The 57,671-nt window shown below is 41.6% G+C and carries 49 protein-coding genes (2 of these 49 cut by a window edge); 16 read left to right on the forward strand and 33 right to left on the reverse strand.

What is annotated here, in order from left to right; all coding sequences use genetic code 11:
* The 7 genes from NYF15_RS17750 to NYF15_RS17780 form a co-directional block, all read right to left on the reverse strand.
* Positions 1–3,037 carry the 5' portion of a YhdP family protein gene (locus NYF15_RS17750; protein WP_371354287.1) on the reverse strand. 824 nt of this gene lie to the left of the window's left edge, so only the first 3,037 of its 3,861 coding nucleotides appear in the window; its start codon is at positions 3,035–3,037; its stop codon lies beyond the left edge, outside the window.
* Complete coding sequence (rng, locus tag NYF15_RS17755; protein ID WP_062567321.1) at positions 3,037–4,509, reverse strand: ribonuclease G; 1,473 nt, start codon at positions 4,507–4,509, stop codon at positions 3,037–3,039. The genes NYF15_RS17750 and rng overlap by 1 nt, the downstream gene beginning before the upstream one ends.
* Position 4,510: 1 nt before the next feature.
* On the reverse strand, positions 4,511–5,080 hold the full coding sequence (locus NYF15_RS17760) for a nucleoside triphosphate pyrophosphatase (protein ID WP_371354288.1): 570 nt from the start codon (positions 5,078–5,080) through the stop codon (positions 4,511–4,513).
* Positions 5,080–5,559, reverse strand: coding sequence for a rod shape-determining protein MreD (mreD, locus tag NYF15_RS17765; RefSeq protein WP_062567319.1), 480 nt, complete (start codon positions 5,557–5,559; stop codon positions 5,080–5,082). The genes NYF15_RS17760 and mreD overlap by 1 nt, the downstream gene beginning before the upstream one ends.
* Complete coding sequence (mreC, locus tag NYF15_RS17770; RefSeq protein WP_371354289.1) at positions 5,552–6,394, reverse strand: rod shape-determining protein MreC; 843 nt, start codon at positions 6,392–6,394, stop codon at positions 5,552–5,554. Before mreC ends, mreD begins: the two co-directional genes overlap by 8 nt.
* A complete protein-coding gene (locus tag NYF15_RS17775; RefSeq protein ID WP_036973172.1) occupies positions 6,394–7,437 on the reverse strand; it encodes a rod shape-determining protein in 1,044 nt (347 codons plus the stop codon). Before NYF15_RS17775 ends, mreC begins: the two co-directional genes overlap by 1 nt.
* A gap of 129 nt (positions 7,438–7,566) precedes the next feature.
* The gene (locus NYF15_RS17780; protein WP_371354290.1) at positions 7,567–9,591 is read right to left on the reverse strand and encodes an SUMF1/EgtB/PvdO family nonheme iron enzyme; all 2,025 of its coding nucleotides are present in this window, start codon (positions 9,589–9,591) and stop codon (positions 7,567–7,569) included.
* 236 nt (positions 9,592–9,827) lie between these two features.
* Here NYF15_RS17780 and NYF15_RS17785 point away from each other — a divergent pair, with 236 nt between their 5' ends.
* On the forward strand, positions 9,828–10,724 hold the full coding sequence (locus NYF15_RS17785; protein WP_371354291.1) for a 1-aminocyclopropane-1-carboxylate deaminase/D-cysteine desulfhydrase: 897 nt from the start codon (positions 9,828–9,830) through the stop codon (positions 10,722–10,724).
* A gap of 6 nt (positions 10,725–10,730) precedes the next feature.
* On the opposite strand, the gene NYF15_RS17790 is transcribed toward NYF15_RS17785, so the two are convergent.
* The 3 genes from NYF15_RS17790 to NYF15_RS17800 form a co-directional block, all read right to left on the reverse strand.
* Positions 10,731–12,386 (reverse strand): EAL domain-containing protein, encoded by a 1,656-nt coding sequence (locus NYF15_RS17790; RefSeq protein ID WP_371354292.1) that lies wholly within the window; start codon positions 12,384–12,386, stop codon positions 10,731–10,733.
* 321 nt (positions 12,387–12,707) lie between these two features.
* On the reverse strand, positions 12,708–13,406 hold the full coding sequence (gene ssb, locus NYF15_RS17795; RefSeq protein ID WP_130151679.1) for a single-stranded DNA-binding protein: 699 nt from the start codon (positions 13,404–13,406) through the stop codon (positions 12,708–12,710).
* Between the two features lie 20 nt (positions 13,407–13,426).
* Entirely contained in the window at positions 13,427–14,794 is a 1,368-nt protein-coding gene (locus NYF15_RS17800; RefSeq protein ID WP_371354293.1) for an MFS transporter, read from the reverse strand.
* Between the two features lie 162 nt (positions 14,795–14,956).
* On the opposite strand from NYF15_RS17800, the gene uvrA reads away from it, so the two are divergent.
* Both uvrA and NYF15_RS17810 read left to right on the forward strand, forming a co-directional pair.
* On the forward strand, positions 14,957–17,776 hold the full coding sequence (uvrA, locus tag NYF15_RS17805; RefSeq protein WP_371354294.1) for an excinuclease ABC subunit UvrA: 2,820 nt from the start codon (positions 14,957–14,959) through the stop codon (positions 17,774–17,776).
* 12 nt (positions 17,777–17,788) lie between these two features.
* The gene (locus NYF15_RS17810; protein ID WP_371354295.1) at positions 17,789–18,841 is read left to right on the forward strand and encodes a hypothetical protein; all 1,053 of its coding nucleotides are present in this window, start codon (positions 17,789–17,791) and stop codon (positions 18,839–18,841) included.
* Positions 18,842–18,870: 29 nt separating this feature from the next.
* On the opposite strand, the gene NYF15_RS17815 is transcribed toward NYF15_RS17810, so the two are convergent.
* The 4 genes from NYF15_RS17815 to rpe form a co-directional block, all read right to left on the reverse strand.
* Positions 18,871–19,116 carry a hypothetical protein gene (locus tag NYF15_RS17815; protein ID WP_130151675.1) on the reverse strand — a complete coding sequence of 82 codons (246 nt, stop codon included), beginning with the start codon at positions 19,114–19,116 and terminating at the stop codon, positions 18,871–18,873.
* Between the two features lie 306 nt (positions 19,117–19,422).
* Positions 19,423–20,427 (reverse strand): tryptophan--tRNA ligase, encoded by a 1,005-nt coding sequence (gene trpS, locus NYF15_RS17820; protein ID WP_130151674.1) that lies wholly within the window; start codon positions 20,425–20,427, stop codon positions 19,423–19,425.
* Positions 20,428–20,473: 46 nt separating this feature from the next.
* Positions 20,474–21,139: a phosphoglycolate phosphatase gene (locus NYF15_RS17825; RefSeq protein ID WP_371354296.1), complete on the reverse strand. Its 666-nt coding sequence runs from the start codon at positions 21,137–21,139 to the stop codon at positions 20,474–20,476.
* The gene (gene rpe / locus NYF15_RS17830) at positions 21,136–21,822 is read right to left on the reverse strand and encodes a ribulose-phosphate 3-epimerase (RefSeq protein ID WP_237119768.1); all 687 of its coding nucleotides are present in this window, start codon (positions 21,820–21,822) and stop codon (positions 21,136–21,138) included. Before rpe ends, NYF15_RS17825 begins: the two co-directional genes overlap by 4 nt.
* Positions 21,823–22,139: 317 nt before the next feature.
* Here rpe and NYF15_RS17835 point away from each other — a divergent pair, with 317 nt between their 5' ends.
* Entirely contained in the window at positions 22,140–22,436 is a 297-nt protein-coding gene (locus tag NYF15_RS17835) for a hypothetical protein (protein WP_341803762.1), read from the forward strand.
* Between the two features lie 5 nt (positions 22,437–22,441).
* Positions 22,442–22,627: a DUF2970 domain-containing protein gene (locus NYF15_RS17840; RefSeq protein WP_237119770.1), complete on the forward strand. Its 186-nt coding sequence runs from the start codon at positions 22,442–22,444 to the stop codon at positions 22,625–22,627.
* On the opposite strand, the gene NYF15_RS17845 is transcribed toward NYF15_RS17840, so the two are convergent.
* From NYF15_RS17845 to NYF15_RS17885, 9 genes are all read right to left on the reverse strand, one after another.
* Positions 22,599–23,441, reverse strand: coding sequence for a Dam family site-specific DNA-(adenine-N6)-methyltransferase (locus NYF15_RS17845; RefSeq protein WP_371354297.1), 843 nt, complete (start codon positions 23,439–23,441; stop codon positions 22,599–22,601). The two genes, NYF15_RS17840 and NYF15_RS17845, sit on opposite strands and share 29 nt — an antisense overlap.
* A gap of 53 nt (positions 23,442–23,494) precedes the next feature.
* Positions 23,495–24,832 carry an AAA family ATPase gene (locus NYF15_RS17850; protein WP_371354298.1) on the reverse strand — a complete coding sequence of 446 codons (1,338 nt, stop codon included), beginning with the start codon at positions 24,830–24,832 and terminating at the stop codon, positions 23,495–23,497.
* Complete coding sequence (gene aroB / locus NYF15_RS17855; RefSeq protein ID WP_130151667.1) at positions 24,832–25,902, reverse strand: 3-dehydroquinate synthase; 1,071 nt, start codon at positions 25,900–25,902, stop codon at positions 24,832–24,834. Before aroB ends, NYF15_RS17850 begins: the two co-directional genes overlap by 1 nt.
* A gap of 26 nt (positions 25,903–25,928) precedes the next feature.
* A complete protein-coding gene (aroK, locus tag NYF15_RS17860) occupies positions 25,929–26,447 on the reverse strand; it encodes a shikimate kinase AroK (protein WP_036973192.1) in 519 nt (172 codons plus the stop codon).
* Between the two features lie 179 nt (positions 26,448–26,626).
* Complete coding sequence (locus NYF15_RS17865; RefSeq protein ID WP_371354393.1) at positions 26,627–28,639, reverse strand: type IV pilus secretin PilQ; 2,013 nt, start codon at positions 28,637–28,639, stop codon at positions 26,627–26,629.
* Positions 28,640–28,691: 52 nt separating this feature from the next.
* Complete coding sequence (locus NYF15_RS17870) at positions 28,692–29,204, reverse strand: pilus assembly protein PilP (RefSeq protein ID WP_062567302.1); 513 nt, start codon at positions 29,202–29,204, stop codon at positions 28,692–28,694.
* 20 nt (positions 29,205–29,224) lie between these two features.
* Positions 29,225–29,830 (reverse strand): type 4a pilus biogenesis protein PilO, encoded by a 606-nt coding sequence (locus NYF15_RS17875; RefSeq protein ID WP_062567301.1) that lies wholly within the window; start codon positions 29,828–29,830, stop codon positions 29,225–29,227.
* Positions 29,820–30,392 (reverse strand): PilN domain-containing protein, encoded by a 573-nt coding sequence (locus tag NYF15_RS17880; protein ID WP_130151665.1) that lies wholly within the window; start codon positions 30,390–30,392, stop codon positions 29,820–29,822. The genes NYF15_RS17875 and NYF15_RS17880 overlap by 11 nt, the downstream gene beginning before the upstream one ends.
* The gene (locus NYF15_RS17885; RefSeq protein WP_237119774.1) at positions 30,380–31,459 is read right to left on the reverse strand and encodes a pilus assembly protein PilM; all 1,080 of its coding nucleotides are present in this window, start codon (positions 31,457–31,459) and stop codon (positions 30,380–30,382) included. Before NYF15_RS17885 ends, NYF15_RS17880 begins: the two co-directional genes overlap by 13 nt.
* A 132-nt stretch (positions 31,460–31,591) precedes the next feature.
* Between NYF15_RS17885 and NYF15_RS17890 the strand changes: the two genes are divergently transcribed.
* On the forward strand, positions 31,592–34,093 hold the full coding sequence (locus tag NYF15_RS17890; protein WP_237119775.1) for a PBP1A family penicillin-binding protein: 2,502 nt from the start codon (positions 31,592–31,594) through the stop codon (positions 34,091–34,093).
* A gap of 91 nt (positions 34,094–34,184) precedes the next feature.
* Here the strand turns inward: NYF15_RS17890 and metL are convergent, their stop codons facing one another.
* Both metL and metB read right to left on the reverse strand, forming a co-directional pair.
* The gene (gene metL, locus NYF15_RS17895) at positions 34,185–36,530 is read right to left on the reverse strand and encodes a bifunctional aspartate kinase/homoserine dehydrogenase II (protein ID WP_371354299.1); all 2,346 of its coding nucleotides are present in this window, start codon (positions 36,528–36,530) and stop codon (positions 34,185–34,187) included.
* Positions 36,531–36,535: 5 nt separating this feature from the next.
* A complete protein-coding gene (metB, locus tag NYF15_RS17900) occupies positions 36,536–37,795 on the reverse strand; it encodes a cystathionine gamma-synthase (RefSeq protein ID WP_371354300.1) in 1,260 nt (419 codons plus the stop codon).
* A 225-nt stretch (positions 37,796–38,020) separates the two neighbouring features.
* Here metB and metJ point away from each other — a divergent pair, with 225 nt between their 5' ends.
* On the forward strand, positions 38,021–38,341 hold the full coding sequence (gene metJ, locus NYF15_RS17905; RefSeq protein ID WP_062567295.1) for a met regulon transcriptional regulator MetJ: 321 nt from the start codon (positions 38,021–38,023) through the stop codon (positions 38,339–38,341).
* 89 nt (positions 38,342–38,430) lie between these two features.
* On the opposite strand, the gene NYF15_RS17910 is transcribed toward metJ, so the two are convergent.
* Both NYF15_RS17910 and rpmE read right to left on the reverse strand, forming a co-directional pair.
* Positions 38,431–39,672 (reverse strand): malic enzyme-like NAD(P)-binding protein, encoded by a 1,242-nt coding sequence (locus tag NYF15_RS17910; RefSeq protein WP_237119777.1) that lies wholly within the window; start codon positions 39,670–39,672, stop codon positions 38,431–38,433.
* Positions 39,673–40,207: 535 nt separating this feature from the next.
* Positions 40,208–40,423: a 50S ribosomal protein L31 gene (gene rpmE / locus NYF15_RS17915; RefSeq protein WP_036973208.1), complete on the reverse strand. Its 216-nt coding sequence runs from the start codon at positions 40,421–40,423 to the stop codon at positions 40,208–40,210.
* Between the two features lie 233 nt (positions 40,424–40,656).
* Between rpmE and priA the strand changes: the two genes are divergently transcribed.
* The 5 genes from priA (at position 40,657) to NYF15_RS17940 (ending at position 45,770) form a co-directional block, all read left to right on the forward strand.
* Positions 40,657–42,837, forward strand: a complete 2,181-nt coding sequence (priA, locus tag NYF15_RS17920) for a primosomal protein N' (RefSeq protein ID WP_371354301.1) — start codon at positions 40,657–40,659, stop codon at positions 42,835–42,837.
* A gap of 16 nt (positions 42,838–42,853) precedes the next feature.
* Positions 42,854–43,381: an SPOR domain-containing protein gene (locus tag NYF15_RS17925; protein WP_130151658.1), complete on the forward strand. Its 528-nt coding sequence runs from the start codon at positions 42,854–42,856 to the stop codon at positions 43,379–43,381.
* 79 nt (positions 43,382–43,460) lie between these two features.
* A complete protein-coding gene (gene hslV / locus NYF15_RS17930) occupies positions 43,461–43,979 on the forward strand; it encodes an ATP-dependent protease subunit HslV (RefSeq protein ID WP_130151657.1) in 519 nt (172 codons plus the stop codon).
* A gap of 11 nt (positions 43,980–43,990) precedes the next feature.
* The gene (hslU, locus tag NYF15_RS17935; protein WP_130151656.1) at positions 43,991–45,319 is read left to right on the forward strand and encodes an HslU--HslV peptidase ATPase subunit; all 1,329 of its coding nucleotides are present in this window, start codon (positions 43,991–43,993) and stop codon (positions 45,317–45,319) included.
* Between the two features lie 76 nt (positions 45,320–45,395).
* Complete coding sequence (locus NYF15_RS17940; RefSeq protein ID WP_130151655.1) at positions 45,396–45,770, forward strand: gamma-butyrobetaine hydroxylase-like domain-containing protein; 375 nt, start codon at positions 45,396–45,398, stop codon at positions 45,768–45,770.
* Positions 45,771–45,843: 73 nt separating this feature from the next.
* On the opposite strand, the gene NYF15_RS17945 is transcribed toward NYF15_RS17940, so the two are convergent.
* From NYF15_RS17945 to NYF15_RS17955, 3 genes are all read right to left on the reverse strand, one after another.
* Positions 45,844–47,724: a methyl-accepting chemotaxis protein gene (locus NYF15_RS17945; RefSeq protein ID WP_371354302.1), complete on the reverse strand. Its 1,881-nt coding sequence runs from the start codon at positions 47,722–47,724 to the stop codon at positions 45,844–45,846.
* 92 nt (positions 47,725–47,816) lie between these two features.
* Positions 47,817–48,866: an MJ1255/VC2487 family glycosyltransferase gene (locus tag NYF15_RS17950; RefSeq protein WP_341803752.1), complete on the reverse strand. Its 1,050-nt coding sequence runs from the start codon at positions 48,864–48,866 to the stop codon at positions 47,817–47,819.
* Entirely contained in the window at positions 48,863–49,399 is a 537-nt protein-coding gene (locus tag NYF15_RS17955; RefSeq protein ID WP_371354303.1) for a phosphatase PAP2 family protein, read from the reverse strand. Before NYF15_RS17955 ends, NYF15_RS17950 begins: the two co-directional genes overlap by 4 nt.
* Before the next feature lie 212 nt (positions 49,400–49,611).
* Between NYF15_RS17955 and rraA the strand changes: the two genes are divergently transcribed.
* A complete protein-coding gene (gene rraA / locus NYF15_RS17960; RefSeq protein ID WP_130151651.1) occupies positions 49,612–50,112 on the forward strand; it encodes a ribonuclease E activity regulator RraA in 501 nt (166 codons plus the stop codon).
* A gap of 5 nt (positions 50,113–50,117) precedes the next feature.
* Entirely contained in the window at positions 50,118–51,167 is a 1,050-nt protein-coding gene (locus tag NYF15_RS17965) for a formimidoylglutamase (RefSeq protein ID WP_341803750.1), read from the forward strand.
* Positions 51,168–51,252: 85 nt separating this feature from the next.
* On the opposite strand, the gene NYF15_RS17970 is transcribed toward NYF15_RS17965, so the two are convergent.
* Positions 51,253–52,926, reverse strand: coding sequence for an EAL domain-containing protein (locus NYF15_RS17970; protein WP_371354394.1), 1,674 nt, complete (start codon positions 52,924–52,926; stop codon positions 51,253–51,255).
* A 120-nt stretch (positions 52,927–53,046) separates the two neighbouring features.
* Entirely contained in the window at positions 53,047–54,288 is a 1,242-nt protein-coding gene (gene hutI, locus NYF15_RS17975) for an imidazolonepropionase (RefSeq protein WP_130151648.1), read from the reverse strand.
* A gap of 150 nt (positions 54,289–54,438) precedes the next feature.
* Between hutI and hutC the strand changes: the two genes are divergently transcribed.
* Positions 54,439–55,146 carry a histidine utilization repressor gene (hutC, locus tag NYF15_RS17980; RefSeq protein WP_371354304.1) on the forward strand — a complete coding sequence of 236 codons (708 nt, stop codon included), beginning with the start codon at positions 54,439–54,441 and terminating at the stop codon, positions 55,144–55,146.
* Positions 55,147–55,150: 4 nt separating this feature from the next.
* Here hutC and NYF15_RS17985 read toward each other — a convergent pair whose 3' ends face one another.
* Entirely contained in the window at positions 55,151–55,921 is a 771-nt protein-coding gene (locus tag NYF15_RS17985) for an NADP-binding protein (protein WP_371354305.1), read from the reverse strand.
* A gap of 122 nt (positions 55,922–56,043) precedes the next feature.
* Between NYF15_RS17985 and NYF15_RS17990 the strand changes: the two genes are divergently transcribed.
* Positions 56,044–57,671 carry the 5' portion of a methyl-accepting chemotaxis protein gene (locus NYF15_RS17990; protein WP_371354306.1) on the forward strand. 397 nt of this gene lie beyond the right edge of the window, so 1,628 of the gene's 2,025 nt are visible here — the first part of the coding sequence; it begins with the start codon at positions 56,044–56,046; its stop codon lies beyond the right edge, outside the window.

The raw sequence follows: 57,671 nt of genomic DNA on the forward strand, positions 1-57,671 counted from the left end.
AACTACTTTTGACTTTATCAAGTTGATAATCTGCGACTTTACAATCTTCACAGTTAAACTCGATAGCAGGAATGCGCGTTAACCAGCTTAAGTCTTCTGGTTCACCAACATCTTTGCTTTGCTCTGGCGCTGCTTCATTAAAATTAATACGTAAGTAGTCAGTAAAAATTTGAATTGGCCTGCGCGTTTCACCGGTTGGAATAAGTGCATCGGCGCGTAATTCTTTGGCATTTAGTTTTAATTCTAAATCAGATTGCTTTGGTGCTAAACGAAATTCAAAATCATTAAAGTCGATATTGTGTAACGCAAGCTTATTAAATTTACCTGTTACGTTATTAAACGCTGGCATCACACTTGGTGAGTCTGATTTTACTTTTGTGAGCGCAATAATTTGGTCAATTAAACCAAACCAAGGTGCAAGTTCTGTCTGTGGTAAATCAATTGATACGGCAAAACCGTCACGATTAAGGCCGAGGTCTTGCTCACCCAAAATTAAATGTACGTTATTAAATTTTTGTTCGCCATTATCTAAAATAGCATTAAAGAAAACCTGCTCATTTACGTTTGCAGTGATCAAGTTTGAAATTCTGTCACCCTGTACAACGGCCGTAAGTGGCCATGTTTGCTCCTTATTTTTATTATAGGGAGCAGGTAATTGACTACTCAGCCCCACCAAATTACCACCTACGTCCGCACGGTAGTTAAAATCATTTGGCAAGAAGTTAAGCAACACATTAATATCTACATCACTTTGACCCGTTAAATAGCCCGCTAAGAGACCATGCGCTTGTTCAATTAGTGGCTCAGCTTCAAGAGCAAGCTTTATCGCTATTTCTGCACGATAATTATCAGCAACATTCTCACTACTGAAGTTAGCGGTTAGCGGCATGCCCATCCAATCAGCTTTAGCATTATTTAAATCGATTTTGTCATTATTAAATTTAACAATGCCGGTCATATGGTTAAGGGTTATACCTGGCTGCGCAAGATAAACCGGAATATTTGCAAGCTCTACTTCACCTATCGCATCAACATGCCCTGAGCGTAAGTTAACCAATAACTCAATTTCTGCGGCCGCCTCTCCTTGAGCTTGCACAACTTCAAAAACATCTGCTAAAGGTTTTGCCAGTGGCGTCGCAGCAAAAAAAGGCGTTAACTTTTCGCCATGAGCGCGTTTATTAATGGCAACCTTAAGCATTTCGGCATTCATTAAATCAGCAATGCTGACATGTACGCTGTCGCCAAGCTCTAAATTAACAAGCGTGCCCGACTTACTGTAGATATCCATGCGCTCATTTTCAAAATGCAGCGTCACGTTAGCGTCTTCAACCGCAGGCCAACTTGGTGAAAATTGATATTGTGCGTTATTGACGTTCGCCAATACTTCGAATTGACCTTGTTGCTCCCTAAACGGAAAACCTTCAAAAGGCCCTGAGAAGAGCACTTGCGCTTTATTTACTTCACCACCTTGGATGGCACCATTTAAATAATTAACTAAGTTCTCACTCATTACAGGCAAAGGAAAGTAATGCCCTGCTACTGTGGCATCAGGTGCATACGCTTCAGCATATAAATCTAAGCGAGGCTCATCTGTTAGGCTTAACATCATTTCTGCCGCAAACGTCACCTCGTCGTTATCAAGCCATAAATTATCGCTACTGATTCGCCAGCCGTCGGTGTAATGATGTAAATCGAGCTCAATATTGAGTTGGTTATAGGCAATATCTTGGCTAAAGCTGCCGTTGGTCAATAAGCGGTTGTTTTCTCCATGAAGTTGTATGCGACCAGTTGACTGGTTAATGAAACCATCTACTCTAATTGCTTGACCACCAGGGATGCCGTTTAGTGACAACCAATTTAGTTGATCACCTTTAAACCAGAGTTGCCATTGTTCATTTTGCCCAAACTCAACATACGCATCGCTTAATTGCCCATTTGGTTGGCGATCTAGAAATGGAGTAAGTACTTCAAAATTACTTAATTGGGCCAGTTTCGCTAATAAAGCAAAATCAAATTGCTTAAGCCAAATTTTATTTTGCTTACCAAGTTGGGCTTCAAATTGCAGTGTCGGCCATTGCTTTAAATCACTTTCAAAGGTCAGGCCGGTACTTTTCAGACGCCACCCTTGCTGCCAAGGAAACAAGTGGAACCCGCCTTTACTTAGGTTGATTTGATGCGACTCTTGGTTTTGTTGCCAATTTACAAAGCTGGGTTGCCATTGCACTTTCACATCACTGATCAAACCCTTTTCAAGGCTGACCCACGTTTGTAAGTTCATATCTGAATGCAATTGCTGTTTATCGGTATTGATAAATTGTGCAAGCCATTTAGACACATCTACATTGGCTGCTTCTACATATATATCACCCGCCATGGTTTCAAGTGTTGAACCATTTAATGCCATTCGCGCATCAAAGCTCCCCACGGAGATGCCAGGTAAAGCTAATGAACCAGCGCCTTGATGCTGCTCAGGGGTATTTTGCCAAACAATGTTTTCAAGAATGAGTTTACGTGCTTTGCCATCACCTAACATAAAATTAAGGCTACTATCTTGCACAGCAAAGTGACCTGTTTTCCCTAAAAACAAGCTTTCGATAAGTTCTTTTTGCTCAAAGCTATTACTTTGTTGTTCACTGCTTAACTCCAGCATTGTAGGTAAGTCGACATCGGCATGGAAACCATTAATGACAAAGTAGTTCGACTTTAATTGACGAGTTTTAAGTGATTCCCAAAGATTAACTTCAAGACTCGCCTTATCAATATTTAAAGCGATAGGCGATGTTTGGTTATCTTCAAAAGAGATATCTTCTAAAACTAATAAAGGCCCCTTTCCTTGCCAGCTCGCAGAGATAGAGCCTATTGACAGGTTGACATCAAATTGCTCGTATAAAAACGTTTCAATATTGCTTTTATAGTCGTTGGCATAGGGAAGTGTATACTTTAAAACAGAGACAATAACGGCCAGCAACACAAGGGTAATAGCAAATACTTGCCATACCTTGCGTATACAATAAAAGCAGACCGTCTTTGTGTTCATTACATCATTACCACATCAAACTGTTCTTGATTATATAAACTCTCTGTTTGAATACTGACTTGCTTGCCAATAAATAGTTCAAGTTCGGCAAGGTTATGGTACTCATCATTGATAAGTGCCTCAGAGACCGATGGCGCAGCATACACCATAAATTTATCAGCAGCATAAGCGCGATTAACACGAACAATTTCACGCAGAATCTCGTAGCAGACTGTTTCAACCGTTTTTTGTGAGCCTCGTCCAGAACACGCAGGGCAAACATCACATAAAATATGCTCTAAACTCTCGCGTGTACGCTTTCGAGTCATCTCCACTAAGCCTAGTGCAGATAAGCCATTTATGTTGGCTTTAGCGCGATCTTTTGCCAATGCTGACTCAAGTGAATGAAGCACTCGGCGTTTGTGCTCGTCGCTGACCATATCGATAAAGTCGATAATAATAATGCCGCCTAAGTTGCGTAAACGTAACTGACGGGCAATCGCTGATGTCGCTTCAATATTGGTATTAAAAATAGTTTCTTCTAAATTACGATGGCCTACAAACGCACCGGTATTTACGTCAACGGTGGTCATCGCTTCAGTTTGGTCAATAATTAAATAACCACCCGATTTAAGCTCAACTTTACGATGCAGGGCTTTTTGAATTTCGGTTTCAACATCAAATAAGTCGAAGATTGGTCGCTCACCAGGGTAATATTCAAGCGCGCCGGATAGAATTGGTACAAACTCTTCAGTAAATTCTTTTAGTTCTTGATACGTTAATTTAGAGTCAACACGAATTCGCTCCATATCTTCGCCAACATAATCACGAAGAGTTCGAAACGCCAGTGTAAGGTCTTCATGCAAAATACTCTCTTTGCTTACTTTTTTGCGCTTAGTGACAATTTTTTGCCACAGCTTTTTTAGAAACTCAGCATCGTGGCGAAGTTCAGCTTCACTTGCCCCTTCGGCAGCAGTACGAACAATAAAACTACCATCTTCATCGCCGTATTCAGCAACAATTTTTTTCAAGCGTAAACGCTCTTCTTCGGTTTCAATACGCTGGCTTACACCTACGTGTGTCGCATCAGGCATAAACACTAAGTAACGAGATGGAATCGTAATGTCTGTCGTTAAACGCGCCCCTTTTGTACCAAGAGGATCTTTGACCACCTGCACCATGATGTGCTGCCCTTGGCGAACAAGCTCGCGAATATCTTGTACTTTCTTAATGGGTTGCTCATCAACACCTTCAACAATAGAGGCGCTGTTAACAATGTCAGACGCATGCAAAAAAGCCGCTTTGTCTAAGCCAATATCTACAAATGCGGCTTGCATGCCTGGTAATACACGGCTAATTTTACCGAGGTAAATATTACCAACAATCCCAAGGTTGCCAATTCGCTCTAATTGGATCTCTTGCAGTACGCCATTTTCAATAAGCGCAACCCTGCTTTCACTCGGTGTAACGTTGATCAGTAATTCTGTGCTCATGTTACCCTCTTAAAAATTCGTTTAATAACAGCTCTGTCTCATATAAAGGTAAGCCGACAACAGCAAAATAGCTACCCGAAATATGACTCACAAATCGCCCGCCTAGACCCTGTATGCCATAACCACCGGCTTTATCCTGTGGCTCTTGTGAGTGCCAATATGCATCGATTTCGTCATCGTTTAATTGTTTAAAAGTCACATCAGTGACAACAAGACAGCTTTTTACTTGCTGGCTGTCAGCAATAGCTACGGCGGTCATCACTTGATGAGTACGCCCTGATAGGCGCTTCATTGTTGCGATAAAGTCAGCTTTATCAATCGGTTTGCCAAGTGCGGTATCATCAATCACTACCACGGTATCGCTGCCAAGCACAGGGCGGTCTGTGTAACCCATTGCAACACCAGATTGTGCTTTAAGTCTCGCTAAACGCTCAACATAATCACGAGGAGATTCGTTTGGGAATTGGCTTTCATCTGCATCAACGCTAAATTGAGAAAACTCGATACCAAGCTGGCTGAGTAACTCTTTTCGACGCGGTGATGCAGACGCCAAATAAATTGCGGTTTGCATTATCTAATCCTGAAATGACGGCGGTATTTACGCAATATTAAGAAAATCCACCACCAACAAAGCATGCCGGTTAGCACTGGCCATAAGTAATGCGGGCTGAAATAAACCCCCATCAAGAAATGATTAAGCCAAAATTGCATAAGGTGGTAAAGCGTTAAAAACAGAGCCACTAATATGCTCTGCTGCCATAGAGAAAAGTTTCTAATTTTTTGAAAGTTACTTGCCGTGATAAAAATACACACAGAGTAAGTTAATGAGTTCACGCCAAGTGGTGAGCCCGAAGCCAAATCCATTAATAACCCCACCACCCAAGCGGTGCCGATATTAAGACGATGTGGTACAGCGAGCGACCAGTACATCAGCACCATTAACACCCAATCAGGTCGATAAGGTTCAAATGAAATAGGCAATGGCATCAATGCCATCACCAGTGCAAAGAAGATACTAATTGCGATTAGCAAGGAATAGCGACTATTCATTACTTATGCTCTCCTGCTGGTTACGCCACAGCACAACCAATAAGCGGATACGGTCCAACTGTGCAATAGGCTCAGCATACACTTGCGCGAATGGGTGACCTTCATCGCGATTGATTTCTGTCACAACGGCCACTGGGTAACCTTCAGGAAAAGTCCCTCCTAACCCAGAGGTCACTAAGATGTCACCTATGCGTACATCAAGGCTATGAGGCACGTGTGAAAGCTTTACGACATTAATCTTACCAATGCCTTCAACCACTGTGCGTACATCGTTACGTAAAATACGTACTGGCGTAGCGTGTGTGGTGTCGGTCATTAATAATACGCGGGAAGTTGTCGATCCAACTTGCGTGATTTGCCCAACAACCCCCATTTCATCGATGACAGCTTGGCCTTCACCTAAGCCATCGGTTGTGCCACGATTAATCACCACTTGGTGACTATATGGATTTGAATGAACAGACAATACTTGCGCAATGATCTTCCGATTAGATTGCTTAGCCGATGAACCTAATAAAGCACGTAACTTATCATTTTCACGACTTAAAAAGGCTAGCTGTTGTAGTTGTTCGCTTTGTAGTAGCTGCTTCTTTTTAAGTGCTTCATTTTCGGTAAGAAGTTGATCGCGTGTATGAAGGTTTTTTGCACCTATACTAAATAGTTCATAAGGCAGATTAGCAAGATAGATAAGTGGGCTTACAAGGGTATTTAAGCTGGTACGAATAGTTGTACCACCTTGTGTATAGCGGTCACCCACAATCAAAACGACACTCAAAAGCACTGCGACAAAAAGTCGCAGTTGCAAAGAGATTGTACGACCAAACATTAACTTCATTAGTCGTAACTAAATACATCACCACCGTGCATATCAATCATTTCGAGAGCCTTGCCGCCACCACGTGCAACACAGGTAAGAGGATCATCAGCAACAACAACAGGAATACCCGTCTCTTCCATCAGTAAGCGGTCTAAATCTTTTAGTAATGCACCACCGCCGGTTAATACCATGCCATGTGCAGAAATATCTGATGCAAGCTCTGGTGGAGACTGCTCAAGTGCAACCATCACAGCACTTACAATTCCCATCAGTGGTTCTTGTAATGCTTCTAAGATTTCATGTGAGTTAAGCGTGAATGAGCGCGGCACACCTTCGGCCAGGTTACGGCCTCGCACTTCAATCTCAACAGGTTCATCTGTTTTAAATGCAGATCCAATTTGATGCTTAATATTTTCAGCGGTTGCTTCACCAATTAAGCTACCGAAGTTACGGCGCACATAGTTGATAATTGCCTCATCAAACTTATCACCACCAATACGTACAGATGATGAGTACACCACACCATTCAAAGAAATAATAGCCACTTCAGTGGTACCACCACCGATATCAACAACCATTGAACCTGTTGCTTCAGATACAGGTAAACCTGCTCCAATTGCCGCAGCCATTGGTTCTTCAATTAAATACACTTCACGAGCACCTGCCCCCATTGCCGACTCACGAATGGCGCGTTTTTCTACTTGTGTTGCACCGCATGGCACACAAATAAGTACACGCGGGCTTGGACGCATAAAGTTGTTGTTATGTACTTGTTTAATGAAGTGCTGAAGCATTTTTTCGGTCACATAAAAATCGGCAATTACACCGTCTTTCATTGGACGAATCGCTTTAATATTTCCAGGAGTACGACCAAGCATTTGCTTAGCTTCTGTTCCCACAGAGGCAACGCTTTTAGGACCACCAGCGCGCTCTTGGCGAATAGCAACAACTGAAGGCTCGTTTAATACGATTCCTTCTTCTTTTACATAGATTAGGGTATTGGCTGTACCCAAGTCGATCGATAGATCGTTTGAAAAAATACCACGAAGTTTTTTAAACATGAGGCTGGATGACCTTTGAAAATACGTTCTTATATTAGCTGCTTTCACTCTATCATGCTCACCATGAAAAAGCGCAGCTACCTTCTTTATTTGTTAAAAAAGGAAGCATCCACTGCTTCCTTATTAAATTTATCGTTCGCGTACTAGACGAAACCCAATATAGTTTGCACGAAAATCTGGCGCTAAAATTAAACGCGTAGATACACGAGCCAAGCTAGGTGCGAAATTCCATGCCCCACCACGAACAGCCACATCAGACTGTTCCGATTTTTTATTTGTCCACTCCCATACATTACCTACAGTATCGTATAGGCCAAATGCATTAGGAGAAAATGATCCTGTTGGCGCAGCACTTTTGTTAGACCACTCACTGCCACACCAACCACAATTCGCTAGGTTTTTACCAATTTCATTACCCCAAGGGTATTCAGTTTCTTTACCTGCACGTGCAGCGTACTCCCATTCAACCTCATTGGGTAAACGAAAAAGCTGGCCAGTTTGACCCGACAACCAATCTGCATATGCTTTAGCATCGTTGTAGGTTAAGCACACTGCCGGAAAATCACTGTCTTGATCAAAACCTGGATTACGCCAGTTTAGGGTTGCTTCCCACACTGGTTCACCATTTAGGTAATAAGCACAGCCGCGATTTTTCTCGGCTTCGGTTTTATAACCTGTATTGGCAACAAACTGTTCATACTCACCAACGCTCACTTCTTTACTTTGCATCGCAAAGGAGTTAGCAATGGTTTTCTCTTCCACTGGACGCTCATTGGCAAGACCACTGCCGTTGATATCGCCCATTTTAAATTTACCTGCCGGAATGACAACGAGACTCGCCGTATTCGTTTTATTCACAATGCTTGCCGCTGGTGCTGATGATGGTTGCTCAGCGGTTGTAATAGCTGCAACAACTGGCTCAGGCTTTTTTACTAGCTTGGCATGAATTGTTTGTGACTTATTGAGCTCTAAGCGAACTTGATAGCTTTTGTAGCCACGCTTACGAATTTCTACATTATGAAAGCCAACAGGTAATGATGTTGTAAGTTTAGTAGAACCAAAACTGACGCCATCTATAAACACTTCATCATCATAGACATTAGAACGAAGCGTTAATTCAACCATTTTAGATTTTTTTAGATCAGGTAATGGTTCAACCCTTACTGGCTTTTTTACAGAATAATCACTTACCGGCTCCTCACTCATACGAGAAACCGATACCACCTTACTATTATCCTGAGAGTCACTGAATGTTAACTGACTATCGGAGTAAGTCGTTGTATAGTTTGGTTGATAGCTGCCAGCCAACGGCGTACCATAATCAGCACAAAAACGATTATCCAAATTCAGTAAGCTACATAAGCGACTACTGTTTACGTCACCGCGCATTGTTACGCTTAAGTTCACGTTGTAATTGCCTTGGCCGCTAAACGCACTATTTACAACATGACTGCTAAGAATTTTAACTTGTGCGCCAGCAAGATTACGCTTTGGTTCAACAAGACGTTCTTCGGTTAAGTTAGCAAAAATTTGGTCCACAAAACGTTTGGTGGCTTTTTGTAAGCCCATTTGTTGGCCGCGCTGCTCACACGCTGCAAGTGTTTCGGTACGCTTACAGTTAATTGTGTGATTAACTTCTAAAGTGCCTTCACGAGTAAACTCATTGCGCAAACGCTCGACACGTGCTGTAGCCAACTGCTCTTTTAAGCTTTCTAATGTGTTTAGTTGCGTATGTTTCGCTACGCGAATTTGCTCGATATCTTTTCGGTGTGAAGCAATTGCCGCTAATTGCATCGAAATATCATCTTTGTTCTGTTTATGATCAACCACTGCTTTTTGATAACGTGCTTGCGCATTACTGATATCTAATGTTGGGTCATCAATAAGTCGACGGTACATCTCGTTCATTGCATCAAGCGCTTGGTTTTTTTCTTTGTCTAGCTCAGTTGAGCGTGCGCGTAATAATTCGAGTTGTTTTTGTAACTGACTTTCTTCTTTTAGGTGTTTTTCGAGGATTACGGTCGAGTTATCGTATTCGGCTTGTTTTTTACTGATCTCTGATTCAATCCCAGTTACCGTAGCAGTATCTTGTGCAAATGCACTCGTTGCTAGCAAACTAACTGAAATTAACAGAGATAAAGGAGCTATTCGCATATATTCCATTCCCAAAAAGCGGCAATTATTTGGTCATTATTATTTTTTATAATTAAACTCTTATGCTATGTACTTGCAAGGCAAAACACAAGCTTTGTTCAATTATTATCTGAGTTTACAACTATTACCTTAGTTGATGCCAGTAAATAACATAATCATTTTAGTTTAATTGACTAATTTCTATCTATATGACGATTTTGCTATAATTGAGCCCCATTTTTTATCTAAGTAGCATCGTGAATATTAGTTGTGAGTCACCCATTCAACCCATTTGCCACCCTCTGTTAGAAGCGCATAACTTACAGTTATTTATCAAACGTGATGACCTGATCCACCCCGAAATAAGCGGCAATAAATGGCGAAAACTTAAATTTAATTTACAAATAATGCAGCAACAGGGTAAATCAGAGCTGTTAACCTTTGGTGGCGCATTCTCAAATCATATCCATGCCAGTGCAATCGCAGGAAAACTATTTGGCTTCAAAACTCATGGCATTATCCGTGGCCCCTTACTTGATGAAGCTAACCCGACGCTAAACGATGCAAAGCGCTTTGGTATGACGCTACATCCGGTCAATCGCCTTACTTACCGCCAGCGTCATGACCCCCATTACTTAGACGAACTACAAAAGCAGTTTCCTAATGCTTACATCTTGCCTGAAGGGGGAACAAACCTTGCTGCGATTAAAGGCTGTATGGAATTGGCACAAAGCTTACCACCCAGTGACTATATTATTTGCCCAACTGGTAGCGGTGGCACATTAGCAGGATTAATAGAAGGAACGAGCAATCAAACAACCCTTTTAGGTGTTGCTGTCCTTAAACAAGCTGATTATTTAATCGAAGAAATAAAACAACTCAGTAAAAAAGCAAAAGAACAGCACAACTGGCAACTTTTATGTGATTATCATGATGGCGGTTATGGCAAGTTTTCTGATGAGCTATGGCGTTTTTGTCAAACCTTTACACACCAATACAACATTCCCCTTGAGCCTATTTATAGTGGAAAAATGATGTATGCTATTTGGCAGTTAATTGAGCAAGGTTACTTTGCATCTGGAAGTGTAATAACCGCCATCCACACAGGCGGGTTACAAGGTCTAAATGGGTTAAAGTACAGGGGCTTAATTTAGCGACGGTCAGCTATATGGGGTAATATCCGCCAACTTTTGTAGTGGTTCAGCAAAATAAAACCCTTGTGCAGCAACCACTCCTAAATTTTTCAGCGTTGCTAACTCATTTTGTGTCTCAACACCCACGGCATAAACAGGGCAACTTAATTCATGCCCTTTTGCAATAATTTGCTTCACGATCTTTTGCTGTTGCTTGTTAGTATCAATATTGTGTATTAACTCAAACGCAAGTTTTATGGCGCAAAAATTAGCAAGTTCACGGTAAAGAGGTAAATGCTCTGCGCTGCGTACATTATCAATCACCACACCTGCCGACAGTTTTCCCAAACAATCTAGTTGCCCTGCTAACCGATGGCGCTGCTTTAAAAAGTCATCCTCATTTAATTCAAATTGCAGCTTACTGACCGTATCACAGCTTCGCATCTCATCTTTCAACCACTGCCAAAACTCTTTGTTAAACCAATTCAGAGCATGTAAGTTGATGCTAACAGCCATTGCCCCTCGCTCACTCAACAGCATTTTTTTTACCTGCAAAACAACCGTTTGATCAAGTAAAAGTACATCCTTTTTACTGCTCATCTGCGGGATAAAATGACGCGCTGCCAAAAGCCCGAGGCTTTTATGACGAATGCGAATTAACGCTTCATGCTGAAGGATATCGCCAGTCTGCAAATCAAATAACGGTTGGAAAAAAAGCATAAAGTGCTTTTTCTTTATATATTCAAATAAGTGTTCTTTGCTGTCAGCGAGCACACTCGATTGCGTGTGCCCAAATGGCAAGCGATGAATATGTTGCCAAGCACTTTGTTTTGCTAGCGCAAGAGCCGATTTAGTCAATTGATAAACAACCGCTTGATCCGCGCCTGTACGGTAATTACATACCCCGATTTTTACATCACTGCGGGACAAGTCACTGCGATAATTAAGACATGCTTGGTAGATAACTTGATGCAATCGCTTAGTGTATTTATCAACCTCAGTCGCAGGGACGCTATTCAATGTGACTGCTATTCCCCCTGAAGGGAGCAACTTAACAGAGCGATTAACCAACTCACCAAATCCTTTAGCAATCACTAATTTAAAATAATTATCGACATCCAAGTTTTCAGGAAAAGGAGTTTTCCAAAAAAATAACGAAAATAAATGGTTATAATTGGTAGGAACACCATACAGAATGTTCAAATCTTGATGGGGCAAAAGCTTTGGTGTTATTGATTTACGAGGCTTTTCTGGCTCACCTTCACTCAATTGAGCTTGCTTCTTAATCCTTGTATCTTCCAGCATCGGTGTTTTAAGCGCCATTCGCCAGCGACGTAACCCCCAATAACACGCTCCAACCAAGATTAAATTTAGAAACAAAAACAAATGACTTTCCACTAACCAAGAAGGCCAATGAAATAACCGCAGGCTCACCGTTTTATAGCTAAAGACTTCCTGTTCTAAATCAATAAACTTAGCTAAATTAGGTGATACCTCTGACGTATTCATCACAAATCCTTGGCTTTGAACTAAAGTTGCAATAATGTCATGTGAGGAAACAGGATCGAGGCTTAAGTCATAGATTTGCTTGGCAAGCTCAGTCCCTGAGTTATGTACTTTTTCATGTAGTACATCACTTAAAAAAATATTAAAAACAACTAATAGCAAAAAAACGGCCGCCATATAAATGGCCTCCGATTTCTTAATATGTGCGGTAAAATCTTTTCTCATTTCACAGCTTTGTTGCTCAAACATACACAAAGTGTTGTTCAAGAACCCTATAAATACAAGGCTACAGAGCGATTAAAAGCAATTTCAGAATTATCCTAAGACCAACGCTGTCAAAAGTCATGTAATTTTAAACACCTAGCAAAAAGTGTTAATGATAATTATTTTGTAACCGACAGCTGCAAGCTTACACACAATAACAAAGCCATTTTAAAGCAATAAAAAACCCAGCAACTAGGCTGGGTTTAAATAACTCAAACACTCAATGTATGTGAATTAGAACGGAATATCATCATCAAAATCGATTGGTGGCTCCATCGGGTTTGATGCGCCGCCTTGTGGTGCATTTTGAGGTTTAGGCGCAAAGCCACCGCCTTGTTGTGGCGCGTTGTTTTGCTGCTGTTGACCATAACCGCCACCATACTGGTTATTACTTTGTTGTTGTGGTGCAGGTTGCTGTTGCGGGCGCTGTTGCTGCTGTGCTGGCGCAGACTGTTGTTGTGGCGCATAGCTATTATTGCTTTGTGCTTGTTGTGAGCCACCGCCGTAGCCGCCACCTTGTTGTTGACCACCTTGGTAACCGCCTTGTGATTGGCCACCTTGATAACCACCACCTTGCTGATCGCCACCACGGCCACCTAACATTTGCATTTGGCCGCCCATGTCTACCACGATCTCTGTGGTGTATTTTTCTTGACCTGATTGGTCAGTCCATTTACGCGTTTGTAAACGACCTTCAATGTACACTTGTGAACCTTTACGAAGATACTCACCAGCTACTTCAGCGAGTTTGCCAAATAACACAACACGGTGCCATTCAGTACGCTCTTGCATTTGCCCTGTGTTTTTATCTTTCCAGCTATCTGTCGTAGCAATGCTGATATTCGCTACGCCATTGCCATTAGGCATATAACGTACTTCTGGATCTTGGCCTAAATTACCAACCAAGATAACTTTGTTCACACCGCGTGCCATGGAACTTCTCCTATAAAACGTTAGATTAAACCAGCCACTTTACGTGCTTGGTCTAGGTCAAATTCTTTATCATTAATCTTTAAATAGCTGCGATTTTCATCACAAACAACCGTTGCTTCAATTACGCCCGGTAAAGCAACTAGACGAGAAGCAAGCGCTTGTGCCTGCTGCTCTGAACTTAATTCAGTCATTAAGCTAATAATTTTACTTCTTGGTGGGACTTGCATATTCCAAGCAAGGATAAGCCATATTAACCCAACAAGTGCCGCCGCCGCAAACACTGCTTGCGCACTTAACACTTGAGCAACGTAACCCCCTAATAAACCACCTAAAAAGGCACCAAAAAACTGCGTTGATGAGAACACCCCCATCGCAGAACCTTTTTGATTTGCAGGGGCAATACGCGACACAAGTGCAGGCATGGTTGCTTCTAAAAAGTTAAAAGCAATAAAGTAAACCAGCATACAAATACCAATGCCAATCACCGAATCAACCCATAACGACATCGCGAGCATACTTAAAACAAGCAGCGCGATTGAGCCAATAAAGGCTTGTTTCTCTTTTTCTTTTCGAATCGCCACTATCATCATTGGAGCCATCAAGAAAAACGCTAAAAACAGCACAGGGATGTATAAATACCAATGATGGTCTGCAATTAAACCATCTTTGATAAGCTGACCTGGTAAGGCGACAAATACGGTGGTTAATGTCAGGTGAAGCAACATCACACCAAAATCAAGGCGTGCTAATTGCGGGTGTTTAATGAGTTGCTTAATGTCATCAAGCGTCGCGAGCGTGTCGCCTTTTGGGGCTTTACTAACCGCATTAGGCACTAAAAATAACACAATAAAAATACCTAAAATAGCAAGCCCTGCGGTAAGCCAAAATACCCCAGCAACTCCCCAAGAGGCAGCAACAATTGGCCCAAGTAGCATAGCAACAGCAAAGCTCATGCCAATACACATGCCAATCACCGCCATAACTTTCGGACGTTGTTCATCACGGCTTAAATCAGAAGCCAGTGCCAATAAGGCACTGGCAATCGCGCCCATACCTTGCAGTGCACGCCCTAGTGTCACCATTTGCACAGACTCAGCGGTTGCCGCAATAACAGAGCCAAGTGCAAACACACAAAGGCCACCAATAATCACTTTTTTACGACCAATTTTATCAGACAACCAACCCATCGGAATTTGCAGCACGGCTTGTGTTAAACCATAGGCACCGATAGCAAAGCCAATCCACAGTGGCGAAAACCCTTCTAATTGCTGACCATAAATCGCCAATACTGGCATCAGCATAAATAGGCCAAGCATACGGAATGCAAATACGCTCGCCAACGAAACGGCTGCGCGTTTTTCTCGAGAGTTGAGTGAAGATGCTGTCATGAATTACTGATCTTGCTGTCTATTAAAATGTGAGCGTGGATTCTACCACAAGCGAAAACTAAATAATCACCTGTAAGTGATGATTTTTTCTTTGATCAAGGATTAATCTTATCGCGTATTATGAGATACTGAAAAAATAATTAGGTAATAAAACGAGATAGCATGGAAAACATTGAAGTCCGAGGCGCCCGTACGCACAATTTAAAAGACATCAGCCTAACCATTCCCCGTGATAAGCTGATAGTTATCACTGGCCTATCTGGTTCAGGGAAATCGTCTTTAGCGTTTGATACTTTGTATGCAGAAGGGCAACGTCGTTATGTTGAATCACTGTCAGCGTATGCAAGACAGTTCTTATCGCTAATGGAAAAACCCGATGTCGATCACATCGAAGGTTTATCTCCAGCTATCTCTATCGAGCAAAAATCGACCTCGCATAACCCGCGTTCAACAGTTGGTACAATCACTGAGATTTACGATTACCTACGTTTATTGTTTGCCCGTGTCGGTGAGCCTCGCTGCCCTACTCACGACTTACCACTTGCCGCACAAACGATCAGCCAAATGGTCGATACGGTTTTAGCGCTTCCTGAAGGTAGCAAGCTAATGCTGCTCGCACCTGTGGTAAAAGATCGTAAAGGTGAGCACGTTAAGCTGCTTGAGCAACTCGCAAGCCAAGGTTTTATTCGCGCCCGTATCGATGGCGAAGTATGTGACTTATCAGATCCACCGACTCTTGAGCTTCATAAAAAGCATACTATCGAGGTCGTGGTTGACCGCTTTAAAGTAAAAGATGGCCAACAACAGCGCTTAGCTGAATCATTCGAAACAGCCCTTGAGCTATCGGGTGGTATTGCCCATGTAGCGGCAATGGACGACTCACTCAGCGAAGACATGCTGTTTTCTGCTAATTTTGCCTGCCCTACTTGTGGCTATGCCATGAGTGAACTTGAGCCGCGCTTATTCTCGTTCAATAACCCGGCGGGTGCGTGTCAAAGCTGTGATGGTTTAGGTGTGCGTCAGTATTTTGATCCAAACCGTGTTGTGCAAAATCCTGAGCTAAGCTTATCGGGCGGGGCAATTAAAGGCTGGGACAAACGCAGCTTTTATTACTTCCAAATGCTGCAAGCTGTCGCAGAGCACTATAAGTTTGACCTAGAAGTGCCTTTCCAAGAACTTGGTAAAGATGCGCAAAAGGTGATTCTTGAAGGTTCAGGTAAAACTAAAATTGCCTTTAACTATCGTAACGACCGTGGCGACTTAATTACGCGTAACCATGAGTTTGAAGGCGTTTTAAATAATATGAATCGCCGCTACCGTGAAACCGAGTCAAACTCAGTTCGCGAAGAGCTTGCTAAATACCAAACAAGCCAAGCGTGTCCGAGCTGTCATGGCTCACGACTTCGTGAAGAAGCTCGCCACGTATTTATTGGCCAAACAAACCTGCCAGCTATCACCACTATGAGTATTGGTGAAAGCATGGCATTTTTTGAAAGTTTGAGTCTGACAGGCCAGCGCGCGCAAATTGCCGAAAAAATTCTCAAAGAAATTCGCGACCGTTTATCTTTCTTAATTAATGTAGGCCTTAACTATTTATCACTTGAGCGAAGTGCCGACACCCTGTCTGGCGGTGAAGCGCAGCGTATTCGTTTAGCAAGTCAAATCGGTGCAGGTCTTGTTGGTGTAATGTACGTATTGGATGAGCCATCCATTGGTTTGCATCAGCGCGATAACGACCGCCTATTAAAAACCCTTATTCACTTGCGTGATTTAGGCAATACAGTGATTGTGGTTGAGCATGACGAAGATGCCATTCGCGCTGCAGACCATATTATCGATATTGGTCCTGGTGCGGGTGTTCATGGTGGCCATGTTATTGCCGAGGGTACCCACGACGATATTCTAGCGAGTAAAGATTCAATCACAGGTCAGTACCTCTCTGGCGAAAAGAAAATCGAAGTACCAACGGCTCGCCATCAAACCACCGACAAATGGCTTGAGTTATTTGGTGCCACAGGTAACAACTTAAAGAACGTTGATTTACGTATTCCATTTGGCTTAATGACCTGTATCACGGGTGTATCAGGCTCAGGTAAATCAACGCTTATCAACGACACTTTATTTAAGCTGGCTCATACAGAGTTAAATGGCGCAACGACCGCCGAAGCGGCACCGTATAAGTCAATTAAAGGTCTGGATCATTTTGATAAAGTCATTGATATTGACCAAAGCCCGATTGGCCGTACTCCGCGCTCAAACCCTGCCACTTACACCGGCATTTTTACCGGTATTCGTGAGCTATTTGCGGGTACTCAAGAAGCCCGTTCGCGTGGCTATAAGGTTGGTCGTTTTAGCTTTAACGTTAAAGGTGGTCGTTGTGAAGCGTGCCAAGGCGATGGTGTGATCAAGGTAGAAATGCACTTTTTACCTGATGTATATGTACCTTGTGATGTATGTAAAGGCCAGCGCTACAACCGTGAAACCCTCGAAGTACAGTACAAAGGTAAAAACATTCACCAAGTACTCGAAATGACCGTAGAAGATGCCCGTGACTACTTTGATAAAATTCCGGCTATTGCACGTAAACTGCAAACCTTAATGGATGTCGGCTTATCGTATATTCGCTTAGGTCAAGCGGCAACGACTCTTTCAGGTGGTGAAGCGCAGCGTGTGAAACTGGCTCGTGAACTGTCAAAACGCGATACCGGTAAAACCTTATATATCCTTGATGAGCCAACTACGGGTTTACACTTTGCTGATATTCAGCAATTATTAGTAGTACTTCACCGCTTACGCGATCACGGTAATACCATAGTTGTTATTGAGCATAACCTTGATGTGATTAAAACCGCAGACTGGATTGTCGATTTAGGTCCAGAAGGTGGCTCAGGCGGCGGTGAAATTTTAATTTCTGGTACACCTGAAGAGGTCGCTGATTGTGAGCGTTCACACACAGGAAGATACTTAAAACCACTGTTATAAAAAGGATAATGCGTGCGTAGGTATTTAAAAATTGCAAAATGGCGCGCGAATAAACAGCTTCAGCAACGTAGCTGGCAGCCACATAAAACAAGGCTGGTTGAGCGCATACAAGCTATTTGGTTTAACTTAAGTACCGCACAAAAGCTCTATCTGTTAGCATTAAGCAGCCTGATTGTTCTGCAATCGGGCTGGTTAAGTGCCACCATTACGATCATCGCACTCGTTATAGAATTTTGGCCCAAATTTAATCAGCTTTGGCATTCACTTGCAGGCAAAGCGTTGATTTTAATCTTCTACGCCAGTATCGCTAACTTTGTATTGGCAGGTGCGAGTGGTATTGTGAACGATGTAACTCATGTCTCATCAACTCACTTTAACTACACACATAACTTTGCCACTCTCTTATATTTACCCCCTTGGGCGATGGGCATTAGCCTAGCGACCCTATTACTATTCCAACTTTTTTTACCTTTCTATATTTTTGCTTTATTACTGATAAAACCATTTGGCTCTGAGCGAATTAAGTTTATAAGCCAAAGCTATTCGCCACTATTAACCGCCATAGTACGCTTCGTACTAGCGTCAGTGGTATTGATCAACCTAATTTCGTTTATTGACGACCAACCGCCTGAAGAAGTACTCGACAACATTGTCAGTACCTTTGCAGACAGTAAAGCCATTGCTAAAGAGTCAGGTGAAGAGCAGCAAAAAGCGGTTGAAGAACTCAGTGAAAAAATAGAACAACAACTGCCAGACAGCTCAGAGAAACCACTCACACCAAAGCCTGACGTTAATCTTGACGGTGATGGCGAAACAGCCGAAAACCTACGCCAGTTTTTAGATACCAAAGGCTACTTTGAACGCAGTAAACGCTTAATTGCTATGTTTGCTTACAGCTTTGAGGCGGATAGTTACTCCCGCTGTATAAAAACAGAAAACAGTAAAGCGGTTGAACTGAATGATTACGAAATTGTACAAGTAACCCCAGATAACAATGCGGAATATGGCTACCGCTTTGAAGTGATTGCTTGTGACTCACCAGGTATCTTGCCAGTTACTAAATAGCAGACAAAAAAATAGCGCAGCAATCAATACTACTCACTTGGCTTACTGCGTTTTTCTCTGATGAAATGAAATATCGAAAGCCCAATAAAGCCAAAGCAAACTAAGGCGATTACTAAGTTGGGTATAAAAATAAGTAACATAGCAGCATCATAGCCGATCTTTGCGAATGCAGCACAAAGGCTACCAATGATAAGTTCAGTTAAGATTAGCTCCCATTCTAATGAGCTATTCGCAGGCACGGTTTTAGCCGCATAATGTTTTACTTTAAAACCCATATCCAAATCTCCAAGTTCCTATTTGCTACATTCAAACTATCATCAAAAGGCAAAACCACAAAAATAAAATGACTTAAAAGCTTATTTTTCCCTATTAGAATTAGATTTAAAAAGAATATCGATACTCGCAGTAAGTAAAGGCTACGTGATTGCACAGTTGAGCGCTGATGAGGAAGAAAAATGGAAAAAACAGACAAAACTGCTGCTGCACTTATCTGTTTGTTTACAGTATTAATCGTGCTGAGTTTTTAATAAAAAAATACCGCTATTTAGCGGTATTTTTATTTCAATAACTTGTTGAAAAGCTTACGGACGAGGGATAAAACCTACCGCATCGTAAACAGCTTTTAATGTTTTTTCAGCGCGGATACTCGCCTTTTCAGCACCTGATTTCATAATGCTATCAAGTAGTGACTGATCTTCGCGAATTTCTTTAAAGCGCGCTTGGATTGGCTCAATCATACTCACAACCGCTGCTGCTGTGTCTTTTTTCAGATGACCATACATTTTGTCTTCATATTCAGGTACTAAGTCTTCAATTGAGCGCTTAGTTGCAACTGATAATAAAGTGAGTAAGTTAGATACACCTGGTTTTTCTTCACGGTCAAAGTAGATACGCGCTTGCTCGTCTGAATCTGTGACTGCTTTTTTCAGTTTCTTTTCAATCTTCTTCGGCTCATCCAATAACATGATGTAACCGTTTGGATTTTCATCTGACTTAGACATTTTTTTCAGTGGATCTTGCAGGCTCATTACACGTGCACCAAACTCAGGGATGTATGGTTCAGGTAGTTTGAAAACATCACCGTATAAGTTATTGAAGCGTGTTGCAATATCACGTGTTAACTCAAGATGTTGCTTTTGATCTTCACCCACTGGCACTTGATCAGCCTGATATAACAAGATATCAGCCGCTTGCAGCACTGGGTAAGAGAATAAGCCCACATTTACGTTATTCGCATGCTTTGACGACTTATCTTTAAACTGCGTCATACGGTTAAGCTCACCCATTTGCGCATAACAATTTAACACCCAGCTAAGCTGAGCATGTTCTGGCACTTGAGATTGTACAAATAATGCCGATTTTTCAGGGTCGATGCCACATGCTGCATACAGCGCAATACCGTCAAGCACGCGCGAGCGTAGTTGCTCTGGATCTTGACGTACAGTAATGGCATGTAAATCTACTAACATAAAGAAACTTTCGTGGTCTTCCTGTAGCTTAAGCCACTGGTTAATAGCGCCAACATAGTTGCCTATTGTCATACCACCGGTTGGCTGAATGCCGCTTAACACTACTGGTTTACTCATGATGTTCCTTTATATTTTTACTTAAAAAGACGAATTTAAAATGCACTTACCTTTGGGTAAGAACAGGTATTATATCTAAGAAATTCTCGCAGAGGTACTCTGGATTGAAATCAGCGAGGTTTTCACCTTGGTTATAGCCGTAACCTAGCGCAACAACTTCAATATTAGCTGCTTTGGCAGCCAAAATATCACTTTTTGAATCGCCTATCATAACTACTTTTTCTGGGCTTACATCAAGTTGCTGACATGCAAATTGCAAAGGCTCAGGTGATGGTTTCTTTGCCATATCATCACCACAGACAATCAGCTGAAAATGGCTGGTCAGTGAGAGTTTATCAAGTAACTTCTCAGTAAAACGACGTGCTTTGTTGGTGATCACCACTTTAGGCATACCAGCAAGCGCAGCAAGCCCCGTTTCTACATGCTGATAAAGCGCACTATAGTCACCTACAACTTGGTCATAGTGCTGATAAAACAAATTAATGGCGCGCTCAGCAAGGGCTTCATCTAAATGTTCACTGACTTGCATATCGCCACTCAAACCACGCTTTACAAGCGTTTCTATACCATTTCCCACCCAGCTTTCAACCAGCTTTTGGCTAACAACCGGAAATGCTAGGTCAGTCAGAGTCAGGTTCATCGCTATGTATAAATCATAAACACTGTCGACTAAGGTGCCATCTAAATCAAAAAATGCTGCATCGTACTTCATGAATCAACCTTCGCAAGTTCGTTACGCATTGCATCGATTACCGCTTTATAATCTGGTTGATTGAAAATCGCAGAGCCTGAAACAAACATATCAGCGCCTGCTTTTGCAATTTCAGCAATGTTATCAACACCAACCCCACCATCGACTTCTAAACGAATATTACGTCCTGATTGCTCAATAATTTTACGCGCTTGGCGAAGCTTCTCAAGAGTATGTGGAATAAAGCTTTGGCCACCAAAGCCAGGGTTAACCGACATTAATAACACCACATCGACTTTATCGAGTACATGTTCAAGATAGCTAAGACTGGTTGCAGGGTTGAACACCAAACCAGCTTGGCAGCCACTGTCTTTTATGAGCTGCAAGGTGCGATCAATATGTTCACTGGCTTCAGGATGAAAACTAATAATTGAAGCGCCTGCTTCTGCAAAGTCTGGGATAATACGATCGACTGGTTTTACCATGAGGTGCACATCAATCGGTGCCGTCACGCCGTAGTCACGCAGCGCTTTACAAATCATCGGGCCAAAAGTTAGGTTTGGCACATAGTGGTTATCCATTACATCAAAATGTACAACATCAGCGCCACTTGCGAGTACACGATCAACATCTTCACCTAAGCGAGCAAAATCGGCCGAGAGTATAGACGGGGCTATTAAATACTTTTGTAATGTTTCCAACATGAGAAATTCCATCATAATTTGCGACTGCAAGAAGAGCGCATAATGTAACCCAATAGCTAGCCGATTAAAACACCGCGCTCTTTGTGAGGTAAATAAACACTATGAACGAGCCCATTAAACTAACTGAACTTAAGTATGAGTAATAAATTATTTAATTTATTCGCATAGTTAGATTTTGACACACAAAAATCAAACATAAAGCTTACCTCAAGACACTAATTTTATTAATTTTTCCTTAAATTCAGCACTAATTAAGTTTGTTATTTGAGCAATTGTTAGGTATGCTTGTCTAAATAACATAAACTAAGGTTATTACCATGCGTGCTTTTAAAACTGGGATCTTAATCGCGTCCGCACTGACTGTTGCTGCTTTTGCACATTCGCTTTCAACTGAGAATGACGACTTTTTATTAACTGCATCAAATTGTCAATGTAACACAACAGGCCTTTCTTCAACTGCTAATCAATGTATGCAAGCCGAACAAGAAACAGGTTGGTTTTCTTGGCTTACGGGTGATAGCCGCAGCGCACAATTCCATTATTTAGATTTACTAGAATTACTAACAAGTAGTGAAGAATCAAAGAAAGTTAGTAGTTTAGGCTCAAAATTTTAAGCCCAATGAGTAAGTTTTTTAGCGCGTTACAAAGTGTTTTCGCTGCTTTTTTTGGTGTGCAATCAGAAAATAAACGTCAGGCCGATTTCAAAGAGCATTCATTAAGCACGATCATTGCTATTGCTCTTGTGTTATTTAGCTTATTCGTAGCGGCTATTTATTTCACCGTTTCTTTGGTGCTAAATACATAGCCATCAACTCATTTACCTTATTCCGCGAGCCCCCTTTTGGACTAATTGTGCGTTTCACCTGAATCTCATCAAGTGCTGCTTGGCTGTATATTTTCCGAGTCCACACTGTATCGTGGTTTGAGATAAGCACAGGGGTGTTATTTTCAAATGCCGTTTTCTCTGCTAGGTTTGCAAGGTTAGCTTGATCATCTAAATTAAAGCCCCCTTTCGCATACGAGGTAAATGAGGCCGTTTTACTCAAAGGCACATAAGGTGGATCGCAATAAACAACCGCATTTTCAGGAATGAGCTTAAATACTTCGTCATAACCTAAGCAAGTAAAGGTTGCTTGCTGTGCCTTTTGCGCAAAAAAGTTCATTTCTTTTTCAGGAAAATATGGGCGCTTATATTTACCAAAAGGCACATTAAAAATGCCTTTGAGGTTGTAGCGACATAAGCCATTGTAGCCGTGGCGGTTCATGTATAAGAATAAAATAGCACGCTCATACACATCATTACTTTGATTAAACTGAACACGGTACTCATAATAGGCTTCTGGATGATTATTTAATTCAACGAATAGTTTTTTCGCATCACTAATAAACTCATCCGGAGTGCGTTTTAGTTCGGTATACAGGTTGATAAGGTCTGCATTGATATCATTAAGAATGTAATGCTTGAAATCTGTATTTAAGAAAACAGAACCTGCACCAACAAAAGGTTCAACTAAGGTATCAGCGCTCGCGCTCGCTTTTTTTAAACGGGCATGAATATCTTCTACTAAGCTGTATTTTCCACCTGCCCACTTAAGGAAGGCTCTGGTCTTTTGCTGCATCTGCTCTTAACTTCAATTCAGTGTTGCGCGATTCTACACTAATCTGTTTTATTTTACTGATCTAGTGAGGCGATTTCTTGCTTAATTTTACTTATTTTTTTGTAAAAAGGCTGATTTTTACGCACATTATCAGAAAGCTGTAAAGCAGCCTTTTTTGCGTCACCTAAGGTTTCATAACTGCCGGAAGTAACAATCCACCAACGTGTACCATTACGTAGTGCTTGGTATATATGAACTGTATCCTGTAAGTTATTTTCTGTAATAAACTTATCGGTAATCTCTTGTTTAGTCACTGCCAGTAGTTGAATAACAAAGCGCCCATCAGGTTCAGCTAAGTACCAGGCATTTCCTGTTAACGTTGCGACATCAGTGGGCTCTGTTAGCTTATCTTGCTCTGCAGATACATCGACTAAATCAGTGGCGATATCATCACTTTCAGTCGTTTTTTGAGGTTCAGCAGGTGCAGGAATAGCTAGACTATCAACAATTGCTGATACGTTATTTTCATGCGATAGCGTAGCAACGGGTTGTTCTTGCTCATTACTTTGTTGCTGAGTGGTTTCAAAAGGTGCTTTTTCAAGAGCTTTGTCACTTGGTGCTATGATTTTTTCAGCTGGTAGCGCAGTGGCAACCTTTGATGTTGTATCTTGTTGATAATGTTCTTTCCACCACTCGGTCATATCGGCCTTGTATAAAAAGCCAATTATCAGCAGCATGGTTGTTAGCAGTAATAAAAGTAAGTAGAGTAATTTATAACTTTTTTCTGGTTCACGAATATCAGCGCTATGTTCTTGTGGCTGCCAAGCCAATAAAAGAGCCGGATTGCCCTTAGCTTCTTCAACAAAAGTGCGAAAAACAGGATCTTCTTCAACTGGCAAGTTAGGAAAAAACCAACGCATCAATTGTTTGCTCTCACTCATATTGAGAGCTTCAAGATGAATTTCAACGGCTTGTGTAAACTGCCCTACCGATTGCGAGGCAATTAGGATATAGAGGGTACTGGGGCTTTGCTTTGCAATAAGTTCAAGCTGCTGAACGAGCTCTTCTGATAAGTGACGACCACCATCGATGACCCATAAACAATCGCCACATGGCTGCTGCTTATAGAGCTGATAAAAGTTCTCTGAAAGTGTTAATGAGTGATCGATAAGCGGGTTGCGAAAATTCTGTTCGAGTAAATCAGTAACGAATTGTTGATCCGTCATTTTACCGTTAAGTTGTACGAAAGCTTTATTAAACTCAAGGTACTTATCGGTAATAAAAGTTTCTAATAGATAACTTTTCCCTAAACCAGAAGGACCTAATAAACATATTAGGTTTTGCCCATATTCAAACTGCAGGGCGATTCGATCAACTAGCGCAGCACGGCTAGGCAATATTTGCGATTGCATCAGCGTATAAGTAAATCACAAACCTGCTGATCAGTTACATCACTAACCAGCGCACATTGACCAAATTTTGTAGGGAGAATAAAGCGAATAGTGCCTTTTTTATTTTTCTTGTCTTTGCGCATATGAGCAAGAAACTGCTCGCAAGTCATATCATCTGGCGCTTCCACAGGTAAATCGTATTGAGCAATAACCGCTTCAATACGTTCAACCTCTTGTTGTGATAAATCATTACGCTTGTGTGCTAGCCTTGCCGCCAATACCATACCAGCTGCAACCGCTTCACCGTGTAGCCAATTACCATAACCCATCTGTGCTTCAATCGCATGACCAAACGTATGACCTAGGTTCAATAATGCACGCAAGCCCGCTTCTTTTTCATCTTCAGCAACAATAAGCGCTTTTATTTCGCAGCAACGGTAAATCACGTGTTGTAATGTTTGCTCATCGAGTGATTTAAGGTTGGCAATATTTTGCTCAAGGTAAGCAAATAATTCTGTATCGTAGATCAGCCCGTACTTAATGACTTCGGCCATACCTGCTGCAAACTCACGCTCAGGCAACGTATGCAAAGATTTAGTATCAATGAACACCGCTTGTGGCTGGTAGAAAGCCCCAATCATGTTCTTACCTAACGGATGATTTACCGCTGTTTTACCACCCACAGAGGAATCGACCTGTGATAGTAAAGTTGTTGGTACTTGTATAAACGGCACGCCACGTTGGTAACACGCAGCCACAAAGCCCGTTAAGTCGCCAACCACACCACCACCCAAAGCGATTAAGCAGGTGTCTCGGCCACAGTTATGCTCAAGTAAAAATGCTGAAATCTTTTCAAACCACTCTAGTGACTTATATTGTTCACCATCAGGAATAATAAAAGAGAGCGGATTAAGATCAGCCAACGACCTCATTACATCATCTAAATATAAAGGTGCAATAGTGTCGTTGGTGATAATAACAGGTCGACAATCACCGATATGTTCACGGAGTCGACCTTCGTATTGAAGTGCAGATTGACCAATATAAATAGGATAACTTCGCTCGTCCAAATTAACAGTTAATTCAAGCATCGCTAGTTTCCTTTTATTCTTGGTTTTTAAAAATCTAATTTCTCGATGATTTGATTAGCAACAACTTTTGCGCTTTGTTCATCAGTGCGGACAACAAAATCAGCGACTTCTTTGTATAGCGGTTCGCGTTCTTCAGCTAAGCGCTCTAATACATCGCGCGGTGCTTCTTCTGTTTGCAATAATGGACGACGCTTGTCGCGCTGCGTGCGTGCAACTTGCTTTTCGATCGGTGTTTCAAGGTATACAACAATACCACGAGCAGAAAGCTTATTACGTACTTCTTTACTGATCACAGAACCACCACCGGTTGCAAGAACGATACCTTGCATCTCAGTTAAGTCTGAAATAACAGTTTCTTCACGAAGTCGAAAGCCCTCTTCACCCTCAAGATCGAATACCCAAGCAATATCTGCTCCAGTACGACGCTCGATCTCTTGATCTGAATCGAAAAATTCAAGGTGTAATTGGTCAGCAATGTGACGACCAATTGTGCTTTTGCCAGCCCCCATAGGGCCCACTAGAAATATATTACGTTTCTCAGCCATATCTTTTTAGTACAAACGAACTCTAAAATTTGAAATAAAACCCCGCCTAACGACCTGGCCCCAAAATTAAGGAGGGGATTATCTCAGTAATTGATTGGGTATTTCAAGTCAATTAACATAAAAAGCCATATAACGAGCAATTAAACAGGTTAATTGCTCGTTGATTAAGAAAAAATCACCTAATCGATTTGAATTTTTGGTGTTACGAAGATCAACAACTCTCTTTTTTCATTAAATTCACTGGTGCTTCTAAATAAAACACCTAAGTACGGAATATCACCCAATAGGGGAACTTTCTTTGTTGAATTGACGATTTGCTGTTGGAAAATACCGCCAAGCACAACCGTCTGTCCATTTTCAACTAACACTTGTGTTTGAATCTGTTGGGTATCAATCGCTACAGCAGGTCCTGTTGGTGTCTGAACAGTGTCGCCACGTGTATCTTGTGTAATCACAAGATCTAAGATGACTTTGTTATCTGGCGTGATGTGCGGTGTTACTTCTAAGCTTAATACTGCTTTTTTAAAGCTCACCGTTGTTGCACCACTTGATGCCGCTTCAACATAAGGGATCTCTGTACCTTGTTCTATGCGCGCTTTTTGCTGGTTTGCTGTTGTAATACGAGGACTTGCAATAATTTCACCTTTATTTTCTTCCTCAAGCGCTGTCAGCTCCAAATCAATTAAGGTGCCATTTGCAAGTTTTGCTACATGCATACCAATGCTTCCCGCAGGGTTTGAGATTGGTAAATTAACATTGAGTCGGTCAGATAAATTAGGAATAACCCCATTCGAAATCGTCTCTGCACCTTCTAATGTGCCAGCAATCCCATCACTCCCTTGTTGATCACTAAAGCCCCAACGAACGCCCAAGTCCTCTTGAACATTGTCACGTACTGTTACCATACGTGACTCAATCACCACTTGCTTTACCGGAATATCTAAGGTTTCAACCATACGACGAACACTTTCAATACTCTTTGCGGTATCTTTGATTAGCAATGTGTTAGTACGTTTATCAACTGAGACACTACCACGCGCAGAAATAATACTATTGGTGTCGGTTTTTAGTAAGTCCGCAAACTCTTCGGCTTTTGCATAATTAAGGCGAATATACTCGCTGTATAGAGGCTCTAAGTCTTCGACTTGTTGTTTTGCTTTTAATTCTTTTGCTTCTCGGGCAGCAAGTTCTTCAGATGGCGCAACCATTAAAATAGTGCCATCCATACGTTTGTCTAGACCTTTGACTTTCAACACAACATCTAGCGCTTGATCCCATGGCACACCTTCTAAGCGTAATGTAATGTTTCCTGTTACAGAGTCACTGGTCACTAAGTTAAACTCATTATATCCAGCAATAATCTGCAAAACGGCGCGCACCGGAATATCTTGGAAGTTTAAGGTCATTGGTCGACCTTGATACTCTATACCACCATCAAGGTAAGCTCGCTGTGAATCATCTTTCTCAACAGTGAGGGTAAAAATATTTTCTATTTGTTGGTGGGTAAATTTAAACGCAGCATTGGGCTCAATGACAACACGGCTCATATTACCTTCTTTGAAGGTTTCGATTGAGCTAACCACAGTGCCAAAATCAAGTACATCTAATTGATAAAGAAGGTCATCTAAAATATCTGTGTGGTGAAACTCCGCGACAATTTTCCCACCACTTTCGTGAACATCAATAGCAGCTTGTGTATCTTGCAAAAATACAAGTACACGCCCTTCACCCTTTTCACCACGGCGGAAATCTATCGACTGAATTGTATTGATATAATTGTTTTTTGCAGAAAGAGGATCAGCTTCGTCAGATGTTATTGGATTGTCCGAAACGTGCAAGCTGACTATGTTATCTTTAGCGGTTGTTTTATAAATTTTCAAACGCTCTAAAGATACCGTCACTTTTAGACCTTCAGAAGTCATTGTGCTTGTAACATGCTTTATACCCGCTTGGTTAACGGCCACATCGCGTACATTGTTATCAACACCTACGTCACTGAATAGCATCTCAATACGAGCTGGCGAGTTATACACCTGCACTTTAGGCTCAAAGGTGAGTGCTTCATCAAAGACGAGTTGTAACTGTGTTTCGCCTTTCATTAATGGGTTATAACGTATGTCATATAATAGTGGAGCGGCTACAGCAGCTTGCGCCATAAAAAACGCTAATGCAGCTAATATATATTTATGCATATCATTTAACCAAGTCGTTGCTTTATGCATTTTGTTTTTACTTTTCATACGATTAACTTGCACCATTTGTATTTGCCTCTAACATTTCTAGTTTTGTCAGACGCTCTTTCCAACAACCAGCCCCATCAGGGATTAATTCTAATAATTGTATATAATTGTCATGCACTTCTTTTATTTCGCCATGATACAAACCAAGATAATTACCAACAGTAACCCGATAAAGAGTTTCATCAGCCGCTTTGATCAGTGCCCATGTTTGGCCACTTCGGCCAATTGTTCCTTTCATTGATAAGTTATCAAGCGGGTATTTTTCTAGTGGCTGGCGAACACGATCAGGATCGGGATGTAAGCAGTTTTTTACCTGCACGAGATTATTTTGAATAATTTCAGGCTTAGGCGCTACAAAGGGGCTGCGCATTTTACCCGCACTGTATTCAAAATACTCAAAATTCGCCATTTGTGGAATCGGCTCGACCTTCGGCGTTGTACTTGCTTTAACCTGATCAATAAACTCTTTTTGCTCAGAGGTATCATCGTTACATGCACTGAGCAATAAACTCATCATGATTACTAAGGGGAACTGTTTCACTTTTTAGTCCCTCCTTCATAACGGTATGTTTTAGCAACAACACTAAACGTTAACTCATCATTCCCTAAGGTTTGAATTGTAAAATCATGAAGGCTCACAATACGAGGAAGCTGTGCGACTTTACCAACAAAATCACCAAACTCATGATAAGTACCCACAACCTCTATTTTTATTGGTAACTCAGTATAAAATTCTTTTTCTATTTCAGGTAACCAACCAATTTTCAAGAATGTAAGACCGCTGGTTGTTCCCACATAAGATAAGTCATCGAGTAATCCGGGGGTTTCATTTGAGGTCGGTAAGCGCTTCAATAGCTGCGAGAACTTCTCTTCCATATCAATCATTTGTTGGCGATATAGTTCTAAATTACTTGCTATAGCGTACTTTTGCTTATAGGTGGTGCGCAATTGGGTTTCTTTCTCAACAGCGGCTTGATAACTCGCTATTTCATCAGACACCAATAAGCTGTAACTAAAGTAAAGTACAATAGCTGCAACAAAGCTACAACACAGAACTTTAACGGCGATAGGCCAATCGCCCATGTTTTCGAGCTCTATTTCATTCCAATCTATTTCTGTTAACGATTTGATATCAAGGTTCATTGCGCGCCTCGCCTATCTTATCAAATGGCTTAACATAAAATTCCATATTAAAGTCACTCAGTAGTCTTGATGTTTGTTCACCTGCAACAATGCCTTGCATGATAGGTCGTTCAAGTAAATAAGAGCCTTGAACTTGGCGTAGCATGGTTGATAAACGGTTATTTGACTCGCTACGACCAACAACATGAATACTGTTACCACGGCGCTCTAATTTAGTTAAGTACACTCCCGCAGGCACTATTTTCGCAACTTCGTCCATAATTTGCGTACCTAGGTTACGACTGCTTTGTAACTCTTCGATTAAGCGCATGCGTTGTTGTAAGCTTTCTTTCTTTTTATCCAACTCGTTAATTTCGCGAATACGTTGATTCAGTAATGCTATTTCTGTATTCAAAAAATCATTTTTAATATTTTGCCCTTCGCGCAGGCCGCTATAAAAAGAGCTCAGAATGTACATACTCAAAAAGCAGATCACTACAACAGCAAACAAAATAGTGACGAATTTATTTTGTGACTCTTTTCGTTGCTGTTCACGCCAAGGTAGCAGATTTATATGTGGCATGATGAAAAGCTCCTTAATGCTAACCCTGTCGCTATTGCAAATTGCGTACGATGACGTTGTAAAACGTTACGATCTATTTTTGGGGCTATCTCAATATTAGCAAAAGGTTCTGCAACCACTGCATGGATCCCTAATTCTTCAATCAATAGACGATCTAATCCATCTATCATGGCAGTTCCACCGGTTAAAACAATATAATCGACCTGATCTTTACCACTGGTTGTTAAGAACATTTGCACTGCACGCCTTACTTGCTGTAATAGCGATGTTTGAAATGGTGCAAGTACCTCAAAGGTGTAATTAGGGGGTAAATCACCGGTTGTTTTACCAATTTCGGCTTCATCAAAACTCTTGTTGTAGTAGCCAACAATGCTATTAGTATACTGGTCGCCACCAAATACTTGGTCACGGGTATATATCGTTTCACCGGCTTGAACAACACTCACCAACATCAATACGGCGCCAATATCAACGACGGCTACACACTTGTTAAAAGCATCACTTGGTAGCTGCTGATAGTAGATGTCCATAGCACGGCTCAATGCGTAGCTTTCAACATCAACAACTTTTGCTTTTAGATTAGCTGTTTCAAGCGCACTCACTCGTGCCTCGACACTTTCAGTTCGCGCAGCAGAAAGTAAAACATTCACTTTGCTTGGATCAGCCTCATTGATTGAAAGTTTTTCAAAATCAATATTCACTTCATCAAGGGGATAAGGGATAAGGCTATCTGCTTCGATGGCTATTTGTGACTCTAATTCAGCATCAGTTAATGATACATCCATAAAAATGACTTTCGTGATCACGGTTTGTCCAGACACGGCTACGGCCGCGGACTGAACTGATTTGGGTAGTTTCTTTTTTAATTTAGTAATCACATTGCCAATTGCTTCAATATCTTGAATTGATCGTTCAGATATTGCACCTTTGGGCATAGGTTCTATCGCTAAAGCCTCAAGTCGCAAACCTGCGTCTGTTTTCTGCAACAACACCGCTTTGATACAATGCGATCCAATGTCGATCCCTACCATCATAGATGAAGGCTTTTTAAATAGCTGACTTAACATGTTTGCAACTTGGCCTTTGTTTTAATAATAAACAAGTTATAATTTTTATCTGAAAAAATATTATTCATTTTTTAATCAATATATACTAGCAGTCTCCGATTCTAATTGGGAGTCTATTTAGGGAAAATATAAGTGATTTTATTAAAGAGAACTTTACAATTTATTATCATCTGCTCGTTTTTAGGCCTTATTACTTTAGTCGGTCTATACTATTACGTTAAACCTGACATTCCTAGCGTTCAGGTATTAAAAGACGTTCAGTTACAGACACCTATGCAGGTTTTTTCTCGGGACGGCTTATTGATTAATCAATTTGGTGAAAAACGACGTATTCCCGTCACGATAGATCAAATACCACAACCACTCATTGATGCGATCTTAGCAACTGAAGACAACCGTTTTTACGAACATATAGGAATTGATCCTATTGGTATTGTTCGTTCTGCCATTGTACTCATTTCCACAGGTGAAAAGAAACAAGGCGCAAGCACTATAACTATGCAGTTAGCTCGTAACTTTTTCTTAACTCGAGAGAAAGCGTATATTCGTAAGGTCAAAGAGATCTTTATCGCCCTGCATATTGAAAGTATTCTTAGTAAAGATGAAATTCTTGAGCTGTACTTAAATAAAATTGAGCTTGGAAATCGCGCTTTTGGTATCGGTGCCGCCGCTCAAGTTTATTATGGCAAAGACCTAAACGAGTTAACCCTTGCGCAAATGGCGATGATTGCAGGCTTACCAAAAGCCCCTTCTGCTTTAAACCCTATCAGAAACCCTGTACGTGCTAAAGCACGCCGAAACGTAGTGCTTGGTCGTATGTATACAGAAAAATACATTACACAAGCACAGTATGATGAAGCAACCAGCGCACCAATCACGGCTAAGTTTCACGGCGCTGAAATTGATGTATACGCGCCCTATATTTCTGAAATGGTACGTGCAGAAATGGTCGCGCGTTTTGGTCATGAACGCGCTTACAATACTGGCTTTAGGGTATTTACAAGTATCGACTCTGAGATACAACAAGCCGCACAAGATGCTTTAGTCAATAACCTCCATGCCTATGATATGCGCCATGGCTTTCGAGGTGCAACAGCTCAACTATGGGATAGTGAAACAGAAAGTCCACTTAATAAAGACGCGATTTTAGAAAAGCTAAAAGACGTCAAAGAGTTTGGTCCACTATTAACGGGTGTCGTTACACAAGTTGCAGAACAATCAATTCAAGTATTGCTTAAAAATGGTGAACAGGTAACGGTTGAATGGGATGGCTTAAAATGGGCGCGTAAATATATCACCCGCTATAGACAGAGCTTTCCGCCAAAAACAGCTGCTGAAATCCTCACAGCTGGTGCACAGATATGGCTTCGTAAAAACGCTGATGACAGCTATATTTTGAGCCAAATACCAGAGGCATCAAGTGCCCTCGTATCGCTCGACCCACAAGATGGCCGTATTAAGGCTATCGTTGGGGGCTACAGCTTTGAGCAAAGTCAATACAACCGTGCTGTTCAAGCAAAGCGTCAAGTGGGTTCAAATATTAAACCGTTTATCTATTCTGCGGCACTAGAAAATGGTTACACATTGGCATCTATTTTAAATGATGCGCCAATAAATCAGTGGGATAAAAGTCAAGGTGTTGCATGGCGTCCAAAAAACAGCCCTGCTGTGTATAACGGTCCTATTCGTATCCGCCGCGCCCTTGCACAATCTAAAAACGTGATCTCTGTAAGATTACTACGCGGTGTTGGCTTACAACGCACCGCAGACCACCTACTTAAATTTGGCTTTTTGAATAGCGATATTAATCGCAGTGAATCCCTTGCATTAGGTAGTGCTTCAATCACACCGCTTGAACTGGCAAGAGGGATGAGTAGCTTTGCAAATGGTGGACACCTTATCACCCCGTATTTTATTACTGAAATACAGGACTCTTCTGGCAATACGATATTTAAAACACAGCCAGAGCTTGCGTGTGACACGCCTGAGCCAGCATCATTTACTAGTTATACAGCCGACAGTGACCAGGTAAATTCAGTACAATCGGATACTGCGCCGCGTTGTGCACCGCGTATCATTTCAAAGCAAAATGCTTTCTTAATTTCACAAGCGATGCATAGCGCAGTTTGGGGTGGCGGTAGTTGGACCCACAAAACGGGCTGGAGTGGTACAGGCTGGCGAGCTCAAGCACTTGAGCGCCGTGATCTTTCGGGTAAAACCGGTACAACCAATGACTCTGTTGATACTTGGTTTAGTGGCTTTAACCGTAACGTGATGACCTCAGTGTGGGTTGGCTTCGATAACCCTGGCAACCCACTCGGCCGTTCAACCTACAATAATAATCTAGATAAATCACAAATATCTGGTGCAGAATCAGGTGCTAAAACGGCTCAACCAGCTTGGGTTGATTTTATGCGTGTCGCGCTCGATGGCATGCCTGAGGCACCTATTGAGTTACCTGAAGGACTGGTGTCTGTTCGTATTGACTTAGCAACGGGCTTGCTTAGTCATAAAAATGATTATACCAGCCGCTTTGAGTACTTTATTAAGGGCACAGCACCTACAAAATATGTACTCGATCAGCCAACGGATATATTCGAAGAAAATCTTTCAACAGAAGAAGAGCTATTTTAGCTAATTGAGTGTAATAAAAAGACCCCCAGTAATTGGAATGTCCAACTGGGGGTCACTTCATTTGACGGCTTTTTTACACGATAAACAAGGTTTATTTTAGGTTGTTTACCAACCAATACAAATCAGAATGAACGCCTGCCGCAGTCACTTCTTTTCCTGCACCAGGGCCTTGGATTACCAAAGCGTTATCGGTATACCACTGTGAGTTAATAACAAAGATATTGTCACCGGGCTTAAGGCTTGCCAGCACATCGTCTTTTGCGACATTAACTAGGCCAACTTCAGCCTTCACTTTACCATTAGTAATGGTAATCGCACCGGTATAGCGAACAAGTTTATTTTCGACTTGTGCTTGTTCAGCTTTTGCCGTCATAAATTCATCAAGTAAATGTTTATTTGCTAAGAAATCTTGCCAGCTACCCGCAGCCAACTCTTCAGGCATTAATGGAGTTAAAGCGATATCATCAAGCTCTAAATCAAGACCGAGATCACGTGCTAAAATAAGCAGCTTACGTTGCATATCTCGACCCGATAAATCTTCACGAGGATCAGGCTCTGTATAACCCATTTGCTGCGCTTGTAGGACTAAATCAGAAAACGGCACGCTGCCATCATAACTGCTGCATAACCACGATAGAGTACCCGAAAAAACGCCTTCAATACGGTTAATTTTATCACCACTGTTTTGCAGATCCGCAAGTGCAAAGTTGATAGGCAAACCTGCACCAACACTGGTGTTATAACGCCATAATAAATTACGCTCAGCTAAATTAGTGCGTAAGTTTTGATACCAACTATTAGCTGCAGTACCAGCATATTTATTAGCACTGATCAGGTGGCAGTTAAGCTCAACAAAATCAGGGTATAAGAGGCTAAACGCTTCACTAGCTGTGATATCTACGATCACTTTGTGCTCATAATCAAGTTCACTAATACGTGTTAGTAGCTCTTCTTTTTCGTAGTTTTGCGCTTCATTTTGCCACTGCTCTTGCCACATCTCAGTGTTTAAACCACTAGCACTAAACAGCATTTGCTTAGAGCGAAGTAAAGCGACCACTTTCACTTCATAGTGCTCTGAAAGGCGTTTTAGCTGCGCTTGTAGTTGTGTCAGGAATACCTCTCCCACATTACCCAGCCCAGCAACAATCACAGCCAACTCTTGGCCTTTATTAATTAACTTGTCGTGTAGTAAGGTCAACACGTCACTATCAATCGCTTGGTCTTTTAAAACTAACACGTAGTTTTCATCTTGCTGTACAAAGCGTGTGTTGATACTTTGCTCTTTTAATAACGCCGTTGTTTGCTCTGCGAGTGAGCTAATATCACTACTTGGCGCTACCACCGCACAACCACTTAAATTTGACTCAACAATATTGGCACGCCCTGCAAGGTAACTTACAACTTGATGTGTACACGAGCCTGGCACTAATAGATACGTATCGCCGGCTTTCACAAAGTGATGCAGGCTATGCTGAATCAACTGGCTCAACTCACCCACTTCGCCACTACTTAATTTATCAACACGAAGTAAGTCAATGTTATCGAGGGTCGTAATAAAACGTTTAGCTTTACTGTACCCCTCTTTTACAACCTCTGTTGGGCTTGCCTCACAGTCAAAGCTGCTTCTTACAACGAGTTTAATGTCGCTACCTTTTAGCGGCGACAATGTCTTAGCATGCAATACAGGGTTACCTAAGCGGGCTAATAAATTCGCTTGTTCACGGCATACCTTGTTATATTTAACAGCATTTTTAACTTTGCGAGGATCTGTACTAAATACACCTTGTGTATCAGTCCAAATTGATACCTGCTTTGCAAAGGTATAACTAGCCAGTAATGTGGCACTGTAGTCACTGCCATTTCGCCCTAGCGTTACGGTATTGCCTTGGCAATCAGCGGCAATGAAGCCTGTTACAACATTGATCTGGTTTTGGCTGATTAACTCACTGCAACTTTGCTGGTTTTTTTGATGTAACAATTGACCATCATGCAAAGTAAAGAGTTGTCTTGCATCAACATCTTTAGATTCTAAACCGAGTTGATTTAAATAAGCTGCAAGTAACCGAGCAGACCAAACTTCACCATGAGCAAGTAAAGGTGCTTCTTGTAATTGTTGCTGGGCAATTAACTCTGTCAGTGATGCTAATTCATCTTTTAGTTTAGCTAATGCATGCTGCTTACTCTGCGACACTAATAGCTGCTCGATTAGTGCACGCTGATTATTATCAATAAGCAATAAAATATCACTCACAGCTTGATTATCATTTTGTTGATAGCTCTGCCAGAGCTTTACAAGTGTGTCTGTCGTTTTCCCAGAGGCTGATACAACAACACAATCGCCTTGCTCAGTGTTCGCCAACACAATGTTCGCAACTGCTTGATACCGCTCGGCCGAGCTTAGGCTCGAACCACCAAATTTATGAACAATATTAACCATTTCTTCTACCACAATGCCGTATGTGCAGGCGTTAACTTAAACGATGTATTTTGCTGACTAGTTGACTGTACTTGAGCGCCTTTAGGTTGGCTCGCTTGTAAGCCTTCGCCAGGCTTAACTTGATTGAAAACACGTTCAAGATCAGCAATTAAGTCGTTAATATCTTCAATACCGACAGAAATACGAATGAGTGTATCGCCCACACCTGCCTCAAGGCGTGCTTTAGGTTCCATGCCAGCATGAGTCATTGTTACGGGATGACAAATAAGACTCTCAACTCCACCTAATGACTCTGCAAGACTAAACTCTTTTAAGCTTGTTAAAAACGCAGCAGCGTCGTCAATATCACCTTTAATATCAAAGCTCACCATGCCACCAAAGCCACGTTGCTGCGCTTTAGCGAGCTCATGCTGAGGGTGAGAAGCAAGACCTGGGTAATAAACCTGACTAACAAAAGGCGAATTTTCTAAATACTGAGCGATTGCAAACGCATTTTCTTGATGTTGTTTTAAACGCACATTTAATGTTCGTAAACCACGAAGGGTTAAATAACTGTCAAATGGTGCTCCTGTGATACCGATGTTATTTGCCCACCAAGCGAGTTCATCACCAAGCTCTTGTGTTGCAGCAATCACTGCACCACCCACTACATCGGAGTGACCATTTATATACTTAGTTGTTGAATGTACGACGATATCTACACCAAACTGAATTGGATTTTGTAGTGCTGGTGATAAGAACGTATTATCTGCAGCAACTAAGGCTCCACATTGCTTAGCAACCGAAGTGATTGCTTTTATATCAGTTAAACGCAAAATTGGATTACTGGGTGTCTCTATCCAGATAAGCTTTGGTTTGATTGCTAAAATTTCTTGGTGATTCTCAGCTTTAGTTAAATCCAAAACTTTTAGTTTTAATAAACCACGTTTTTCTAATGACGTGAACAAACGGTAACTACCGCCATAACAGTCATGTGGGATCACTAACGTGTCGTCACTGTTTAATAGCTGCGTCGCTAAATGCACAGCTGACATACCTGTTGCAGTAATAATACCTTTTGCACCACCTTCAAGTTCAGCCAATGTTTCAGCTAAGATATCTCGATTTGGATTACCACTGCGTCCGTAGTCATATTGACGTTTAGTATCAAAATCAGCAAATGAATAGGTGGTTGATAAATAGATAGGTGGAACGACAGCACCATGATGTTTATCAGCTTCGATACCATGACGAACAGCTATCGTCGCTTTATTTTTTTCACTCATTTCATCACCTACTCATTGATTGGATGTTTAGACGTCTAAAAGGTTAGATGATCAATTATAAGAAGTCAAAGCATTTGTGACTTACACATGGAAGTTTATACATTTACACTACTAGATGGCTAAATAACTAGTATTTGACTATCTTTTTTAAAGAGATAAAATTTCCGCATCTTTGCGCTGTGAAAAAGGCGTAAGCTACTTATAACCGAGGCAACGAAATAACTTATGGCTAAATGGAACGGTGAATACATTCACCCATACGCAGAACACGGTAAAAAATCAGAACAAGTTAAAAAAATTACCGTATCAATTCCGCTCAATGTACTAAAAGTATTAACAGATGAACGCACACGTCGTCAGATCAATAATCTGAGACACGCGACAAACAGTGAACTTCTATGCGAAGCCTTTTTACATGCTTTTACAGGTCAGCCATTACCAAATGATGACGACTTACGCAAAGACAACCCTGAAAAAGTCCCTGAAGAAGTTAAAAAGATCATGCTAGAAATGGGATTAGATATCCCTGTACTTGATTCTGAATAAGCCATCGGATAAACGCCGATTCATAAGCATAAAAAACTCAGCAAAGGCTGAGTTTTTTATTCGCGTTAAACTAGTTCGCTTAATTAAACTTAACGCATGTAATCTTCTGGCATTTCAATTTGCGCAACGCCCGATTCAACTGCCGCTTCTGCAACAGCACGTGCGATACGTGGTAATAAACGCGGGTCCATTGGCTTAGGAATAATGTACTCGGCACCAAACTCAAGTGATTCAACGCCAGCCGCTTTTAATACTTCGCTTGGTACTGGCTCTTTGGCAATACCACGAATAGCATGTACAGCTGCAATTTTCATTTCATCATTAATTGCCGTTGCACGCACATCAAGCGCACCGCGGAAAATAAACGGGAAACAAAGCACGTTATTTACTTGGTTAGGAAAATCTGAACGACCCGTTGCCATAATTAAATCATTGCGCGCACTGTGTGCAACTTCTGGAGCAATCTCAGGGTCTGGGTTTGAACACGCAAACACAACTGGTTTGTCTGCCATTAGCTTTAAGTCATCCGCCGTCAATAGATCTGGCCCAGATACACCTACAAAGACATCCGCATCAGCAATAACGTCTTGTAATGTACGTTTATCAGTGTTGTTAGCAAATAACTGCTTATATTCGTTTAAATCATCGCGGCGAGTATGGATCACACCTTTACGGTCAAGCATATAGATATGCTCACGTAATGCACCACACTTAATTAACAGCTCCATACAAGCAACAGCAGCTGCACCTGCACCTAAACATACGATAATGGCATCTTCGATATCTTTGCCTTGTACTTCAAGGGCATTAAGCATACCGGCAGCAGTAACAATAGCTGTACCATGTTGGTCATCGTGGAAAACTGGAATATCGCAGCGCTCGATAAGCGCTTTTTCAATTTCAAAACACTCTGGTGCTTTAATATCTTCTAGGTTGATGCCGCCAAACGTATCAGCGATGTTTGCAACCGTATTGATGAAATCTTCTGTAGTGCGATGTTTTACTTCAATATCAATTGAATCAAGGCCGGCAAAACGTTTGAATAGTAAGGCTTTACCTTCCATAACAGGTTTTGATGCAAGAGGGCCTAGGTTACCTAAACCTAAAATTGCGGTACCGTTTGAAATCACCGCAACCATGTTACCTTTACCAGTATATTTGTAAGCATTTGCTGGGTCAGCAGCGATTTCACGAACCGGTTCAGCCACACCTGGGCTATAAGCTAAAGCGAGATCGTTAACCGTTTCGGCCGGCTTGGTTAATTCAACACTAATTTTACCTGGAACGGGGTGAGCGTGGTAATGTAATGCTTGTTCACGGAAATCTGACATAACGCGATAGTATCCTGCAAAAAAGTTAAAAAGTGAGAGAGCTTGCATCAGTACGATACCTGTAATGTATAAAAATTCCAAGTATTATCAGGTCTATCCTGTTATATGCTATATCGCTTAATTTTAAAGGATTTACCCACAACTTCTGTGCATAGTTGCGATTAATCAGACATAAAAATCCACCTATTTATGACCTTTTAAGCACCTGTTTTTGTATTTTATATGCACGAACACTGCAAATAGCCGAAATTAGTTCCAAACAACCATTTCGACGACATTACCAGCATTTACTTACAAAGTTATTTAAATTTATTACTTTTTATAACTTTTAGAATCATTTATACATCTAAGAATATAGCGAAGGGATTGCACTTTGTCTGCAAAATTAGCGACATAATGAGCATAACAAGCAAAAATAGTTATATAGGAAGTGAGTGAAAATTGCAGGTTCAGCATAACGTCTAACATCATGCTTTATAAATATCAGGTATAAAAAAAGCACCCTAAGGTGCTTTTTTTAACAAAACAGCAGATATTACTTCTTGCTGCTAAGTGCACCGAAGCGCTTGTTGAAACGATCAACACGGCCGCCAGTGTCTAAAATCTTTTGCTTACCAGTGTAAAACGGGTGACACTCAGAACATACGTCTAAGTGGATGTCTTTACATAAAGTAGAGCTAGTTTCGAATTTGTTACCACATGAACAAGTTGCAGTGATAGCTTCGTACTTAGGGTGAATACCTTCTTTCATAGGGAACCTCTAGTTAAGGCCGCATCGCTCTCCAAACCCGTAGTCTGGCACCATACGTCGTTAATACAATTAATAGGCCGCGTATTTTATAGGCCAATACGCTCTGCGACAAGCTTTAAATGCATCTTTCGCTAAAAAAATAAACAGACGGCGCTTGGTTTAGCATTTGTTGGTAGGTTTTTACGACTATTTTTAGTACATTATCTGTCTGTTCTTGTTTTCGTTGAGCCACCATGCACTTTGTAGAAGTTGCCATAAAAGTCCCTTTACCGCGTACCTTCGATTATAAAGTTGAACCGCTGTTGCATAACACTGAATTACAGCCGGGCATGCGTGTTCTTGTGCCATTCGGTCCACAAAAAAAAGTAGCAGTCATACTTGCCACGAAAACAAGTACTGATATCCCTAAAGAGAAGATAAAAGCCATCATAGAGGTGATTGACGAAGCCCCTATTTTATCCAAACGTCATTTAGAGCTATTAAAGTTTACAGCTCGCTACTACTGCTATCCTTTGGGTGAGACCATACATACCGCACTGCCCGCAGCATTAAGGCAAGGTGAATGCCCTGATAAAACCAGCATTAATATGGTTGAGTTGACCGAAAAAGGGGCAAAGCTCCCCTCTTTACGAGCGAAAACGCAACTCAACTTATTAAAACAACTTGCGCAGTCGGGTAAGTCATCGTTAACCGAATTAAAAGCGCTCGGTTTTAATAAGAAAACAATTGATAGCCTACTTGAGAAAGCGCTAATCAAACAATTTATTGAGCATGACAATCAATGGCAGCAACACGCACCCACAGTGGGCAAAAAACCGACTCTTAATAAAGAACAAGCTGTCGCTTGTACTACCATTAACCAAGCGCATGGATTTGCAAGCTTTTTACTCGAAGGGGTGACTGGCAGCGGCAAAACAGAAGTTTACTTACAGTGCCTTGAAGAAGTATTAAAAAAAGGCCAACAAGCTTTGGTTTTGGTTCCTGAAATAGGTTTAACACCACAAACCGTCAATCGTTTTCGTCGTCGCTTTCCAGATACGCCCATTATGCTATGGCATTCGGCACTCACTGATAACGAGCGCCTACAAACATGGCGCTTTTGTGAAAAAGGCAGTTGTGCGATAGTTATCGGCACACGTTCGAGTATATTTTTACCTTTTTCATCACTAGGCATGATCATTGTTGATGAAGAGCATGACAGCTCATTTAAACAGCAAGATACACTACGCTACCATGCTCGAGATCTTGCCGCTTACAGAGCCTTTCAACATAATATTCCACTGGTACTCGGCAGCGCGACACCTGCCTTAGAAACCTTGCATAAGGCGATTACTAATAAATATCAGCTACTTAGTCTAACACAGCGAGCACAAACCAGCACCGATAATCAGTTTCAACTATTGGATATGAAAGGCCAGCCAGAACAAGCCGGTATCGCTCATGCCAGTCTTGCTTATATGCGCCAGCATTTAGAGCGTGGCAAGCAAGTAATGGTATTTTTAAATCGCCGTGGTTTTTCACCTACACTTATATGCCATGAATGCGGCTGGCTAAGTGAGTGCTCACGTTGCAGTACTAGCTCAACGTTTCATAAAGCCATTGGCCAAATGATTTGTCACCACTGTGGTGAACAGCATAGCGTGCCTCATCAGTGCCCTGATTGTGGCAGCACACAGATCTTCCCAAACGGTAAAGGCACTGAGCAAATCGAAGAGTTTTTAACGCAAACCTTTCCTGATATTCCCATTAGCCGTATCGACCGTGATTCAACACGCCGCAAAGGTAGCCTGGAAAAAGCCCTTGATGACATCAACCAAGGCGGCGCTCGTATTTTAGTTGGGACGCAAATGTTGGCAAAAGGCCACCATTTTGCCGATGTTAGCTTGGTACTGATTTTAGACGTGGATAGTGGCCTCTATTCATGTGATTTTCGTGCCACTGAGCATTTAGCGCAACTTGTAACACAAGTAGCAGGCCGTGCTGGACGTAGTGGTGAGCCTGGGCAAGTGTTATTGCAAACTCACTTTCCTGAGCACCCGCTACTGCAAGATCTCGTTAATAATGGCTACCACGACTTTGCTCGTTACGCCCTGACCGAGCGAGAAGATGCTCAGCTTCCCCCCATTACGAATATGGCGATTGTGCGTGCTGAAGGGCATAACATAAATCAAGTTATGGATTTTTTAACTGATTTGGTTCCTGTACAGAGTGTATCTGGTATACAATTGCTTGGCCCGATCCCCGCACCACTGGAACGTGTGGCGGGTAAGTATCGGTTCCAATTACATATTCAAGCGCAGGAGCGTTCCCACTTACACCAGTATTTAGCGCAAATGGTTGACTATATTAGTACTAGTAAACTTGCGCAAAAGGTGCGGTGGAGCTTAGACGTTGATCCTATAGATATGATTTAAAGGCCAATAGAGAATCATGGCACAACACGATTACATAAATAAAAAACCATCGAATCGAAATAATAAAAAGCAGGCACCCACTAAAAAACCCTTTCCAGTTGTTTTAGTCCTAATTGCTATTATTCTTGTGGGCTGCTTTGGCTATGGTTTGTGGTACATAAAGCACAATGCTGACCCTGCACTTGTTGAGCAGCAAGCCAATCCGACTAAAGCGGAAGAAAAGGTGATTCCAAAACCTAAACCGCCTGAGTTTATAAAAGAAATAAAAGAGCATGAAGTTCAAGTTGAAGTAAAAGAGCTTGAACAAAAAGGCCCGTACGTTATGCAATGTGGCTCATTTAGAACACTTGAACAAGCACAAACCCTCAAAGCAAAAATAGCATTTGCAGGCCTTGTTGCAGAAGCTAAGCGCGTCGAAGGAAGTAATGGCGTATGGTACAAAGTGCGCTTAGGGCCCTATAAAACCAAACGCCAAGCAGAAAGTGACAAAAATAAACTGAAACGCATCAAAATAATGGGCTGCGGTATTTGGCTTTGGACTTGATTTTAGTTCATTCACCCATATAAACACCTCATCAATCGCTTTTTACGAGCGGCTCTGCCGCTCGAAGATGAGGAAAAACATGACCACTATTGTAAGTGTACGCCGCGACGACAAGGTCGTTATTGGTGGCGATGGCCAAGTTTCACTTGGTAATACCGTAATGAAGGGCAACGCCCGTAAAGTTCGACGCCTTTATAATGGCAAAGTAATCGCTGGATTTGCTGGCGGTACTGCTGATGCCTTTACCCTATTCGAACGTTTTGAAAGCAAATTAGAAATGCACCAAGGCAACCTCACTAAGGCTGCCGTTGAGATGGCTAAAGACTGGCGTAGTGATCGCGCCCTTAGAAAGCTTGAAGCTCTACTTGCAGTCGCAGACGAAACCGCCTCATTAATTATCACTGGTAATGGCGATGTGGTGCAGCCTGAAAATGACCTTATTGCCATTGGCAGCGGTGGTAACTTTGCACAATCAGCAGCCACTGCACTACTGGAAAATACCGATTTAAGTGCCCGTGAAATTGTCGAAAAAAGCCTGACAATTGCAGGTAATATCTGCGTATTTACGAATAACTACCAAACCATTGAAGAATTGTAATAGGAACTGCTATGTCTGAGATGACGCCAAGAGAAATCGTTCACGAGCTTGATCAACATATTATTGGCCAAGCAAAAGCTAAAAAAGCAGTTTCAATCGCGCTACGTAACCGCTGGCGCCGTATGCAACTGAGCGATGATTTACGTGCAGAGGTAACACCAAAAAATATTTTAATGATTGGTCCTACAGGTGTGGGTAAAACTGAAATTGCTCGCCGCCTTGCAAAACTTGCTAATGCCCCTTTCATTAAAGTGGAAGCAACTAAGTTCACCGAAGTGGGCTATGTTGGTAAAGAAGTTGAGACGATCATCCGTGATTTAGTTGATATTTCGATTAAAATGACACGTGAACAGCAAACTAAGAAATTCAAACATCGCGCTGAAGAAGCGGCAGAAGAGCGTATTTTAGATGCTTTATTGCCACCAGCACGCGATACCTTTGGTGAGTCAAAAACCGAAGAGAACTCTTCAACTCGTCAATCTTTCCGTAAAAAATTACGTGAAGGTCAGCTAGACGATAAAGAAATTGATATCGATGTTGCACAAGCACAGCCTAATGTTGAGATCATGGCTCCTCCTGGTATGGAAGAAATGACCAACCAGCTTCAGAGCATGTTCCAAAACATGGGTGGTGATAAGCGCAGCAAGCGTAAGCTAAAAATTAAAGAAGCGTTTAAGCTACTAGTTGAAGAAGAAGCAGCAAAACTTGTTAACCCTGAAGAGTTAAAAGAGCAGGCTATTTTCGCAGTTGAACAAAACGGTATCGTGTTTATCGATGAGATTGATAAAATCTGTAAACGTGGTGAAGCGTCTGGCCCTGATGTAAGTCGTGAAGGTGTACAACGCGACTTATTACCACTCATCGAAGGCTCAACAGTAAGCACTAAGCACGGCATGGTGAAAACTGATCACATGTTATTTATTGCTTCAGGCGCATTCCAGATGTCTAAACCATCAGATATGATCCCTGAACTTCAAGGCCGTTTACCTATTCGTGTTGAACTTGAAGCACTATCAGCAGATGACTTCAAACGCATTTTAACTGAGCCTCACGCATCGCTAACAGAGCAGCAACGTGAACTGTTAAAAACAGAACAAGTTGATGTTGAGTTTACTGATGACGCAATTGAGCGTATTGCTAAAGCAGCGTGGCAAGTTAACGAGAAAACCGAAAACATTGGTGCTCGTCGTCTGCACACTGTAATGGAAAAACTAATGGAAGAAATTTCATTTGATGCATCTGAAAAAGCAGGCTCAAAACTGACAATCGATGCAAGCTATGTTGAACAGCACTTAGGTGCACTTGTTGAAGATGAAGACTTAAGCCGCTTCATTCTTTAATCAACAAATTAGCGTTATAATCAAAAGCCTCCAATTGGAGGCTTTTTAGTTTATAAATCGTCTATTCGAGGCTGACATGAAAGAAGTCACTAAAGTTCATTACCACACTGTAAGTAAAGTCTTAGATGTTCATTTTGATGATGACTCTATTGCGCGATTTAATGCTGAATTTTTGCGTGTTCACTCGCCTTCAGCAGAAGTACAAGGTCATGGCAACGAACCTATGAAACTGGTGCTTGATAAACAGCAAGTAGCGATTAGTAAGATTGAGCCGGTTGGCCATTATGCTCTGCGCTTAGTATTTAGTGATAATCATAATAGCGGTTTATACAGCTGGCATTACTTAGCAGACTTACAAGCCAATCATGATGAACTTTGGCACAAATACCAAACGCGAGTCACAGAGCACGAAGCTAACAAAGACAGCGTGCCTATTAAGTTTGTGCCTTAGTAGAGGCTATCAAAAATCAAAAAGCGCGATGACGACCTGTCAACGCGCTTTTATTTTATCTCCAGAAAATGTATTAAACTTTAAACTTATCAATTGCTTGATAAAGCACACGCGCTTGCTCAGATACTTCTTCGCTGGTTTGCGCATTAGTTGCCGCATGGCCTGACGCTTCTTGAGCTATATCACGAATGCGAACTACATTCTTGTTAACCTCAGAGGCTACTTGGCTTTGCTCATCGATTGCCGTTGCAATGTGTGTACTCATTTCCATAATAGTTTGCACATCTTCGGTAATCGAACGCAGTAACTCACCCGCTTTGCTGGCTTGATCTGCACTCTCGCCACCTTGTGCACGGCACTCCTGCATAATGCTCACCACTTCTTGAGTACGCCCTTGTAGAGTGGAGATAATACTCTCAATCTCTTGCGTTGAATCTTGCGTGCGCTGTGCCAGTGAACGTACTTCGTCAGCAACCACAGCAAAGCCACGCCCTTGCTCACCAGCGCGAGCAGCTTCAATTGCCGCATTCAGAGCAAGTAAGTTGGTTTGCTCTGCAATACCACGAATTACATCAAGCACTGAGCCAATCGTTTCGGCATCTTTTTCAAGTTGAGATACAACATTAGACGCATTGCCTAATGACTCAGACAGGTGGTTAATTTGCACCACGGTTGATTCAACTTCAGAGCGACCTTGCTGAGCACTTAAGTTGGTTGACTCTGCTTTTTTGGCTGCTGCTTCAGTGTTATGAGAAATATCTTGAATTGTTGCCTGCATTTCTGTTGCTGCTGTGGCAACCATATCTGCTTCGTGTAACTGCTCTTGCATACCCGAACTAGTCGCAGCGGTTGTTTCTGATAAGTGCTCAGTAGCAACATTCAGCGTTCCTAGTGCAGTGTTCACCTCATAAATTAGCTTTTTAAAATCACCAATCAAGCTATTGAAATCCATAGACATAGTGGTAATTTCGTCTTTACCTGACTGAGCAATCGCCATACTTAAGTCATTGCTACGGCGAATCTCATTAATCGTGTGGTAAACACGCTCAATTGGCTGGATAATCGAACGGCTGGTAAAGTAAACCAATGCCATGACCACGATACTGGCAATAATAAATACCATAACAGCAATGAACTGTGCTTGCGCTGCGCTTGATTCTACAAACGCTTTGGTGTCACTAGTAAGTTCAGAGACAATGGCATCACTTTTCTCAACACTGGCCTTCATTTCACCTAATGCGCCTGACTCTAAATCAAGCCCAAGTGATACTTGAGCATCGACTAATGCTTTAAACTTTGTCTGATAGGTGGTTAGTAAGCTCAGTAACTGACTTTCATAACTGGCGTCGAATCGTGAGTTTCTGATCTCTGCTTTGAATGTTTCAACTAGCTCATCAAACTTGCTTAGATATTTTAAATCAAAGCGTAACATAAAGTCTTTTTCTGCACGGCGCAGCTGTAACATTAAGCTGAGTAAACGATAGTTTTCGCGCTCACTTAATAACGTTTCGACCTGATGAACAGCCCCTCGTAAGTCACCATAAAGCGCATCTTTAGGGTGTAGACCGATTTTCTTTTGCAGCACAACAACTGTCTGAAAATCTTCATAGTAGCTTTTCGCAAGCCCTCTAAATTCATTTAGTTTACTTGTATCCATTGATAAATCAGCAAGTAACTCATCAAGGCGTGCCATTTTGGTTTTTAAAAAACCATATTCTTTTTCGAATAACTCAAGGCTATCTACATCTTTGTAAAATAGGAAGTTTTTCTCGTGCTTACGCATAGCGAGCTCGTGAATATCGAGCTCTTCAGCATTTTGAATCGTTTCATTGAGCTTAAGCATCATGCGCGACTCAAAGATAATTACACACAGCATCACAACCATTGCAAGACCAACAACCAGCGCGTTTAACTGTAAACGACGCTTTATAGTTAAGTTTTGTAATACATTCATTCAAAGTGCCCCATCGAAATATGCATTTTAGAGTATAGCTAAATTATTGAAAGCAGCTAAATTTTGCATGCATTTTCCGCTATAAGAAACGCTTAGACAATGATTTTTTGTCCCAGATCAACCTGTTGCCATAAATGATGATGCAACTTATCTAGCTGTTGCCATTGTTTTTTCTGCAACCAGTCGACTAATGGAGCTGGATCACTCGGAAAATTCAGTTTTTTATTTTGAGGGGATTGAAGCCAGTCATCCATTGCATTTGGATTCAAGTAGCTCATGACATGTGCAGCTCCCATCGCTAATAACGTTTGTGCATTGATACCTTGCTCGAATTGTTTACCTAGTGGCTTTAAGAGTAGCTTTTTACCTAATTGTAAAGCTTCACTAGCAAGCTCAAACCCCGCATTACCGATAACGCCACCCGCATTGGCTAAATCATTTAAAAAGCCGACTCTTGATGGCGCACGCAAATGAATATTGCCTATTGAGCTATCCTTGGCATCGGGGTGATAGCAATAGAACTCACGTTCAGGGAAATCCTTTAAATAATCAACAACACTGTCTAGGTTTTCAAATGGTAAATATACAAGTACTTTGTTTTCGACCATTACAGGGTTGTCATGGTGATGGTTTGCAATAAATGGCGGAATAATATTCTCAGCATAAGGTTGCCAGTGCACACCTAGATAAACATTCGCTGGTGCATAATTACGTATAAGTGCACGCCGCAAGAAAGCCCGACCAAACATAGGCACTTTATCTGATAAAAATGCAGCTTGATGGCTCATACCTACCACAGGTATTCCTTGCTGTCTGGCAGCCCACGCTGTAATAGGTTCAAAGTCATTGAACACTAAATCATAGTGGCGCAAGTCTAAGTTTTTAATATCTTTTAATAACTGTAAAGGGCGTGCATTCTTTAGGGTTTTTAGACTATCAACCTGCCCTGATTTACTATTAAACGATAACCCCCGAAATGTTCTGTAATCGGCAAAATCGTCCATATCAAAGTAATCAAGCTCACTTCGACCAGAAAACACATAGTCTACCTCAACACCCAATGCACTAAAGGTCGTTGCCATGACACGAGCACGTGTAATATGACCATTTCCCGTCCCTTGGATACCATATAAAATTCTCATAGATATTCCACCACCATTACAGCTAACATTGCACAACACGACCCCATCGCCGCTCCTATCAATACATCGGCAGGATAATGTACTCCAATTACCACTCTTGATATGGCTACACCTGATGCCCACATAAAACAGACAAATGAAAGCTCAGGAAAATAAATAGCCAATATTGTGGCCACGACAAATGCTCCTGCACTATGCCCTGACGGTAAACTAAACTGGTCACTCGGGATCAAATAAGCACTTTTGACTAAGCAATCACATGGACGCACCCTTGCAATCCGTTTTTTTGCTAAGAAATAGATAGGCCGTTCTATTGCAAAACCCAATAATAGACACTGTGCAAGTTGCTGAAAGTGTAATTGCTCTGTAAACCACCAAAGAACAATGAACAACACCACATATAACCCGCCATCTCCCGTCTTTGATAAACCGATTGCTGACTTTTTCACCCAATTTGGCGAAGCGTCATTGAAGACACTCAAAAACAGCTGCTCATCAACCTTTGCTAACCTTGTAAGTATGTTGTTTGCCATGGTGAGCTCCTTGTCATACTTTGCGCCTAATTTTTATACTCATCTCAGCTTAGGCGTTAAAAATAACAATTAGGTGACGCTTTTGAGACACTAATGTTGCGGTGCACAAAATCCTTTGATTTAAACCAATAAACCCACATTAAGTCGTTGTTATTGAGTTGTATCAAGGTATACTGAATACTAAACAGACAGTCTCTTTAGAGGATGAAAAAATGGATTACAGCACTTCGGATTTATGCGACCACTTTGCAGATGTGGTTGATGTGCTCGAACCAATGTTTATTAATTTTGGTGGACGCTCAAGCTTTAGTGGTCGAGTAAAAACTGTTAAATGCTTTGAAAACAATGAGCTGATCCGCGAAATTTTATCAACAGATGGAACTGATAGTGTTCTACTCGTTGATGGTGGCGGCTCTACTCGCCGTGCATTAATCGATATTGAGCTGGCTGAGATCGCATTAGAAAATAATTGGCAAGGTATCATCGTTTACGGTGCAATTCGTCATGTTGATGAGTTAGAAGAACTCGACTTAGGTGTTCAAGCGATTGCTTCAATTCCCGTTGCAGCTGATAGCGAAGGTGCCGGCGAAGACGGCATTGGTGTTAACTTCGCAGGGGTTTCGTTTTTTGATGACGACTTTATCTATGCAGATAGCACTGGCATTCTTTTATCTGCCGAAGAATTAGAGTTAGAAGTAATAGAAGAAGACTAAACTCGGTGACTGATTACCTTAAAATTTATGAACGAGCGGCTGTAGAACATTTATGTACACGCCGCTTAAATGAACAAAAAGCATGGCAGGCACTGTCTTTACTTGATACCCATGTTAACGCCCAACAAGCTTTAATTGATGCGAAACACTTCGGGATTCGCTATGTATTGGTTGGAGTATGTGAAGATATTGGCCCACGGGCAAATTTAGGTAATGGTGGCTCACACCAAGCATGGTCTGCCTTTTTAAAGCGTTTCCTAAATCAATCACATAACCAGTTTTTAAATCATGAGCGCGTATTGCTACTAGGCGAAGTGGCGCTTGATGACTTACACCAACAAGCCACACACCTTGATAATAAAAACAATGACGAATTGGCGAAGCTACGCCAGCTTTGTGCAGAAATAGACACCCGCGTTGAGCACGTGCTTGCGATGATCTTCGCTGCGGGTTTAGAGCCTATCGTCATTGGCGGTGGGCACAACAACTGCTTAGGAATTTTGCGGGCCTTAAGTAAACAGTATAATAAACCAGTTCATGCTATAAACCTTGACCCTCATGCAGATTTTAGAGAATGCGAAGGTCGTCACAGCGGCAATGGCTTTAGGTATGCCTTTGAAGAAAATCATCTCGCTGATTATCACGTCATAGGCTTACATGAGTTTAAAAATAATCAAGCGATTCTTGATGCACTTAAAAACGCTCACTTCACCTTTGATAGTTATCAAGATATTCAAGTACGCCGTACTATTGACCTATCAACTGCATGCAAACAAGCAACAGCGCGTTTAAGTAAAGCGCCATTAGGAGTTGAAGTCGATCTCGACAGTATTTCACTAATGCCTGTGAGTGCTTATACAAACTGCGGGTTTAGTGTCGCTGATGCAGAACACTTTGTACATGTTGCAGCAAGCAACAGCAATGCGCATTACTTGCACTTATGCGAAGGTGCGCCCTCACAACATCCGGTTGGTTTAGAAGCAGGAATGAACGATGCTGGCCAAATCATCACCGCTCTTGTGAACGCTTACTTACAAGCTAGGGAAGCAGGTTAGTTCGAGGTTAAGATTGTAGGCGCGATTTTATATCGCGCAATTTATATCACGTAATAAGCAACGTGGGGTAAACCCACAGCTATAATCATTGATGCTCTAAGCGCCACTGTTTTAACCAAGACATCATCCCTACACTACTCAACGGATAGCTAAAATAATATCCTTGAGCCGCATAGGCATTAAGCGACTTAACAAATTTAAGATGCTCTTGAGTTTCTACCCCTTCGCATATTACTTTTGCATTGTTTTGATTGTGCATATCAACCATACCAGACACCAAGCTACGCACTTGGCTTTGATGAGCGAAGTCAGCGGTAAGCGACGGAGCTACTTTTATGTACTCCACATTTAAGTTTGGCAGTTTTGAAAGTAAAATAGGGGTATCACCAAACCCATCTACGCATAATTTGATACCAATACTATTTAATCTGGCTATCATCGCTTTGCCTTGATCATCAAGATTCATAAACAAATCAAGTGGACATTCAATGATCAAGTCACCCACTTCTAAGCGGTGTTCACTGAAAATACGATCGACAAATTCAATAAACTCTTCATTGAGCATTTCGGGGCCAAACACATTAATACTTAAAGGAAGCTCAATCCCTTCCATTCTCAGCGCCATCGCAAGCTCTGCAGCTCGCTCTATTACATACGCAGCGACAGGATAACCAAGGCCTGCAACACGTATATCATCAATGAACTTATTAGCAGCCAAAATACCTTGCTTTGGGTGCTGCCATCGCAATAGCAACTCTAAAAACTCTATGTGCTCATCACTATTACGAATAATCGGTTGAAAATACAGCTCTAATTCGCTGGCAAAATCAAGGTTAGACAACTCGCGCAGCCGTGCTTGTTGTTCAAGCTGTTCAACCATCATATTTGCATGGTAAGGCACAATGGCCTTATGCGGGTTGGAATCAAGCGCAAGGTTGGCAAACGAGAGCAAATTATCAAAACTATGTTCTGGGTTATCACAACTAACGTAGCTGGCTCTGACTTTCACTTCAATGGTGCAATTTGCCACATTAAATGGCTTTAAGGTTACTTGCCTAATTTTATTAATTAATTGCTCATGATGATGTTGCTGCTCTTCGAGTGAACAAATAAACGCAAAATTTAATCCACCTAAATGAACAAGCTTTTCATGAAGTCCTGAAGGGGCCGCGACACTCAGTACAGAGTCTGATTCAAGTTGATGTTTAATACGGCTGGCTGATTGCGCAAGCAACAAGTCTCCAAAATCACGACCTATATGCTGATTTACACTTTCAAAGCCTTCTAAACGTATCACCACTAAAGCGCAATTATTTGGGTGTTGCTGTCGAAAGTGTAAAAAGCCATCTTGCAACGCTTTACGATCAGGCAAGTCGCTTAGAGGCGTTTTATCCATATCATTATGATGAGTTAATACAGAAGGAACTTCTTCCTCTTCGTTGGCTTCTTCGTAGTTGAAAAAGCCCGACACAGTCAGAATTATTACCGCAGATACGAGCCAATAAAAAGCAACATCCAGTAATAAATGGGCAGAAAACAACACCGCAAAACACAATGCTGCTGTGACACTTATAATAATGGCTAACCAATTAGTGGTTCTGAATGCCAGCCAAAGATGGAAACAAAAACTGATCGCCAAAAGCAAAATCAGCCAAGGCTCACTTAAACTCAGGATAGCAAGGCCTAGCATACCATTGACCACTAGGCTGAGTCGTAAAATAGGATTTTGAGTCACACACAGGGCACATATCATAGCCATAAACAGTGCACCTGCCAAAAACACAGCAATGACATCTCCACTCACAAAGAGAAGACTTGTACTGGCACTTGTTAAACTAGCAATCAATGACATGTAATCCAAACTGTGTAAAAGCTCTATCTAATTTAGTCTACCCAAAATCCACAGATTTGACAGTTTATTTACACCAAACTGATAACTTAATTGTGCAGGATGAGATATTTGCCAGTGAGCAATATCAGCACGGGCACCCACTTTTAAGACGCCACGATCATCAAGACCCAATGCACCTGCGGCGTTTCGTGTCACCCCAGCTAATGCTTGCTCTGGAGTCATACGGAAAATAGTACATGCCATATTCATCATCAAATGCAACGAACACAGTGGCGAAGTACCTGGGTTAAAGTCAGTAGAAATAGCAATGGGCACTTGGTACTGCTGTAGCAGCTCTATCGGCGGATATTTTGTTTCTCTTAAGAAGTAAAAAGCACCCGGTAATAATACAGCTGCGGTACCCGCTTTTGCCATAGCCTGAATGCCAGCTTCATCAAGATGCTCGATATGATCGGCTGATAAACCATTAAATTCAGCGACAAGCTCTGCACCATGCTGATTTGATAACTGCTCAGCATGCAATTTTACAGGTAAGTTATATTTCTTCGCGGCTTCAAATACACGCCGTGTTTGCTCATTACTAAACCCGACATTCTCACAAAATGCGTCGACCGCATCAGCCAAGTTGGCTTGGACGACCCGCTCTAACATCTCACCACACACAAGATCGATATATTCATCACTACGACCTTTATATTCTAAAGGTAATGCATGAGCGCCTAAGAAGGTCGTTTTCACATCAACCGGATGGTTTTCACCTAATAAGCGCGCAACTTCGAGAAGTTTAATTTCGTTTTCACAATCAAGACCATAGCCAGATTTAATCTCAACCGTTGTCACCCCTTCTGAAAACAGCGCATTTAAACGCTCTTTTGCTGCAACAAATAATGTTTCATGATCAGCTTCACGCGTAGCGCGAACAGTACTTGCAATCCCCCCGCCATTTGCAGCTATTTGCTCATAACTGACACCTTGAAGTCGTTGTTCAAACTCTTCGGCACGGCTTCCAGCAAAAACAAGGTGAGTATGACAATCAATTAAACCGGGTGTGAGCCATTGCCCTTTCGCTGACACGGTTGGGGTAGCTAATGCATCAAACTTTGGTAGCTCAGCTTGTTTCCCTAACCAGGCAATCTTGCCATCTTTAACAGCAATAGCGCCATTTTCGATAGCACCATAGGGTGCATCAATAGCAGGGTTCATTGTAGCAATATTGGCATCTGTAATTAGTAGATCCCAGTGTGACTCATTATTATTCATTGTGTGCATTTTTCACCTATACTGAATTTTGCAGTGCCCTGACTTAGCTATGCTCAAAGCAGATAACTAAAATAGACGTAAAGTTTATCAAGTCACCTTGTATATACAAGATAATTATGCCACCTTGTAACATACTATTAACTTTATACATCGCCTTCAATGAGCATCACTAAATTCGCACAGATAAAGCAATTTATAGTTGATAATATTCGTTCCGGCCAATGGCAAGAAAACGATCGTGTACCATCAGAGAATGAATTAACCAATCAATTCAAGGTAAGTAGAATGACTGCAAGACGGGCACTGAGTGAACTGACAGATGCTGGCATTCTAACTCGTAGCCAAGGACTCGGTACCTTTGTTGCCAGTTTAAAATCACAGTCTTCTCTCCTTGAGATAAAAAATATTGCCGACGAAGTTAAAGCTCGAAATGGCCAATACAGCTGTACAATTTTAGTAATGGAATCAATACAAGCCGTTGCGCCTATTGCTATAGCATTGAGTGTTGATATTGATAGTCATGTTTATCGAAGTGTTATTGTCCACAATGAAAATGAGCAACCATTACAAGTTGAAGAGCGTTTCGTCAATCCAAAGCTGGCTAAAGATTATTTGCAACAGAACTTTCACACCCTGACTCCCCACGAATACCTTTCAAGTGCAGCCCCGTTAACAGAAGCAAGACATACAGTTGAAGCAATCATGCCAAATAATGAAATGTGTCAGTGGCTCAACCTCTACAATGAAGAGCCTTGCCTGCAGGTTATTCGTCGAACTTGGTGCTCTGAGGGGATCGTAAGCTTTGCACGCTTAGTCTCCCCAGGCAGTAAATATAGACTGGGAGGGCATTTAACCTTTAAAAAATAACCGCTTAAATTGGCCACTGATATTGAAAGCCTAAAGACTCAATTGCCGAGCCATCAATGATTCGCATCTTGGCCTCATCGCTGGTAAAACTTGGCTCAGGGCTACCCTGCTCAGCACACTTTTGCTGGTAATAATCAACTTTTGTCGGGTGAGCAGGATTGACTACATTATAGATTGCAGATGCATCTGACCAACCTTCAATCAACTTGAAAATGGCATGAATAACATCGTCTCGATGCACCATATTGACGAGTTGTTGGCTTGAACTCTTAAGCTCCTTACCTGCAACAAACCGCCCTGGTTCACGGTTTGGCCCAACTAGCCCCGCCAACCGCAATACTTTACCGCCCACTTGTAGCACACATTGTTCGGCATCATACAAAAGCTGTTGGCGAGGTGATGAACATTCAATCGTACTTTGCTCTGTATATGTATTATCAGCGTTGTTATACACACCCGTTGAAGAACATAAAATAAACCCACGGCATTGCAGCGATTTAGCTAACTCTAAACTAGCAGAAAGCGTTGCTAGGTAATCACTTTGACTATCACGACTTTTAGGTGGAATAGCACATACCCACCACGCGTCCTTTAAAGAGACAGTATGCTTCAATCCACTTGGTTGTAATATCAATTGGCGTTGAAAGTCATAGTCATGCTTGGCCTCTCTTCTTGTGCCTTGCACCTGCCAACCTAACTCCTTTGCCTTAAGACAAAGTGCTTCCCCTAGCCAGCCAGCGCCTAGTACCACTAATTTATTATCATTAACAATCACTTGGTAACATCCCCTTGTGTTATGTATTATTTTATTAACAAACTTTACTTTGCCTTGTAGCGATTTGGGTGCAAATATGATTAGATAGATTACTCTAGCTAATAATAAAAACACGTGCACCTATGTTAAACAACCTCTCTTTACGTAAAAAAATATTACTTCTCATCGGTGGGACGATCAGTGTACTACTTATCATCGCGTCGAGCTTTTTTGTTAGTCACATTGCTGACTTATCACGACAAGCAATTCAGCGAGAAGCTGACAGTTATCTACAAAGTGAGCGACTTTCAATGCAAGGTTACTTTGCTCGCTATGGTAAAGTTGTTGAAACTTTTATTACTAACCCACATTTAGTGAATTGGTTTGAAAATTGGACTGAGCGTGATCAACCACTTGATAACCAACCTGGGTACGACAGCATCAATCAAGACTTTGTACGCATCAGTGGTAATGATGACAACATTCTATCTGCTTTTTTTGCCTCAGCAACCACCGGTGAATACTTTAAAGAAAATGAGCGTACTACACACTTTAATGGTGACCCCTATTACGCTTATAAACGTGGTTGGTGGCAAGACGCGCTAGCAATAAACAAGCTCTATGTCGGCCCTATTTCCGTTGACTTAACCACAGGCAACGCATCGGCGGTTGTACAACAACCAGTGTATAACCAAAATAAACTCATTGGTTTTGGTGGTGTCGACTTACAGCTCAACAATATTAACGACATGGTCGAGAATATTCGTTTCAACGGTCGAGGATTTGGTTTTTTACTTGATGGCAACCAAAAAGTTGTGCACCTTTCAAAACGAACAGGTCACAAACTATCAATTACCGACGAAGGCCCAAATGGCAAAGAAGGCCTAGAAGCGCTAGAGAAACAATTTAACGATACATCAGGCTTTAGCGAATTAAATCGTGTTATGAAAAGTAAAAAAGACGGTAGTAGCTTCATCACTTTTAAAGGAGAAGAGTATTACGTTGTCTTCAATCGCCTTGAATTAGAAACCCCTTATCTTGATTGGTATGTAGGTATTTTAATTCCGACCAGCATGATTGATGAGCCTGTCAATGATGCCGTAATGACAACCACAACATCAGTGATCATTATTCTCGCGATTATCATTGCAATGATCTTTTGGGCTACGCAAATGATCACCAAACCATTGACTAAGCTAACTTATATTATGCGTGATATCGCCTCAGGAGATGGCGACCTAACACAAAAAATCGATATAAAAAGTCACGATGAAGTGGGTCAATTAGCCCTGCATATGAACACCTTTATCGATAAATTGCGTGCAATGATGCTCAATACTGCAGCGCAAGCGGAGCAGTTAAGCCAAGCAGCTTCACAACTAAAAACAGTGTCACAAAAAACCAATGATGAAATTCAACAAGAGAAACAACAGGTAGACAGTGTTAGTGCAGCGGTCACTGAAATGGCCTCAACAGTACTCGAAATTTCGCGCAATGCACAAAATACCAATAATGCTGCTGAACAAGTACAAACCATTACTGTTGATGGCACAAAACGTTCTACACAGGCTCAGTCAGTCATGACCGCATTAGCAAGTCACATTGGTGAAGCGTCTAAAGTCGTTGCTGGTCTTGAGCAAGAAAGTGGCAATATTGGTGCCGTCATCGATGTGATCAACTCTATTGCAGAACAAACTAATTTACTGGCTCTTAATGCTGCTATTGAAGCTGCGCGTGCAGGCGAGCAAGGTCGAGGTTTTGCTGTGGTTGC

Origin of the sequence: Pseudoalteromonas sp. 68 DY56-GL68, from assembly GCF_041414825.1 — a bacterium.
In the GTDB taxonomy this organism is placed as follows: Bacteria; Pseudomonadota; Gammaproteobacteria; order Enterobacterales; family Alteromonadaceae; genus Pseudoalteromonas.

Coding starts and splice junctions, on each gene's coding strand:
- NYF15_RS17835 (WP_341803762.1), top strand. CDS start 22,140: ATGCGTGCTTTTAAAACTGGGATCTTAATCGCGTCCGCACTGACTGTT.
- NYF15_RS17845 (WP_371354297.1), bottom strand. CDS start 23,441: ATGCAGCAAAAGACCAGAGCCTTCCTTAAGTGGGCAGGTGGAAAATAC.
- NYF15_RS17875 (WP_062567301.1), bottom strand. CDS start 29,830: ATGAACCTTGATATCAAATCGTTAACAGAAATAGATTGGAATGAAATA.
- NYF15_RS17910 (WP_237119777.1), bottom strand. CDS start 39,672: ATGTCAGATTTCCGTGAACAAGCATTACATTACCACGCTCACCCCGTT.
- rpmE (WP_036973208.1), bottom strand. CDS start 40,423: ATGAAAGAAGGTATTCACCCTAAGTACGAAGCTATCACTGCAACTTGT.
- mreC (WP_371354289.1), bottom strand. CDS start 6,394: ATGAAGTTAATGTTTGGTCGTACAATCTCTTTGCAACTGCGACTTTTT.
- priA (WP_371354301.1), top strand. CDS start 40,657: ATGCACTTTGTAGAAGTTGCCATAAAAGTCCCTTTACCGCGTACCTTC.
- hutI (WP_130151648.1), bottom strand. CDS start 54,288: ATGCACACAATGAATAATAATGAGTCACACTGGGATCTACTAATTACA.
- hslU (WP_130151656.1), top strand. CDS start 43,991: ATGTCTGAGATGACGCCAAGAGAAATCGTTCACGAGCTTGATCAACAT.
- hutC (WP_371354304.1), top strand. CDS start 54,439: ATGAGCATCACTAAATTCGCACAGATAAAGCAATTTATAGTTGATAAT.
- NYF15_RS17815 (WP_130151675.1), bottom strand. CDS start 19,116: ATGGGTTTTAAAGTAAAACATTATGCGGCTAAAACCGTGCCTGCGAAT.
- NYF15_RS17800 (WP_371354293.1), bottom strand. CDS start 14,794: ATGACAGCATCTTCACTCAACTCTCGAGAAAAACGCGCAGCCGTTTCG.
- NYF15_RS17940 (WP_130151655.1), top strand. CDS start 45,396: ATGAAAGAAGTCACTAAAGTTCATTACCACACTGTAAGTAAAGTCTTA.
- NYF15_RS17840 (WP_237119770.1), top strand. CDS start 22,442: ATGAGTAAGTTTTTTAGCGCGTTACAAAGTGTTTTCGCTGCTTTTTTT.
- ssb (WP_130151679.1), bottom strand. CDS start 13,406: ATGGCACGCGGTGTGAACAAAGTTATCTTGGTTGGTAATTTAGGCCAA.
- rraA (WP_130151651.1), top strand. CDS start 49,612: ATGGATTACAGCACTTCGGATTTATGCGACCACTTTGCAGATGTGGTT.
- NYF15_RS17970 (WP_371354394.1), bottom strand. CDS start 52,926: ATGGCTATGATATGTGCCCTGTGTGTGACTCAAAATCCTATTTTACGA.
- NYF15_RS17825 (WP_371354296.1), bottom strand. CDS start 21,139: ATGAAGTACGATGCAGCATTTTTTGATTTAGATGGCACCTTAGTCGAC.
- aroK (WP_036973192.1), bottom strand. CDS start 26,447: ATGGCTGAGAAACGTAATATATTTCTAGTGGGCCCTATGGGGGCTGGC.
- NYF15_RS17880 (WP_130151665.1), bottom strand. CDS start 30,392: ATGCCACATATAAATCTGCTACCTTGGCGTGAACAGCAACGAAAAGAG.
- uvrA (WP_371354294.1), top strand. CDS start 14,957: ATGGAAAACATTGAAGTCCGAGGCGCCCGTACGCACAATTTAAAAGAC.
- NYF15_RS17850 (WP_371354298.1), bottom strand. CDS start 24,832: ATGCAATCGCAAATATTGCCTAGCCGTGCTGCGCTAGTTGATCGAATC.
- metL (WP_371354299.1), bottom strand. CDS start 36,530: ATGGTTAATATTGTTCATAAATTTGGTGGTTCGAGCCTAAGCTCGGCC.
- NYF15_RS17870 (WP_062567302.1), bottom strand. CDS start 29,204: ATGATGAGTTTATTGCTCAGTGCATGTAACGATGATACCTCTGAGCAA.
- metB (WP_371354300.1), bottom strand. CDS start 37,795: ATGAGTGAAAAAAATAAAGCGACGATAGCTGTTCGTCATGGTATCGAA.
- NYF15_RS17780 (WP_371354290.1), bottom strand. CDS start 9,591: ATGCGAATAGCTCCTTTATCTCTGTTAATTTCAGTTAGTTTGCTAGCA.
- aroB (WP_130151667.1), bottom strand. CDS start 25,902: ATGCTTGAATTAACTGTTAATTTGGACGAGCGAAGTTATCCTATTTAT.
- metJ (WP_062567295.1), top strand. CDS start 38,021: ATGGCTAAATGGAACGGTGAATACATTCACCCATACGCAGAACACGGT.
- NYF15_RS17775 (WP_036973172.1), bottom strand. CDS start 7,437: ATGTTTAAAAAACTTCGTGGTATTTTTTCAAACGATCTATCGATCGAC.
- NYF15_RS17925 (WP_130151658.1), top strand. CDS start 42,854: ATGGCACAACACGATTACATAAATAAAAAACCATCGAATCGAAATAAT.
- NYF15_RS17865 (WP_371354393.1), bottom strand. CDS start 28,639: ATGCATAAATATATATTAGCTGCATTAGCGTTTTTTATGGCGCAAGCT.
- hslV (WP_130151657.1), top strand. CDS start 43,461: ATGACCACTATTGTAAGTGTACGCCGCGACGACAAGGTCGTTATTGGT.
- NYF15_RS17950 (WP_341803752.1), bottom strand. CDS start 48,866: ATGAGAATTTTATATGGTATCCAAGGGACGGGAAATGGTCATATTACA.
- NYF15_RS17760 (WP_371354288.1), bottom strand. CDS start 5,080: ATGCAAACCGCAATTTATTTGGCGTCTGCATCACCGCGTCGAAAAGAG.
- NYF15_RS17945 (WP_371354302.1), bottom strand. CDS start 47,724: ATGAATGTATTACAAAACTTAACTATAAAGCGTCGTTTACAGTTAAAC.
- NYF15_RS17955 (WP_371354303.1), bottom strand. CDS start 49,399: ATGGCAAACAACATACTTACAAGGTTAGCAAAGGTTGATGAGCAGCTG.
- NYF15_RS17790 (WP_371354292.1), bottom strand. CDS start 12,386: ATGGCGGCCGTTTTTTTGCTATTAGTTGTTTTTAATATTTTTTTAAGT.
- rpe (WP_237119768.1), bottom strand. CDS start 21,822: ATGTTGGAAACATTACAAAAGTATTTAATAGCCCCGTCTATACTCTCG.
- mreD (WP_062567319.1), bottom strand. CDS start 5,559: ATGAATAGTCGCTATTCCTTGCTAATCGCAATTAGTATCTTCTTTGCA.
- trpS (WP_130151674.1), bottom strand. CDS start 20,427: ATGAGTAAACCAGTAGTGTTAAGCGGCATTCAGCCAACCGGTGGTATG.
- NYF15_RS17885 (WP_237119774.1), bottom strand. CDS start 31,459: ATGTTAAGTCAGCTATTTAAAAAGCCTTCATCTATGATGGTAGGGATC.
- rng (WP_062567321.1), bottom strand. CDS start 4,509: ATGAGCACAGAATTACTGATCAACGTTACACCGAGTGAAAGCAGGGTT.